Origin of the sequence: Candidatus Halocynthiibacter alkanivorans (genome assembly GCF_003333265.1) — a bacterium.
Taxonomy (GTDB): domain Bacteria; phylum Pseudomonadota; class Alphaproteobacteria; order Rhodobacterales; family Rhodobacteraceae; genus Halocyntiibacter_A; species Halocyntiibacter_A alkanivorans.
Window position 1 is genome coordinate 1 of the sequence record NZ_QOLB01000094.1, and the last position, 45,432, is coordinate 45,432.

Sequence of the window (45,432 nt, forward strand, 5' to 3'; positions counted from 1 at the left end):
CGCAGCGGTGGCGGTGGCGGGGGGGGCAGCGGCGCCGGAAATGGACAAACTCGAGGATCTGGCCGGGCGATACCCGGGCTGGGCGGCGCTGATCCGGGCGCAGCACGGGCGCATTGCGGCGCTGGAACGCACGGTGGAAACTCTGACCGACCGGCTGACCCATGATCCGTTCCTGTCGGCGTCCCTGCATGAGATGCTGTCCAATGTGACAGCGATCCGCTCCAGTTCCGGCATTCTGGTCAACAGTGGTGACATCGATCCGGAATGGCAGGCGCGCTTTCACCGCAATATTTACGAGGACAGTCAGCGGCTGGCGGAAAGCTCGCGCGCGCTGGTGTCTTATCTGGATGCGGGGGCGGATGAGGACCAGGGCACCTCCGCGCCCCAGGATGAAGTGGATCAGTGGCTGCAGGACCAGGGCTGGCATGTGGCGGAGCTTGAGGGGCCGGGGCCGGCCTCGGTGGACACGGTGCTGGCAGAAGCGCCACCGCTGGACAGCCGGCCGGCGCGGAGTCTGGCCACAGCCTGGCTCGGGCGCTACCGCGAGGATGCATTACGCCTGCCGCTGCGCAGTTTCCGTACCCAGGTGGCGGCGTTGGCGGGCGATCCGGCGGCGCTGGCGGAACGCTTTGGCACCGACCTGGCCCGGATCCTGCGCCGGCTGGGCAGCCTGCCGGACGAGGCGGATACTAAAGAGGGCACGGGTGGGGCCGGGCCTTACGGGCTGGTGATCTGTGACGGGTCCGGCACGCTGACGCAGCGCAAACCGGCGGCCGGGTTTTCCCTGCCGCGTTTTGGCGCCGCCTGTCCGCTCTGGCCGCTGTATCAGGCGCTGGCGCGGCCGATGGTGCCGTTCCGGGCGCGGCTGGAACTGGCCGGGCGCGAACCGCGCCGCTTCATGGCCTGGGCGGTGGCGCAGCCGCTGGGGCCGCCGCGCTTTGACGCACCCCAGGTGCTGGAGGCCACCATGTTAATCCTGCCCGAAGACGCCTCGCAGCCGGGCAGCACCTCTGCTGCGGTGGCGGAGATGGCGGCGGGTCTGCCGCTGCAGCCGGTGGGCACCTCCTGCCGGATCTGCCCGCAGGCCGGTTGTTCTGCGCGGCGCGAGCCTTCAATCCTGGCGGAGGGGTTTTAGGCGGGCAGGGCGCGGCTCCGCCAGCAAGAGAGGCTGAAATAAAGAGATACAGCTGAGATGCAGCGTTCCAGCTGAGGCAAGGTTGTGATAATGAACCAGGGCAGAAATGCGCCGCTCCTGCACAGATGCGGCTGAGATGCGGCTGAGATGCCGCGATACGGCAGCATTACAGTTGAGATACCGGCGCGGGGATCTGGTTGGCCTTCAGCCGGGCTTTCAGGCAGGAAATTGAGCCGGATCGTGAACGGGGTTTTGACAGCAGCGCTTTCAGGCGGCTAGGATCGGGAAAAATCCGGCCCGTCATGCACGGGCGCTGCACAATCACACAGGGGGGAGATCGGCTGATGGGCAAACGCGTCCTGCTGATTGAAGACGAGCCAAATATCATTGAAGCCATCAGGTTCATTCTGTCGCGTGACGGCTGGGTGGTGGAAACCCATGCCGACGGGGCGACGGCGGCGCAGGCGGTGCGCGACAAGGCACCGGATCTGGTGGTGCTGGACGTGATGCTGCCAAACCGGTCGGGCTATGACATTTTGACCGAACTGCGCGCGGAGCCGGAGCTGGCGGCGCTGCCGGTGCTGATGCTGACGGCGCGGGGGCAGAAAAAGGACCGTGAGCTGGCAGAACGTATCGGTGCCAGCCGTTTCATGACCAAGCCGTTTTCCAATGCCGAAATGCTGGCGGCGGTGCGTGAGCTGCTGGAGAACGTGTGAAACGGGGGCTGGCGCCGCTTTTTCTGGAGCGCCGGTCGTACCGCCGCCGCCGGCTGTCGGACGCGGCGCGGGTGCTGCCGTTGCTGGGCATTTTCCTGCTGCTGATGCCGCTGCTCTGGGTCCATGCGGAGCCGGACAGCCCGGTGGGCACCGGTGAAACCACCCGCTATATATTTGCGATCTGGAGCGGGCTGATTGTTGCGGCCTGGGCCGTCTCCGCCGGGTTTGCCCGGGTGGGGGGGCGCGATATTAATGAGGAGAGCGGCATGTCCGCTGCCGGGCGTGTTGAACGGCCAGGGGCAACGCCGGGAGCCGGGCCCGGTGGCCGGTCCGGGGACAGCTTTGCTGCCACTAACGATGCCAGCCCGGATACCAGACCGGATGCAGGCGCCTCTTCCCTTGCTGGTGAACCGTATTCAGACGGGACCGGTGGCGCCGGGCGTGGCACAGAGGATGCGGGCACAGAGGACGCGGGCACAGAGGACGCAGGCACAGAGTTCGGCGGAACAGAAGATGGCGGCGCAGAGCATAGCGGCGCTGAAGAGGGGACCGCACAGGACGACGGCGTTGAAAGCTGGAGCGCGGAAGACGGCCGGACAGAGCACGGAGGCGCCGCACGCGGGGGCGGTGATGCGGCGCGGCGCGGCGGGCCCGCCAGTGGATCAGACGGGGCGTCATAATGGTTGCCTTTAACGTCCTGATCCTCGCCCTGGTGCTGTATGTGGCACTGCTGTTTAGCGTGGCGTTTATCGCCGAGCGCCGGGCGCGCGCCGGGCGGTTTGGCTGGTTGCGTTCGCCCTGGGTCTATACCCTGTCGCTGTCGATCTACTGCACCGCCTGGACCTTTTATGGCGCGGTGGGTTATGCGGCGCGCTCGGGGCTGGAATTTGTCACCATTTACCTGGGGCCGACGCTGGTGATGGTGGGCTGGTGGTGGGTCGTGCGCAAGCTGGTGCGCATCGGGCGCAGTCAGCGCATCACCTCGATCGCCGATCTGATTTCCTCGCGCTATGGCAAATCGACCCAGCTGGGAGTGATTGTCACCCTGTTGGCAGTGATCGGCACCACGCCGTATATTGCGCTGCAACTGCAATCGGTCAGCCTGTCGTTTTCGGTCTTTGCCCGCCAGGCGCCGGGACAGCTTTATCTGGCCGATCAGAACGCCACCGCGCTTTGGGTTGCGGTCGGGCTGGCGGTGTTCACCATTCTGTTTGGCACCCGCAATCTGGACGCCAATGAGCGCCACTACGGGGTGGTCACCGCCATCGCGCTGGAGGCGGTGGTCAAGCTGGTGGCTCTGGTGGCGGTGGGGGTGTTTGTGGTCTGGGGCATTGCTGGCGGGCCGGCCGACATTTTCGCCCGTATTGATCAGTCCGACATTGCCACCTGGCAGATGCGCCCCGGGCGCTGGGCGACGATGATATTCCTGTCGGGCGCGGCCTTTCTGACCCTGCCGCGCATGTTTCAGGTGCTGGTGGTGGAAAACACCGGCGAAGAGCACCTGTTCACCGCCAGCTGGGCCTTTCCGGCCTATCTGATGGTGATGAGCCTGTTTGTGATCCCGATTGCGGTGGTCGGGCTGCAGATGATGCCGGCGGGCGCCAATCCGGATCTGTTTGTGCTGACACTGCCGTTGAGCCTGGATCGCGGCGTGCTGGCGACGCTGGCGTTTCTCGGCGGGTTTTCCTCGGCCACCTCGATGGTGGTGGTGGCGGCGATTGCGCTCTCCACCATGGTGTCCAACCATATTGTGATGCCGATCTGGCTGAACATGAAGCGGCAGGGCGGCGCCACGATGTCGGGCGATGTGCGCCATGTGGTCCTGACGGCGCGGCGGGCCTCCATCGCCGGGGTTCTGGCGCTGGGCTATCTCTATTTCCGCCTCTCAGGTGGCTCCGAGGCGCTGGCCGCCATTGGCATCGTTTCTTTTGCTGGTGTGTCCCAGGCGCTGCCGGCACTGCTCGGGGGCATTTTCTGGCGTGGCGGCACCCGGGTTGGCGCGGCGGCGGGGCTGGTCACCGGCTTTGTGGTCTGGGCCTATACGTTGTTTCTGCCCTCGTTCGGCGCCGGGGCGATCCTGCCGGCGGAGCTGTTGCAATCCGGGCCCTGGGGTCTTGGCTGGTTGCGACCCCAGGCGCTGTTTGGGGTCAGCGGGCTGGACCCGGTGGTGCATGCGGTGTTCTGGTCGATGGTGCTCAATACGCTGGCCTATGTCGCCGGTTCGCTGATCAGTTTCCCGCAGCCGGTGGAGCGCTTGCAGGGGGCCCAGTTTGTCAATGTGTTTGAGCATTCCGCTGCGCTGCGGAGCGGGGCGCATTCCGGGGTGGCCACCGCCGAAGACCTGTTGGTGATGGCGCAGCGCATCATGGGGGCGGAACAGGCGCAGAGCCTGTTTCAGCGCGCCGCAGCTCAGCAGGGAAAACACGGCTATCTACCTGATACAACAATGGAATTTGTCGACAGTCTGGAGCGGGAGCTGGCCGGTTCCGTCGGCGCGGCCACGGCGCATGCGATGCTGAGCCAGATCGCGGCCGGGGCCTCGGTCTCGGTGGAGGATCTGATGGCGGTGGCGGATGAGGCGGCGCAGATTCTGGAATATTCCAGCCAGCTGGAGGCCAAATCCGAGGAGCTGAGCCGCACCGCGCGCCAGCTGCGGGAGGCCAACGAAAAGCTGACCGCGCTGTCGGTGCAGAAAGACGCATTCCTGTCCCAGATCAGCCATGAACTGCGCACGCCGATGACCTCGATCCGGGCATTTTCCGAAATCCTGATGGAGGGGCGCGCGCTGGAGCCTGCGCAGTTGCAGCGCTATTCCGGCATCATCCATGAAGAGACGCTGCGTCTGACCCGGCTGCTGGATGATCTGCTTGATCTGAGCGTGCTGGAAAACGGTCAGCTGACGCTGCAGCGGCAACTGGCCATGCTGGTGGATGTGCTGGACCGGGCGGTGGAGACCAGCTTTCCGGCCAATGAACAGCAGCTGATGCTGGTGCAGCGGAACCGTGCCCGCGAGGCTTTGCCGCTGTTCACCGACAGCGACCGGCTGCGCCAGGTCTTTATCAACCTGATCAGCAATGCGCGCAAATATTGCGATTCCGACACGCCGGAGCTGCGCATTGAAGTACAGCGGCGCGGCGACGATATCTTTGTGGATTTCATCGACAACGGCAGTGGTATCGCCACCGCCAGCCAGACGGTGATTTTTGAGAAGTTTTCACGACTCAGTGACCAGGCGGCGGCCGGTGGCGCCGGTCTGGGGCTTGCGATCTGCCATCAGATTATGGACAAGCTGGGCGGCAGCATCGCCTATCTGCCCGGCCAGGGCGGGGCGGCCTTCCGGGTGCGGCTGCCACGGCTGAAACAGCAGGCTGTCAATGCGGCCGGGATGGCGGTACAGCAGCAGAAATAAACCGCACGTTAACCATGTGATGTCAGGGTGACGGCTGAGTTGGGACGGATGTGCAACCTATGTCTGAGGACGAAACAGTAACCGCAATGCGGCGCAAAGCCGGGGCCGGGCGACCGCCGCCCGAAGTCACCGCCATGTCTCCGGACAAGGCCTGGCGGCTTGCAGTGGCGCGTGCGGCCGCAGAATTTGACGATCTTGTGGCCAGTGTCCGCGAGATTGCAGTGGCACGGCTGACGCTGGCGAAGCTGGATTCTGATATGCCGGACCCGGCGCTCTATGCGATGACCGAAGCGGCGGACGGCAGCCGTGGTCTGGTGATGCTGGACCCGGGTTTTGTCGCCGCGGTGATTGAGCAGACCACCATCGGCAAGGTGCTGGCGCGACCGGCGGAAGAGCGCATGCCAACGGCGACCGACGCGATCATGTGTTCCGAACTGGTCGACCGTATCGTGGCGATCTACGAGGAAATCCTTACGTCTTTCAATGCGTTGCCGGATGTTCGCGGCTATCGCTATGTGGCGCCATTCACTGAGAAACGCGCCATCGGGCTTGAACTGGACGACGTGCCTTACCGTTGTTTTCAGCTGAAAATTGATCTTGGGCCAGGGGGCGCCAAAAAGGGAAGGCTCTGGGTTGTTCTGCCCTGGAGCCTGCCGATGAGCCATGCAGAGGAGCAGGAATCCAGCAGCTGGAGCGGCGAGATGGAAGCCACGGTGTTGCAAACCGAGGCGGTCATCGAGGCGGTCTTGCACCGGTTCTCGCTGCCGATCGAAACAGTGCTGTCGCTGCAGGTCGGCGATGAAATTCCGGTGCCGCGTGCGGTGTTGTCGCGGGTGTCGCTGGTAGGCAGCGACGGGCGCCGGGTGTCTGGTGCACGGCTGGGCCAGGCCAATGGCATGCGCGCGGTGCGCATCCGGTTTGACGCGCCCGGCGAGGGTGCGACGGGCACCGATTTTGCGGTGCCGACGATGCCATCAATGGCATCGATGCCGCCGATGGGCGGGGCCGCGCCGGCGCCGATGGCCGGCATGGCTGATTTGCCCCCGCCAGGGGGCTTCCCGGCTGCGGGTGATCTGCCGCCGCTGGGAGACCTGCCACCTTTGGGCGATTTGCCGCCACTGGGAGATCTGCCTGCGCCAGGTGATTTTCCTGCGGCGGGCGGGTTGCCGCCTTTAGGGGATCTGCCGCCGCTGGGAGACCTGCCTCCGCTGGGCGATCTGCCACCGCTTGGCGACCTGCCGCCGCTGGACTAAGCTGCCGCGCACCCGTGCGACCCTGACATAATTGCCTGATCCCGTCCTTGATATTGCGCAAGGTCCGTTTAGCTTATCTGGTACATCATGGCGCAGGATAAGGAGGGGATCATGATTGAAATCACAGGTAAACGCGAGGTTTTGCAAGCGCGGCTGGCAGAGCTTGACTCGCGTTTGCACGAGATTGAAAGCAGTCTTGAGACCCGGAAATCCAACGATTGGGAAGAGGCGGCGGTCGAGCGCGAAGAAGACGAGGTTCTGGAGCGGATGGGCACCGCCGGTCAGACGGAAATGCGCATGATCCGGGCGGCGCTGGCGCGGATGGACGCGGGTGAATACGGCTATTGCACCGAATGTGGCGAAGAGATTTCACCGGACCGGCTGGATCTGTTGCCGGGCACGCCGTTTTGCAAAACCTGTGCCGCGAAGCACCGCTGAATGCTCAGATAGGTGATCGGGCCCGGCTGTGGTAGGCTGAGGACGGCTGGTGTTCCGGCCGCGCGGATGGTCGGCTAACGGGAGGATGAGATGGCCCATCGCAGACAAGATGAGATTGACGGTATTGTCGATGAGATGGTTGGTGACGCGGACCGCGCTGCCAGGCTGAAAGAAGCGTTGCATCAGAAACTGGACGGGTTGCAGGAGCCGGGCAAAAGGTTTGCGCCGCGGTCTGAGGCTGATGAGACGGAAGATGATTTGTGGGACAATTTGCCCGTGTGAGGGCAGAAAGGGGTGCGTATGGCCTTTGAAGCGTTGCGGGCGTCGGCCATGATGATCCTGGATGAAATCGCTAAATGTCCGGACGACCGCCATGTGCTGCAGGAGCAGCTTCGCGAAAAAATTGCAGAATTCCGCGGTCTGGGACTGCCGGTGCCGGAGGATCTGATCCGGTTTGAAGCCGAACTTTCTGAGGCGGACGCGCCGGAGATATTTCCGGGCAGCTGATCCGCTGCACTGCGCCGCACCCGCGAGCCGTCCGGCCAGGCTTGTGCAGGCTAAATCCGCGCAGGCATGTGCATGTAAGTACCGGGCGGGGGGCTGCAGAATGAAACGGGCAGCTACGCGCCGGCGGGACGCGGCCGGGCGCAAACTGAACACTCTGACACCCCCTCTCTGAACGATTTTCTCGCCCAGCCTGTTGCCTCCGTGGCGCTGGGAGGGTCTCAGCGGAAAAGCGGGAAAACCTGGCGGGCGGCGGGGGAACTCCCTGTGGAAACCGGGCTGACACTGGTGGCGGTGGCGGCTGTTTCTGCGGAAATATCAGCACCAGGTCTCTCTGTTCTGCGTGAGGCGTCTTTGATAGCCACTGCACCGGGCGCCAGGTCCGGCGGCGCATCGCCGGCTGCGGTTAACCCGGCATCCCTGTTGCCATCTTCATACACTCAGGCGCAGCGGACCTGATTGCGACCGCTGTTTTTGGCCAGATACAGTGCCTTGTCCGCATCGCGGATCCAGTGGCTGGTGCTTTGATCTGCGCGCACCTCTGCAACGCCGATGCTGACCGACACCGGCCGTCCGGTCAGAATGTCCGCCCTCTCGATGATCCGGCGCAGCTTTTCGGCCCGCAGCATGGCGGTTTTGCTGTCGCTCTTGTCCAGCAGCAGGATAAATTCCTCGCCGCCAAGCCGGAACAACGGCGCGGTCCCGGCACTGTTTTGCATCAGCAGATCGGCGACTTCACAAATCACCGCGTCGCCGGTGGTGTGGCCGAAACGATCGTTGATGCTTTTGAAATTGTCGATGTCGATCAGCAGCAAAGTGGCGGTCTGGCCGCCGTCGGAGAACTGGTCGGTCGCGTCCCGCAGGCAGGTTTCCATATGGCGCCGGTTGAAAACCCCGGTCAGCGGATCCAGCAGGCTTTGTTTGATCAGCCGCGTCTCCTGGCTTGAAATCACCCCGACCGCGACATTGAGAAACAGAATGGTAAGCCCGGCGCTGGCCACCAGGCGGATGACGATCTGGTGGTCCAGCATCGGCCAGGACATTGCGGCGGTCAGCCCGGTCAGGCTGAGCGCAAACAGGTTGGCGGTCGCGCGCGGCAGCAGGAAAAAACAGACGATCGCGCTGGGGTAGATCCAGAACACGCCGTAGAGGCCGAGGTAATGGATGCTGGCCAGATTGGTGGCCACCATCAGGACCAGCACCACGACGCCGGTCAGCTGGGCCTCTTTGCCGGCTTTGATTGCCAGCATGCGGGTGATGATGGCGACAATGAACAGCAGGATCAGCAGGCTGAGCACGTATTTGCCAAAGAACAGGTTTTTGATCGCCAGAGGGGTCATCAGGGCAATGCTGAGAGCGGAGAAAAGATTTGAAATGGAGGGGTTGAGAAAAAACGGGCGGATCCGGGTCCTGTCGCGCAGCGTCAAGGTAAATTCCAAACATCATTAATAAAATTTTCGCCAGGCTAACACCCGACAGCCTGCGTCACAAGCCTGTGCCCATCTGCCCTGAGGTCAGGGTTGCCTGATTGTGGCGTGCTAGTGTGCCGGTATTGCCAGCGACTATGCATACCGACACCGGGGCGCAGTGCGATTGGGGTGCCGTCGGGCCGGGGCGGCCGATGGGCAGTTGCGCAGCCTGACGGCTTCGCGGTGGGGGGCGCGTGGGACCACAGGTCCCACGCGCCCCCTCTGTCATGGTGTCCGGATGCCCGGGGTTGCAGACCTGCGGGTGTCTTTGGCGAACATAGGCTGAACCGGTGCGTTGCGGGCCAGTGTTGTTGCGACGCCGTGACCCGTACGGCAGGGCGGTTCCTGGTTCAGGGCTTGCCTTATCCGGCGCTGGCCGCGGTCTTGAGGCACAGGTGATCATCGGCGCCCGGGCGACGCCTGAGAGCTGCCGGGAGCGATTCAGCAAATTTGGCAGGGGGCTTGCGGGGGCAAGGCCCGCTGGCCAAAAACCGTCCATTGATGCCGCCCTGGCCTGCACCGAACTTATCGGAGCTGCACGGAGCTGCAAGGTCGGGGATATGCAGATTGGCACAAGGCGGCTGTGGGCGCGGCGCTGTCAGTGCGCCAGGCTCGGGGCCGGACATAGCGGCCGGACATAGCGGCCGGAAATGGCGGAAAACCTGGCCAGGTTGACGCGAGTCACCTGGCCAGGACGGGCGCGCCAAAAAGGGGAGAGATCCGCGCCGCAGCTGTCGCGGCTGCAAATTGCAGCAAATCCCTGCAATCTGACGCAGAACGGGCGTATGCAAAGCACCGCCTGTCGCAACAGGCAGCGTGTTGCGTCGTGTCGGGCGCCTTCTCAGCCGCCCTGGCTGATCCGTGCGAGACTTTGCAGCCGACCCATGGCCTGGCCGCTGTCGATTGCCTCGGCGGCAAGCGCAACACCCTGTTTCAGGTCCGTGGCCTTCTCTGCCAGCATCAGCGCCGCCGCCGCGTTCAGCAGCACCGCATCGCGGTAGGCGCCTTTTTCCCCGCTCAGCACCGCAGCCATCGCCGCGCCGTTCTGCTCCGGTGTGCCACCGGTGACGGCGGCAAACGGATGCACCGGCAGACCGGCCATTTCGGGGTGGATCTCATGCTCACGCACCACCCCGTTCTTCAGCTCAGCCACCCAGGAGCTGCCGGTGATGCTCAGTTCATCCATGCCGTCTGCGCCGTGCACCAGCATCGCCGCTTCTGATCCCAGCGCGGCCAGCACTTCCGCCATCGGGCGGATCAGATCGCGGCTGAAGGTGCCGGTGAGCTGGCGTTTGACCCCGGCCGGATTGGTCAGCGGTCCGAGAATGTTGAAAATCGTCCGGGTGCCAAGGGCCAGGCGCACCGGCATCACATGTTTCATCGCCGGGTGGTGCATCGGTGCCATCATGAAGGCAATGCCGGCCTCTGCCAGCGCTTTTTCCACCACTTCGGCATTGACCATCACTTCGACCCCGTTGATCGCCAGCGCATCTGCGGCGCCGGAATTTGAGGTCAGCTTGCGGTTGCCGTGTTTGGCCACAGGCACGCCGGCACCGGCGACGGTAAAGGCGGTGGCGGTGGAAATGTTCAGCGTTGGTTTGCCGGTGCCGCCGGTGCCGACAATGTCGATGGCCCCGGCGGGGGCCTGAACCGCGACACAGCGGGCGCGCATCGCCGCGGCGGCGCCGGTGATTTCGGCAACGGTTTCACCGCGGGTGCGCAGCGCCATCAGCAGCCCGGCGATCTGTGCTTCAGAAGCCGCGCCGGTGAACAGCACGTCAAAGGCGGTCTCGGCCTCAGCCCGGCTCAGGGCCCGGTCTGCGGCGAGGCCGATCAGCGGTTTCAGCAGGTCACTCATGCGTTTGCCCTCATTGTGTCCAGAAAGTTTTGCAACATGGCATGCCCGTGTTCTGAGGCAATGGATTCAGGGTGGAATTGCACGCCGTGCATCGGCAGTTCACGATGGGCCAGCCCCATGATGGTGCCGTCCTCCAGTTCTGAGGTCACTTCGAGGCAGTCGGGCAGGCTTTCGCGCTCCACAATCAGGGAATGATAGCGGGTGGCCTGCAGCGGGCTGGGCAGGTCTTTGAACACGGAACTGCCGTGGTGATGCATGCTGCCCATTTTGCCATGTACGATCTCGTGGCAGCGGGTGACGGTGCCGCCAAAGGCCTGGCCGATGGTCTGATGCCCGAGGCAGACCCCCATCAGCGGGATTTTGTGCTCTGCTGCTGCCGCGGTCAGTGCGAGGCAGATGCCGGCCTCGTCCGGGGTGGCCGGACCAGGCGAGAGCAGGATACCGGCCGGTTTCAGCGCCAGCGCGTCTTCCACACTCAGAGCATCATTGCGCCAGACCTGCACATCTGCGCCCAGTTCGCCCAGGTACTGAACCAGGTTATAGGTGAAACTGTCGTAGTTATCGATCAGAAGCAGCATGGCATCGCCTTTGGTGTGACGGGCAGGGCCCGCGAATTAAGAGAGTCTGAAACAGGGCTGTCCCCCTGCGTCTTTGTCCGGCTATACATGGTCATAAGGCAGTACCAGGGGTCAAGGCTTCAGCGCCGGGAAACACCTTGAAACAGGACGGAGAAGTCAGATGGCACGCGGAATATTTGCAGGAATTGTCTGGGGCGGGCTGGTCTCGTTTGGCGCCTTGTCGGTGGCCAGTCAGATTGGCGGATATGTCGTGCTGAATTCCGACGCGCCGCGGCCGCCGGCGATGGCGGCGCTGGCGCCGGATGTACCAGGGGGCGAAGACAGCCTGCCGGCGGCGCCGGTGCCATTGGTGGCGGATGTGCCGCTGGGAGACCCGGTGTTGCCGGTGGCTGATCCCAGCGCTGCGCCGGTGCCCGCCGGTGCTGACACCAGCCCTGCGGCGCGCCCGGCGCTGGTGCCAAACCCGCAGGCACCTGCCGCGCCGCCTGCGCCCGGTCTGATGCCGGATGTGGCGTTAAACCCGGTGCAGCCGGTGCTGCCATCGCCTGAAGCCATGGCACCGGTGGCCCCGGCCGGCGAGGTGACACCGGTGACGGTGGGGACCGCGCCTGATGCGCCTGCGCCCGATGTTTTTGGCGGCGCGGATATGGCCGGCGTGGTGGCAGAGACCGGCGTTCGGGCGGGGGCTGACACATCTGCCGTGCTGCAACAGGAAAACCCGCCCCACAGCAGTGCTGTGCCTGCCGGTGAAGCGGCAGCGGGCGATGTCGCGCCCGCACCGGCCGTAACAGAGCCTGCAACGACTGTCGTGCCGCAGGCGTCAGGTTCTTCTGCCGCATCCGACCTGAAATTGGCGCCGGAATCGCCGAAGCAAAGCACTGCGCCGGCGCCGCAGGGAAGTGCGGCGCGCGTCGCGCGGCTGCCCCGAATTGGTGACACAGGAACCGGTGCCAGCGGTGGCACACCCGGCAATGGCGACCCCGCGGTTGATTTTGGCGATGTGGCTGAGGCGTCAGACACCGGGGTCATGAGCAATCTGTCTCAGCAGGACGTGCCGGCGCGCACCGGGGTGGCGATCACCGATTTTGCCGCAGCGTTTGAAAATCCGCAGCAGCGGCCGCTGATGGCGGTGGTCTTGCTGGACACCGGCGAGATGCAGCTGAGCGCAGCTGAGCTTGCGGCTCTGCCGTTCCCGGTCAGTTTTTCGGTGGATGCGAGCCGGGCGGACGCAGCGGTGCGGGCAGCGCAGTATCGCGCCGGCGGCTATGAGGTGCTGGCCCGGGTCAGCCTGCCGCAGGCGGCCAGTGCGTCGGATGCGGCTGTGGCGGTGGAAGATGCCCGTCGTCAGGTGACAGAAGCGGTTGCGCTGATGGATGTGGCGCGCGGCAATTTTCAGCTGTCGCGTCCGGTGGCGGCCCAGATCGTGGCCTCCGCCGCCCAGTCGGGTCTCGGGCTCCTGACTTACGCGCGCGGGCTGAATGCGGCGCAGCAGGAGGCCGCGAGCACCGGCACCCCGGCGGCGCTGGTGTTTCGTGAGTTTGACAGTGCCGGCCAGGATGTGGCGGCAATGAAACGGTTTTTGGATCAGGCGGCGTTTCGCGCCGGGTTGCAGCCTTCGGTGATCATGGTGGGCCATCTGCGGCCTGAGACGCTGCAAGCGCTGGCGGAATGGCGGTTTGGCAACCGCGCTTCCCGGGTGGCGCTGGCTCCGGTCTCTGTCGCTTTGCTGGCTGGGGTTGCGGGCGGCAAATAACCAGGCCACAGGCCAATTAAAAGGAGTGGCCTCGCGGCCACGCTGGTCTTTTTAGGGGCGTCCGGGGCCAGCCAGGCGCCCTTTTTGCATTGTTGTTGCGGGTGGCACGGTCTGGTTCTTGAGACGGGTGCACAAAATCTCTCTGGCGCAGAGGGGGCGCTTTGCGCAGGCCCGGCCGGTTCTTTTGCGGCGCCTTAAAACGGGTGCCAGAACAGGAGCGGGCGTTGTTCCGCCGGTGCTGCCACAGAGACCGGGCGATGATGTCACCGTGCTGCAAAGCTGGGGCGGCGTTGCTGTCGCCCGTTTTTGCAGCCAATGTCTTTCTGCTTTGTGAGCGGGCAGGGAGAAATGCATTTCAGAAAGTTGCCCGGGTCTCACCCAAACGGAAATCCGTTTGCGCTGCCGCCCTTCGCCCAATGTCCCTGACAGATCCTCCGGCGCGTTCAAGTGAAATGACGGTGTCCCCGCCTGGCGGCGCGGAGCCTCCGTAATTTCACCTGAGCGCTTCGCCGGATCTGTCTGTACGGGACCGGCGAAGGGCGGCTCCGAAACGGAAACCCCCAGGCGCAGCCGGTGCCGTCTTATAGCGCGCCAGTGCCAAAATTCGCCTCTTGCCGCGCGTTAGCGCGGCGCGGCCCAACGCGGGCGCGCTCAGTTTACTGAGTGGGGCGGGGGCGGGAGTTTTCCTTTACCCGTTGCCACGGGCAAAACGGCCGGCGTTTTGTGCGGCAGCGCGGATGGCTTTGGATTTGTTCACCGTTTCCTGAAACTCAGCTTCGGGGTCTGAATCATAGACCACACCGCCACCGGCCTGGATGTAGAGTTTTTCATCCTTCACCACCGCAGTGCGCAGGGCGATGCACATGTCCATATCGCCATTGGCCGAAAAATAACCCAGACCGCCGCCATAGACGCCGCGTTTCTCCGGCTCCAGCTCGTCGATGATTTCCATAGCGCGCACTTTGGGTGCACCGGACACGGTGCCGGCGGGCAGGCCGGAAAGCAGCGCGGAGAGCGCGTCATGTTCGTCCGAGAGTTCGCCGGTGACGTTGGAAACAATATGCATCACGTGGCTGTAGCGCTCGATGATGAACTGCTCGGTGGGTTTCACCGTGCCAATTTTGGAGACTTTGCCGGTGTCATTGCGGCCCAGATCGAGCAGCATCAGATGTTCGGCCAGCTCTTTGGGGTCCGCCAGCAGGTCCTGTTCCAGCGCTTTGTCCTCTGCAGGTGTGGCGCCGCGCGGCCGGGTGCCGGCGATCGGGCGGATGGTGACTTCACCGTCAAACACCCGCACCAGAATCTCCGGGCTGGCGCCCACCACCTGAAAACCGCCGAAGTTGAAGTAGAACATGAACGGCGACGGGTTGGTGCGGCGCAGCGAGCGGTAGAGTGCAAAGGGTGGCAGCGGAAAGTCCTGGGTCCAGCGCTGCGACGGCACACATTGAAAAATGTCCCCGGCGCGGATGTAGTCTCTGGCTTTTTCCACCGCCGCTTTATAACCCTCATGGGTGAAATTTGAGGTCAGTTCCGGCAGTTGCACCGCGTCGCCGAGCGTTGAGCTGGCATCATGTGGCGCGCGTTCCATGTCGCGCACCGCGTCCATCACCCGCTCTGCCGCCTGCGCATAGGCCGCGCGGGCCGAGAGGCCGGAGCCTGCCCAGGCCGGTGACACCACGATCACGTCGCCCTGCACCCCGTCGAGCACAGCCACCACAGAGGGCCGCAGCATCACCGCATCGGGCAGGCCCAGCGGATCCGGGTTCACATCGGGCAGATGTTCCACCAGCCGTATCATGTCATAGCCGAGATAGCCAAACAGCCCGGCGGAGGCCGCCGGCAGATCCGCAGGCAGATCGATGCGGCTTTCGGCGATCAGGGCGCGCAGGCTGGTGAGCGGGTCGCTGGTCTCGTCGACAAACGCTTCGGGATCAAAGCGGGCCTGACGGTTGATGCGGGCGGTGGTGCCGTGACATTGCCAGATCAGATCGGGTTTCAGCCCGATGATGGAATAGCGTCCGCGCACTTCGCCGCCAGTGACACTTTCCAGTATAAAGGCGTCTTTGGCCGCATCCGCCAGTTTCAGCATCAGCGAGACCGGCGTATCAAGATCGGCGGCCAGGCGGCTGTAGACCACCTGGGATTTGCCCGCGTTAAAACCGGCTTCGAAATCGTCAAAAGACGGGGTCAGATTGGCCACAGGTCAGATCCTCAGGGGAAGGAAGCGTTGACGGCATTGATCGCTGCCTGGTCGTAGGTGGTGCCAGCATCCTGGCGCACGGCATCGGTGAAAGCCGTGAACAGGTCCAGGGACAGGCTGTTGGCGGTTTCATCGTCCAGACGGGTGCGAATGGTGGCGTTGTCTTCATCTTGTGCGTCGGCGGGCGTGATCGCGCCCAGCTGCATCAGGATGATGCCATCGGTATCTTCGATCACCGACAGAGCACCGCTTTCCAGTTCAAAAGCGTCGGCCAGCATCGCTGGTGGGGTGCCCTGAATAAACTCGGTGCGCTTCAGGTCTTTTTCTGTCTGCACCGGGCTGCCCTGGTTGATAAAGGCTTCGCCGGCCTCCACGGAAGTTTTAATGTCTTCGGCGCGCGCCGTCAGAAGGCGGGAGATTTCTGCGATTTCCCAGGCCTGGATCACCGGCACTTTGACGTCGTCCAGCGGCCGCAGGAATTCCGCCACCTCGCTGTCAAGGCGCAGCGCGGCGAGCCCGCCGTCGGCCAGTTCGATCACTTCCGCGAAATCGTCTGTCGCGGCTGCGGCTGCGGCTTCGTTAAAGGCGTCAAAACCGGCGATGTCGGCGTCCACACCGTCAAACCATTCCAGTGTTGCCAGCTGCATCGGCGTCTCGTCACTCAGCTCTTCCAGCGTGGCGCCGCCGGCCAGCAGGTCGTCGATCTCAGTAAACTGCGCCGACAGATCCTTGCGCGCCTGCAGGCTGCGCAGCTCCGCTTCCAGCTCAGAGCGGACCTCTTCAAAGGTGGTGATCTGCTCCAGCAGCACCGCGTTCATGCGAAACAGCGCCGGGCCGATATCGGTCATCACCGGGCCGACAATGCCGGGCTCGTCCAGCGCAAACACCGCGTCAGCCGCCGCATCGAGATCGTCTTTGGCGACATCGCCGAGATCAATATCGGCGAGGTTCAGGCCCCGCGCGGTGACCAGCTCGTCAAAGCTCTTTTCGCCGGCGTCAATTGCGGCGCGGGCGGCCTGGGCGTCTTCCTCGGCACCAAAGACCAGCCGTTCCAGCAGGCGGCGTTCCGGTCTTTGATACTGGTCAATGCGCTCGTCATAGAGGTTTTGCACCTCCTGTGCGTCCACCTCGATGGTGTCGGCCAGCATGGAGGGCGACAGCCAGACATAGGTGAGAATGCGTTTGGCGGGCACGGTCCAGGCTTCGGGCGTGGCTTCATATTGCGCCAGCAGCGCCTCTTCGGTGGGCTCACCGGTGCCCTCAGACAGATCGGCTGCAGTCAGTTTGATCCAGGAGATCGAGCGCTGTTCGCCAATCCAGGACATCAGGAAATCGCCATAGGGATCGGGGGTGGTCACACCGCTCATGATGGCGCCTTCGACGATGGAGCGTGCGGTCTGGCGGCGCAGCCCGTCTTCAAACTCTTCGACCGAGAGGCCGGTCTGTTCCAGAGTGTACAGGTAAGCGTCACGGTCAAACGTACCGTCGATGCCACCAAACGCCGGGATGTCGCGCAGCTGACGTGCCACTTCCTGATCGCCGACGGAAAAACCGGCGCGGCTGGTTTCAAAGTCCAGCGCCGCCTCGGCGAACAGGCGCGAGATGACCTGGCGGTCGATGCCAAAGATCTGGGCTTCGGCCATTGTCATGCGACGACCCAGCTGGGCCTCATAGCCGCGCAGCTCCTGTTGCAGGGCGCGGGCGTAGATATTGATGTCGATTTCGCTGTCGCCGACAGCTCCGATCGAGCTGATATTGCCGTTGAAATTGGTGGCGCCAAAGCCGGCAAGGCCGACAATAAGGAGACCGAGAAGCCCGCCGCCGAGCAGTTTGGATGTCTTGCTTTTTGCCGCACTCATGGTCTTGCCTCGCCTGCAAATTATTAATCGTCTGAGAATGTTTAGGGGGGATGTGGGGTGGGGGCAAGTCAGAGCGTGAGCTTTTCCAGCCGGGTAAACAGAGATTTGATCCCCGCGCGGTCGATATTGGCAAAGGCGATGCGCAGACAGCGCTGTGCCGCCGGATCGGATACGGGCATAAACATGGTGCCGGGCAGGGCCAGAATTGCGGCCTCGTGCACCAGTTTGCGCGCCAGATCATCTGAGGCGATGTCAAACGGGTGCTCCAGCCAGGCGAAATAGGCGCCGCAGCCCAGCAGGCGCCAGCCGCGGGCTTTGAGGCGGGGGAATTCGTCGTGAATTGCGGCGCGGCGGTCGAGGATCTCCAGCCGCTCGCCCGCCAGCCAGTCCGTGAGGTGCTGCAGGCCCCAGAGCGCGGCGCGCTGGCCCAGCTGATTGGGGCAGATCGACACGGTGTCGAGATATTTTTCGATCTCGGCCAGCCGGTCCGGGGCGCAGATCACTGATCCGACCCGGTGGCCGGTGAGGCGGAAGGCTTTGGAAAAGGAATAGAGCTGGATCAGGGTCTGGTCCCAGTCCGGCGTGCTGAACAGGTCGTGCGGTGCGCCCTCGCGGCTGTCGAAATCGCGGTAGGTTTCGTCCACCACCAGGGCGATATTGTGGGCGCGCGCAAGGGTGTAAAATTCGCGCAGCAGCGCGGCCGGGTATTCCACCCCGCCGGGATTGTTGGGGCTGACCAGCAGGATGGCGCGGGTCTTTTCGGTGATCAGCGCGGCGGCCTGCGCCGGGTCGGGCAGCAATGTGTCGCCGGTTGCCAGCGGCACTGCCGTCACGCCGTTCATATCCGCCCACATTTTATGGTTGAAATACCAAGGGGTTGGCAGGATGACCTCGTCGCCCTCCTCAGCAAGGGACGCCATGGCAGCGGCAAAGGCCTGATTGCAGCCCGAGGTGATGGCGACCTGATCCGGGCTTATGTTGCCGCCATAGGCTGCGGACCATTGCAGCGCGATTTCTGCGCGCAGTGCCGGCAGGCCCAGCACCGGGCCATAGAGATGGGCTTCGGTGTCGTTCAGGGCAATATCTGCGATCGCCTGGCGCAGGGCGCGCGGCGGCGGTGCCACCGGTGCGGCCTGGCTGACATTGATCAGCGGCATGTCGGCGCTGAAAGTGACACCGTCCAGCCAGCGGCGGGCTTCCATCACTGGCGGGGTAAAGGTTGCGGCCAGATGCGGGGCTTTGGGCGATGTCATAATTTTTCCTGTAACAGCATTGTTTTGTGGGAGCTTAGCGCCGGTACTGCCGGGGGAAAAGCTGAAATATCAGCCTGGTCCCGCAGCGATTTGAGCGCTGTTCACGATGATAGATGAAGTCGGAGGAAGGGGGAGGGGGCGCCGCGCCTTTGGCGCGGCGCCCCCTCCCCCTTTACTGCTGTTGCGACAAAGCGCTTCTGGGAACGTGGTGAAACCACAGCAGGCCTGAAAACGCGCCGGATTTATGGTAAGCTCGGCGCGCCGCATATGGGCCGCAGCGGCGCTGCGGCGGCATTTCTGAACCGTGAAAATTAACAGTTTTGACAAGGGAGAAATAGCAATGGCAACTTATATTGTGACCGGAAATTATACTTCAGAGGCGATCAAAGGCCTGATTGCAGCGCCGAGCGACCGCAGTGTCGCGGTGAAGAGCATCGTGGAATCTGCCGGTGGTTCGCTGGTGTCATACCTGGTCACCACCGGGGAAAGTGATTTTTCAATGGTCGTGAGCACCGACGATGTGGAAGGCATGCTTGCGGTGCTGATGGTGGCCGGGGCCAGCGGTGGCGTCTGCAACCTGAAAACCATTCAGGCCTTCAGTGGTGCTGAATTTGAGGCGGCACAGAAACGCGCCGGGGGACTGGCGGCGGGCTACAAATCGCTGGTGAAATAGCCGGTCGCAACGGCAGCAGGCGTGGGGTACAGGGTTGGGCGCAGGGAAGGGGCCAAGACAGGGCGTGAGGACCGGAACAGGGCGTAACCACAGGGCGTAACGACCGGGACAGAGCGTATAGACCGGGGCCAGCGCCCGGGGGTGACGGACGTTGACGCCAACAATGAAAACAACAGAAGCAGAAGCAGAAGCAGAAGCAGAAGCAGAAGCAGAAGCAGAAGCAGAAGCAGAAGCAGAAGCAGAAGCAGAAAATGCTCCTGGCTCACCAGAGCAGCAACAGCTGCTGCAGCGGTGCCGCCCGTCCCCTCCTGACCTGACCGGCGGCGCCGCCCCGTTCAACAGCAATAGCGGTGTCCCCGCCTGCGGCGCGGAGCCTCCGCGATTGAAGTTGAGCGGCTCTGCTTTGCCGGCCCGGGGGAGGCGTGACGGGCGGCTCCGGAGCAGCAGCAGCCGGCGGCCTGCGGGCGGGCGCTTGTCGATGCGGTTGGATGTCGGCGGAGAGGCGCGCAACAAGGCAGAGAACGACCAGAAAATGGCCGCGTAAGGGGCAGAGAATAAAAGAAAAAGCAGAGACCGTCACAGCCCGGCAGAGCAGACGCTCAGGTATGGGGCTGGCGCCGGGCTGCGCGCCGGAGGCGCGGTCGGCTGCAAAGCAAAACGCCCCGGCCAGGTGGCCGGGGCGTTTGAATAGTCAGTATGCCGACCAAAAGTCAGGTCGGAACGCCACAGCGCTCAGTCGTTGCCGCGGTAGGGCTGTACATATTGCAGCGCCATATCCCAGGGGAAGAAAATCCAGGTGTCCTGGCTGACCTCAGTGATGAACGTATCCACATCGGGGCGGCCTTCGGGCTTGGCATAAACGGTGGCAAAATGCGCCTTTGGGAACAGGTCGCGCACCAGCTGCAGGGTTTTGCCGCTGTCGACCAGGTCATCGATGACCAGAATGCCGGTGCCGTCGCCCATAATGGCGGCGTCCGGTGATTTCAGCACTTCCGCCAAGGACTGACTCTTGTGGTCATAGGATTTCACCGAAATAGTGTCGACGGTGCGGATGTCGAGCTCGCGGGCCACGATCATCGCCGGCGCCATGCCGCCGCGGGTGATGGCGACCACGGCTTTCCAGGTGCCGCCCTCTTCGGGTCCATTGCCGTCGAGCCGCCAGGCCAGCGCCCGGCTGTCGCGGTGGATCTGGTCCCAGGAGATGTGGAAGCCTTTTTCATGGGGCAAACGATCATTCATTGGTCGGGTCCTTCAGCTCGCCGCGATTTTAACGCCAAGGGCGGCGAGCAGCCCCCCCAGCACGCGGTCGATTACGGATTTCAGATTGAGGTAAGTGGTGCGGGCCCGTTCGAAGGCGAACAGGCGGGCGACAAAGATATTCCACACGGTCTCATTGGCAAAGACGATGGCCAGAATGGCGCTGTAAAGCGGCCAGCCGCTGTCCTGAGGCACCGCACCGATAAAAATGGCGGCAAACAAGACCGCTGGTTTCGGGTTGGCAAGCTGGGTGGTCAGGCCCAGCAAAAAGGCGCGTTTCAGCGACATCGGCGCGCGGTCGGCCTCCGTGCTGCTGGCCAGCGGCGCATCGGCGCCGCGCCACATGCCGATGGCGAGCCAGAACAGGTAGAGGGCGCCGGCAATTTTCAGAAAGGTCAGCGCGGCGGGGGCCATCTCAAACAAGGTGGCAAGCCCAAACAGCGCCGCCGCCGCCCAGGCCACTGCGCCGGTGCCGATCCCCAGCGCCAGCGCCGTGCCGCTGCGCAGGCCCCGGGTCAGCCCGATGCGCGCCGCCATCAGTACCGCAGGGCCGGGGCTGACCGCGGCCATCAGATGCAGCACAAATATGGGGGCGAGCACCGCGAACACTGGATCAGCCTTTGCTCATGTCAGGCGCATCGACCGCCTTCATGCCGACGATATGGTAGCCCGCATCCACGTGGTGGGTTTCACCGGTCACACCGGCGCCGAGATCAGACAGCAGGTAAAGCGCCGAGCCGCCGACATCATCGATGGTCACATTGCGGCGCAGCGGTGAATTGTATTCGTTCCATTTCATGATGTAACGGAAGTCGCCGATGCCGGATGCGGCCAGGGTCTTGATCGGGCCGGCGGAGATGGAATTGCAACGGATACCGTCTTTGCCAAGGTCTTCGGCGATGTAGCGCACCGAGGCTTCCAGCGCCGCTTTGGCCACGCCCATGACATTGTAATGGGGCATCACCCGCTCCGCACCATAGTAGGTCAGAGTCAGCAGCGAGCCGCCTTCGGGCATCATTTTCGCCGCGCGCGCACAGACGGCGGTAAAGGAATAGACCGAGATATCCATCGTCATGTTGAAATTGTCACGGCTGGTATCAACGTAGCGGCCGCGCAGCTCGCCCTTGTCGGAAAAGCCGATGGCGTGCACTACAAAATCAAGCGTGCCCCATTTCTCTTCCAGCGTATTGAACAGGGTGTCGATCGAGGCCGCGTCCGAGACGTCACAGGGGATCACCATGTCAGAGCCCAGCTTGTCTGCCAGCGGGCCGACCCGTTTTTTCAGCTGCTCACCCTGGTAGGAAAAGGCCAGTTCAGCACCAGCACCGGCAAGCGCTTTGGCTATGCCCCAGGCAATGGATTTGTCATTGGCCAGGCCCATAATCAGGCCGCGTTTGCCCTTCATCAGGTTATTTGACATCTGTGGTCCTCGACGTTTTTTATATAAGAGTTATGTTCGTGTATGCGGTTTGAGCCTTTGCTTCAAGTCTTGCCCCACCGGAAACACTGTTGCGGATTCTGATCCGGGCGTGCCAGAACACCGCATAGAGAATGAACCGATTGAGGCAGCGATATGGGCAACAGACACGGAATATTTGCAGGGGATGACCCGTTTGCAATCACTCGCAACTGGTTGGCTGAGGCGGAAAAAACCGAGCCCAACGATCCGGATGCAATTGCATTGGCGACGGTGGACGCGTCAGGCATGCCCAATGTGCGTATGGTATTGCTGAAGGCGGTTGAAGGCGACGCGCTGGTGTTTTTCACCAATTACGCCAGTGAAAAAGGCGCGGAGCTGGCCGGGGGCAAAGCCGCGTTTGTGATGCATTGGAAGTCTTTGCGCCGCCAGGTGCGGGTGCGCGGTCTGGTGGAAAAAGCCGATGCGGCCACGTCGGATGCTTATTATCAGTCACGCTCGCTGGGCAGCCGGATCGGCGCCTGGGCCTCAGATCAGTCCAGACCGCTGGAGAGCCGGGCGGCGCTGGTGGAAGCGGCGGCACGCGAAGGGCTGCGCCACGGGTTGAAACCGGCACGGCCGCCGTTCTGGGGCGGCTACCGGATCCGGCCACTGGAATTTGAATTCTGGGCCGATGGCGAGTTCCGCCTGCACAACCGTTTTCAGTGGCGGAGATTACAGCTGCAGGAGGCTTGGAAGGTTCAGCGACTGAATCCGTAAGCAACTTAACGCTGCTTCGTAAGTGGTTGAGCAAATTGCCTTAAATAAAACTTGCAAGTGGAGCCGACCTGTCCCAGGTTTCTTCTGGGATGTGGGGCATTGGGACCCCCGAAATGGTGTTATGGATGAAGATGTCGCGGCCGTTGCCGTATTTGGACATGTAAAGTGGTTTGATCCTTCAAAAGGGTTTGGTTTTGTTGTCACTGGGGATGGCGGGCCGGACATTTTGTTGCATGCAAACGTTTTGCGAAATTTTGGCCAGAGTTCAGTGGCCGATTCTGCGGGTATTGAACTGACTGTGCAGCAGACAGATCGCGGCGTGCAGGCGGTGGAGGTGCTGAGCATCGAACCACCGGAGAGCAATTCGATCTATCTGATGGAAGACCCTGAGCTGGGGCTGGGGGAGTTTCCGGATGATGTGCTGCTTGAACCCGCGCGGGTGAAGTGGTTCGACAAGGCCAAGGGATTTGGCTTTGCAAATGTATTTGGCAAAGAGGACGATGTGTTTGTGCATATAGAAGTCTTGCGCCGCTCGGGTCTGGCTGATTTGCAGCCGGGAGAAGCCGTCGGCATCAAAGTTGTGGATGGCAAACGCGGGCGCATGGCCGCCCAGGTCTGTGCCTGGGATTCTGCGCCGAGGTTTGACGAATGAAGGCAGGTCGCATCGCGCTGAGCCTGCTGCTGTCGCTGGCCACCGGCACTGCCGCCCTGGCCGGCGGTTGCCGCAATGATATTGTCGAGCTGCGCGGCGACTGGGGTTCTGCCCGCTTTACGGTTGAAGTGGCGGACGACAACGCGGAGCGCGCCCAGGGGCTGATGAACCGCAACTCACTCGCCAGCAGCGCCGGCATGTTGTTCATCTTTGATGCGCCACAACCGGCCAGTTTCTGGATGAAGAATACGCTGATCCCGCTGGATATGATTTTTGTCGATGAGAGCGGTCTTGTGCGCGAGGTCAAAAGCAACGCCATCCCCGGCGATGAAACGCCGATTTTTGGCGGCAATGACATTCTGATGGTTCTGGAGATCAACGGCGGCCTCGCCGGCCGGCTTGGAATCACGCCTGGCAGCGAAATTCGCCACCCAGGGCTGAGCCCGGAAAAAATTCTTTGGGATTGTGGCGAAAAATCGTAATTTAGCTCTTTCCATTCCCGGGGGCTGAGTATATTCAGCCCTCAGTCGGGGCGTAGCGCAGCCTGGTAGCGCGACGGTTTTGGGTACCGTAGGTCGCAAGTTCGAATCTTGCCGTCCCGACCATTAAAAACAATGACTTACCCGGTCATTGATGCAGCGAGAGCCAGCCGGTTTACAGCTTGGTTTACAGTTTTGTTCTCGCATCGTACCGCTCAATCTTCGCGCCAAGACCGTCCGCCATGTCCGGATGCAAGCGGACATATGCCTCGATGATTTCGGTTGCGTGTTTGATCGACCAGCCCATGGCAGTAGCGATTTCACCTATCTCTCCACCAGCCCTCAGCAGTCGCGTTGCGGCAGTGCCGCGCGCATCATACAGGCGCAGGTCAGGGCGGAACGGGTCAGGCAGGCCTTTGTCTCGCGCACCCTTGATTATGTCGTCACGGGCCGTTGAGACAGCATCGCCCAGATAATTTGGATTCTTGTAGGGTTGCCCCTTCTTGCCAACCAGAATGGTGGCTTGGCCCGTTGGCGTTTCAGCAATCAGTTTTGCCATGCGGCGGGTGACCGGGATCGAGGCGGGGCGCTTTCGCTTGTTTGTGCGGACGACAATGCGCTGCCCCTTTGGTGTTTTTTCGACGTTGAACAGGCTGAGCCGGTAAAGATCGCCGGGGCGCAGGCCGGTTTCGCAAAGCGCGACAAGGATCCGCCCAATATGTTTGGGCGCCATTGCCTCAAAGGCATCTATTTCCTCCGGGGACCAGAATATGTCGGCGCGATCCGCTTTGTAGACCGACTTAATATCCTTTAGTCGATTTTCCGTCAGCAGGCTGCGGTCCAGGCCGAATTTGATGATCCGCTGAAGGTGGCGCAGCCGGTCGTCTCCTACCTTCCCCCCGATCCGGTCCCTCCATTTCAGGACAACGCGTCGGATTCGGGGGTCATTGATGGCAGCGAGGGGGCCGTCGCCGAACTCCTGATCAATGCCATTAGTTGGATGGAAAAGGGATGTGCGGATGTCTTTCTGGTATCGCGCAGAGAACTTCATAAAGTCCTGGCTGTCCATAAATTCTGTAATGACGCTTCTGAATTTTCCCTGAGCCGGCGAAGCGGGGGCGCTTGCCGCGAAAGCGGCTATATACTCGGCACTGCCGATCTTGATTTTGCCGTCACTGTTCCAGAATGTTGGTGCGCCTTTGCCTCTCCACGCCCGGTGATATTCCATGACTTTGCCGCTGGCCAACGTCTTCCTGACCTTGTGAATCCCTTTGAGATTAACCCTTGGCATCGAAGAAATCCTCCACTTCATCAGGCTTTGTCTGCTGGCCCGCCTGAGGTGGCAGGATCCTGATTGTACCATCTTTGGTGACTTCGACCACGCCGACCTCAAATCCAGCGTCTTGTGCCCCGCTGATGGCGCGCGTGACCTGCGCCTTGGTGAAACGTGTAGAGCTCATGGCGCGCCTTTATGTGTTGCCCCGCCTGCGGTCCAGATGCAGACGGGGCGGGCCTCCCGTGAGTGGGATCTTGTTGTGAGGTTACTCGGCTGCGATTGCGGCCGGTGGTGACAGGTCAGTCAACTGGCGCGCGATGATGGTCAGCTCACTGCCCTGAACCATCGCGATCTGGGCGTAATGGCAATGCCGGCTGATGGCCTGATTGAAGTGGCCGCTGGCGAAGTCATATTCCGAGCAGCTGTAATATGTCGGCTCGCCATCGGCCTCGATGATTGAGACTTTGAACAGAGTCTGGCTCATGCCGCGCACCGTCCGCTCAGGGCGACGGTCTGCAGCATGATGCGCTGGCCGTTGAACCGGCAGCCGCGGGCGTTCAGCAAGGTGCGCCATGCCATCGCGCGGATGGTGGGGGAGTGGACGGCACCATGGGTCGCGATCATGCGAGCGCCGGAAAGCGTATTTGCACTGATTGGTCGGTTGACGAGATTTGACATCTGAGCCTCCTTTTCACTACTGGAAGCTTTAACTAAGCAAATTGCGTAGATCAAGTTTAAAAGTAAGCAAATTGTTTATTTTTGTTTCTGAGGGCGACGAGCAGAGCCCGAATCGTGACAAGTCGGACGTATTAACTGGAGCTCAGGCCATCGTCGGCAATCTCTGGTTGAACCGCTAAAACTTGGCTCTTCGCAAAATGCAATTGTTTTGCTAATGTTCTAGTGTCATGGAGATCGCGCTGTGGATGAGAAAGAAATACTGGAGATGTTGAAAGAGGCCCGAAACCAATCCTGGTTGCCACTGGATTTTTGGGTTGATCTGACCGAAGGTCTTGATCACAGGGCCATAGCTATCCTGTGCGGCAGGTCGGCGATTTTTCCAAAATACATGAATTCTAAAGGCAAGCCGTAGGTTTTGCGGAGTTTCTTCGCTGCAGAGAGGGAGAGTTCACGCCGCGCATTTTCAAACGGGCCATAGACTTGCTCGCTGAGGCCCGCGCGTTCGGCAAAATCCTTCTTAGACATGTCCAGGATTTCCCGGACCCGTTTCAGTCTCGCTGCGACTGCTTCAATATTATCTTCTAGTTCTTCGAGCATTTGGAGATACTACCGTCTACGCTAATTTGTGGCACTGAGCAAAATGCGTATTTACAAACTAAGCAAAATGCATATTTTGTTTCACATGATGGATATTCGGGAATTTTTAGAACTGGTTGGTCGTGATGAAATCACGTCGTTTGGATTTCGTGCGCAGGATGTATCCCGGGCTATCAAGGACGGGATGTTTCCCGCTGGGTGGTATCCCTTTATCCGCCAAATGTGTGAGAAAAGTGGTGTCGAAGTACCTGATCACCTTTTCAGGTGGTCGAGGGTGCCAGGGCGCCAGGCAATTCCCAACATTGGGGATGTTACATGATTTGCCGGCTTCTGTTGTCATGTGTCCATTATCGCTTGAAACTGTACTCGCGCCCAGGAAATGGGGTTGCCCATGTCTGATCTTCGTCAGATCGCGCGGGCGAATATCAAATCAATTATCGACTGGTTTGGCTGCTACGACGCTGTCGCTGAGACGATCAACGCCCGTTGGGGTGGGGGGGCCAGCAAGGGAACCATCAGCAAAAAGGTCTCCGGCCATCTGGACTGGACCATCGCGGATCTGATCGCGCTGGAAGATGCCTCTGGCCGCTATCCCGTGACGCGGTTGCTTGCGCGGCGGTTGGAAAATCGTGCTGATAATGCTCCGGACTGCCTGCTGATTCAGACTGGTCTGATCGCAAGGGAAAGCGGCGAGGCGATCGCTGCGATCCTTGCGGCCGAGCAATCTTCCTGTGCTGCAGAAAATGCGCAGGCCATCAAAGAAATAGACGATGCGACCGATGCGCTCCGTTCGGCGCGGGCGGCACTGGAGCGGCAGAAATGAGATCCGCCCCGTCACATCGTGTCAAACAGAACTGCCCGGGTGCGACCTCGAGGGTCGGAAGGAGGCCACACCGAACCAGAGGGGGGCGTGGCTGCCCGGGACGTGTGTTCCCCCTCAACCTCCCTGTGGAGACCTGGCGCGCAGTTCACACTGCGCGCCCTTTTTTACAGTCACTGGTCATCACTGAGGTGGCCGCGTGAGCGCCGCTGTGAACCGCAACTACCGTGGGGGTGTGGGGCCGGCGGCCGCCTCGTCCGGGCATGCGCTTAGAAATGAATTATGGGGTGCGTCGTGAGCCACAAAGCAACCAACTGGCTTTCGCAAATTGAAGCGACTGATCTGGGCAACAGTGAGTTTCGGGTCTTGTTTCACCTGTGCGACTGCCACAACCCGTCGCAAGGATGTTTCCCGACACAGGGTTACCTGATTGCTGCGACCGGCGTCTCAAACGGGACGCTAAACAACGCTCTGAATTCGCTGGAGAGGAAAGGCCTGATCCAGCGTCACCAGAGTTGGGATAACAAAACCAAACGGCAACGACCAACCAGATATCTGCTGGGTTTTGAGATTGCAAAAGACGCTGAGCCGTCTCCAAAAACTGGAGTCGGGAATGTGGCGAAGCCGACTCCAAAAACTGGAGACGGAGCCGACTCCAATAAACACCCCGACCCGTCTCCAAAAAACCGCAAAAGCCGTCTCCAGCCCACTGGAGAGGAACCTGTAAAAGAACCAGTAATTAACCGCCCGCGCGCAAGCGGCAGGAAAAAAAACCAAATGGAACGCGGCTCCCCAGAAACGTTCTGGGCAGGAAAAGTTAAGTCAGGTTCATTCGTTCCTCCGTCAGCAATCAAACCAAACCTAGCGCGAAGAATGCTGGCCCAAGAACTGGTGAGCGAGGCGGATCTTCGTGATCGTGGAATTTCATTTTGACTTCTGAATGCTGAGAGAAAGGCAGAGCAATGGAAAGTGAGGAACGGGCCAGGGGCCGGGACGTGGTGAGGCTGCATCTGATCCAGCGTTTGGATGAGGTTGGTTTGAAACGGCAGCGGGGCACCACGCTGGATGCCCACAAAAAGATGGGCGCGCGGCTTGCGGATGCGCTGGCCTATATGGCGGAGGCGAATGTGAAAACGCTGGCGGAACTGATCGAGGAAAACGCGATCCGCGCCAACAAGTTCATTTGGCCATCGGTGATTGAGATCCGCCGGGATGCCGCCAGCCTGCAAAAGCCACCTGCTGAGGAGAAGCGGATTATCAGCAGCTGGTTCCGCTCGGTTGAGGGGCCGCGGGCGCAGGCCGGCGGCTATCTGGCGGAGCTCTATTCGGACCTGAACAGGACAGGTCTGCCGCCGGGCTCCTATCAGCTGCAAAAGATCCGTGAGCGGGCGGCGGAGAACAAGCGCCGGGTTGAAATGATCAGCGACAAGATCCGGCGCGGCTATGCCACGGATGAGGAGCGGACGTGGCTGCACGGCTATCGGGACCGGGTGCGGGTTTGCGAACAAATCGTGGAAGCGGGCGAGGCGGGGCGGCTGGAAGACACGAATGCGCAGCAGCGCTGATAATGAAAAAACGGAGACTTGAGGATGGGTTTGATGACGACAGTGGTGATAGGCAAGGCGGTGGTTCCGGCGCGGGGTGCGATTAAGGCGCAGGTTTCCATCCAGCAACTGCTGATATGGGCGTTTCAGAGCGAGAGGGCTTCGATCGATTTTGGGGACGATCTGGATGAGGCACCGCCGGCATATGGCGTTGAGTATGTGATCCACCAACAGGGGCTGCTCGGGTGCAAGGTAGACGGCGGTGGCCGCTCCTCTTCACACCCGGATGCCGATCTGGTGGCGGACGCGCTGGCTGTGTTGCCAGATGTGCGCGGTGGGCGGCGCATGGCGCTTTTGATCGCCGAACTGGCGCGTGCGGGGCGCACACCGGACGTCATGGCCGATGCGGTGCCATACGTTGCGCCGAGAGAGATGGCGCACAACCAGTTCGGGCAATATGCCGTGACGGAGAGCGGCACGTTCACGGCCGGTGGCAAGGCCCACAATGTGCGCTATTGCCCGATCAGGTATCCGGTAACGGCGCCAATGATCGGCCGCGCCCGCCGCGCCTATCTGGAATGGTGGGGCGCGCTGCTTGAGCTGCGCCACACGTTCCATGCCTATAGTAATCTGAGCGCCTTTGAGGTGAGCAATGAGATGCCCCGCCAGCGGCCATGGCAAAAAAAGAGGTGACGACAGAGAGGGGGCGTTGACATCTTGCGCTCACTGCCGGACGGCTCAGTGAGCGTGTGTCCGGGCTGCGCAGCACGGTCAAAGCTCAGCTGGAAGCGGCGGATGAGCCCGCCCAGCTTGAAGTCATACTGGAGACCGCTAAAAAACGGGCGGTGTTGATGGCGGCTGAACTGGGGCTGTAACATGTCAGCATCCACAGACGCGGTGGGCTGGTACAAGGCGGCGCGTGGTGGGTTTTCCTACACAACTCAGCCGTTGCATTGGGAGAACCGCCTTCTCAACAGAGACGAACGCCAAAACCGTTGTTACAGCGCGTTGGAACACATAGTGTCGCCAACATTCCCCGCCACTTGGGAAATATTAATTTTAAGAAGAAGGAAATTATGGAAAAGAAAGCTCCCGGTCTTGGGTTCGCCGTCGTGATTTTTTTGCTGGTCATTATTTTGTGGGTTGGCAATTGGTTCTTGGTTCATTGGCTTCCCAATAGGGGCACATTTGGAGACATGTTTGGTGCAGTGAATTCTCTATTCACAGGATTGGCGTTTGCTGCCGTTATCTACGCAATTTTGTTGCAAAGGCATGAAGTGGACTTGCTGAAAACTGAATTAAAGCGGTCGAAATCTTTGTTGGAGAAGCAGCAAGATCTTGCGACTTCGCAACTGCAAGCGCAGGAGAAGCAGATCTTTGAGGCAACATTCTTTCAATTTTTGGAGATTTTTGTCCGCATCGTCGAAAGCATGGATTTAAAGTCCACGGATAAACCTGACGTCGTTGGGAAGGACGTTTTTCCGGTGTTTCTTGAGCGGATTCGAAAAAGCAATCAACTCAAGTATCGCGATATGTATGACTCGCACGGTGACAAGGACACTTCGGAAAGCGCGTATGAAGAGTTCTACAGCAAACAAAAGTCCGAGCTTGGGCACTATTTTCGAACGCTGTATAACCTGTTCAAATTTGTCGACAAAAGCGATATTGTGGACAAACGATTATATACTAACCTAATTAGAGCTCAACTGTCGGACGACGAGGCGATGTTGTTGTTCATGAATGGCCTTTCGCGACGAGGCGAGAAATTTAAGAAGTACCTTGAGGAGTATGCGGTTTTGAAGAACGTGGATGAAACTGACATACTGTACAAATACGCCGAAAGGAAAAAAGAATATTCCCCGTCAGCGTTTGAATAGTTACTGTACAATATTGTTAAGCTTCAACCGCTTGGGTCCAGCACATCGGCCCCCCAGACGGCGTTTTTCGTCTTCTTCGTAATCTTCAAAGTTGCCCTCGACCACCCACATTCTCGCCTCTAAAGTGAGGATTTGGGTGGTCGAGGAAGAAACGCTTGTGCGTGATCACCACAGCACACCCGGCGAATTCGACCACCGCGTCTTCGAACGCGCGGAGGAATTCCATGTCCAAATCGTTCATCGGCTCATCGAGCTGTAACACGTTGCCGCCCTCTTTTAGCAAGCGCGCTATGTAGACGCAGTTGCACTCACCATCATACGCATTGTCGCTGGGACAGGGTCTTCGCTGCTTGAGCTGCGCCACACGTTCCAGTCCTATGGCAATCTGAGCGCCTTTGAAGTGACCTGTGCGATGCCCCGCCAGCGGCCTTGGCAGAAAAGGGGTTGACGAAAGAGAGGGGTCGTTGACATATTGCACTCAATCGCATTGCGCCCGAAGCAGAGATCCTGCCTCGGGCGTTTTCGTTTGTCGGGGCCGAGCAGTCGGCCGCTCGCGTGGCTCTTAACACTGATGCCGCGGGTTCAATTCCTCCCCCCGCAACCAGACATCAGGTGATCTCTATGGGACGATTGAAGGGCCGTGGCATACCCACGTCCAGGCTCGGCCGTGCGCCGGGCGCGCGCTTTGGGGCTGGGCCCAACCAGTGCAAAGCCGGCGCGGGCAATGACATGCAAGAGGTGCCAAAGCCAAAACCAAAGCGGCGCTACCGCCCGGAGCCGTGGCGCAAGCTCTACGCATCGGCGCGATGGAAAGCGTTGCGGCAAGAGATCCTGCTGCGGGATGGCTGGATCTGCCAGCAGACGGGTGTTGCCCTGATTGGCAGGAGCCCCGCAGCAAACAGCCCGGTGATCGACCACAAGATCCCGCACCGCGGTGACCTCGATCTGTTCTGGGACATCGACAACCTGCAGGCGGTGGCCAAGCACTGGCACGACAGCGAGAAACAGCGGCAGGAGCGTGCCGGCGAATTCGATTAGATATCCGCGCGCCCATAGGGAGGGGTGGGTCGGATCCCTTCGGGGATTGAATTTGCCCAAACCCGTCTTCCCCACATTTGGAGATTTTTTTCATGGCCGAGGAATTTTCAGGCGATGTGGACCTGTTTGGCGACCCATATCGGCTGCCCAACGGGAAGCGGGGACGACCTGCACATGTGTGGACACTGAGAAACAGCAATAAAATCAAACTGTTACTTGCTTTGGGGTGGAGTAATTCCCGCATCGCCGGGGCGGTGTATGTCACGCAACCAACTCTGCGGAAGCATTATTTTTCAGAGCTGAAGGCGCGGATGATTATGCGCGACCGTCTGGATGCGCGCCGGTTTGAGCAAATGATGGATGCCGCGAATGATGGCAATGTTGCTGCGATGAAGGCGCTGGAAAAGATGATCGAGAAATCCGACCTGATGCTCATGGCGCGCACGTTTGACCCAGTCGCTGCGCAGAAATCAGAGGAGCTGAAGGCCAGACCGCTGGGCAAGAAAGAGCAGCAATTGCTTGATGCACAATCCGCCGGTGAAGGCTCGGGCTGGTCCAGCGATCTGACCCCCGGCTTTCAGGTGAACTGATGGATCTGGCGCCGGTGCATCAGCCGGACCCAAAATGGGCCACCGCGGTTCCTGACTGGGAGGCGCGGATCATGGCGCGCAGTTCGCTGGTGCCGGAGCTGCCGCTGTTTGACGCGGTTGCCGAAAAAGCCCTGCGTGTTTTTAAGCGGCTCCGGGTGCCGGATATTTTTGGGCAGCCGACCTATGGCGAGGCTTGCGACGCGTGGACCTTTGACCTGGTGCGGGCAATATTCGGCAGTTATGACCCGGAGCTGAAGCGCCGGATGATCCGGGAGTTCTTTCTCCTGATCCCGAAGAAGAATGGCAAGTCCTCGATCGCCGCCGCCATCATCGTGACCGCGGCGATTTTGAATGAGCGTCCGGAAGCCGAATTGTTGCTGGTGGCACCGACCAAAACCATTGCCGGCATCGCGTTCAAACAAGCCAAAGGCATCATCGCGCTCGATGCAGAACTGACAAAACTGTTTCAGGTGCAGGACCACATCCTGCAAATCAAACATCGCACCATGCTGGCGGTGATCTTTATCAAAGCCGCGGACAGCGATGTCATCACCGGCTCAAAAGCAACCTATATCCTGATTGATGAAACCCATGTGTTTGCGGCTAAAGCAAAGGCGGCAGAGCTGTTTGTTGAAATCCGCGGCTCTCTGGCGTCGCGCCCAGACGGGTTTTTGTTGCAGATCACCACCCAGTCCAAGAAACCACCGACCGGCGTGTTCAAAGCGGAGATCGAGAAAGCCCGGGACGTGCGCGACGGCCGGCTTGTCCTGCCCCTGCTGGCGCTGATGTATGAGCTGCCACTGGCTGTGTCTGAGAAAGACGGCTGGAAAGATCCGCAGAACTGGGCGCGGGTCAATCCCAATCTTGGCCGTTCCGTTGACCCCAGCTGGCTGGCCGATGAATTGCTTGCGGCGGAGCGCACGGGTCCGGAGGCGCTGGCGCTGTTTGCCTCGCAGCACCACAATGTCCAGATCGGCATGGCGATGTTGCACGACCGCTGGGTCGGGGCGAATTTCTGGGAAGACACCACTGACAGCTCGGTGACGTTTGAAAGCATCCTTGCGCGCTGCGAGGTGGTTGTGGCCGGCATCGATGGTGGCGGGCTGGACGATCTGCTGGGGCTGACATTGATCGGCCGGGAGCGGGAAAGCCGCCGCTGGCTGAGTTGGTCAAAGGCCTGGGTGAACAAGCCGGTTTTAAAGCTGCGCCAGAACATCGCGCCCAAGCTGCAGGAGTTGCATCAGGCCGGGGAGTTGGTGATCTGCGAGACGCCCGGTCAGGACGTGGCGGATCTGGTCGCAATCATTGAGCAGGTGAATGAGGCCGGACTGCTGCCCGCAAGCAATGCGGTGGGCATGGATCCGGAAGGCATTGCTGAGATTTTTGATGCGCTGCTGCAGGCGGGGCTTACTGAGCAGCAGATGTGCGCGGTCTCTCAGGGCTACAAACTCAACAGCGCGATCAAGGGCGCGGAGCGCAAGCTCTATTCTGGCAATCTGATCCACGCCGATCAGGCGCTGATGATCTGGTGTGTGGCGAATGCAAAGACAGAGCAACGTGGCAATGCGGTCATCGTGACCAAGGCGGTGTCCGGGTCGGCAAAGATCGACCCGGTAATGGCGCTGTTTAACGCGGTGCTGTTGATGGCCTGGAGCCCGGTGGTGACGCCGCTGGTCTCCTCCCCCTGGGATGATCCCGAGTTCTCGATAAGAAAGGCTGGATGATGAAGCTATTCAGACGGTCGCGCGGGAAACCGGCGATTGAAAACCCACCTGTTGAAACGCGCTCAGATGCGCCGGTCCAGATCATGCACAGCAGTGACCCAAACCTTCCGCAGTTTCTGGGATTGCAGGTTCTCGGTGGGGCAGGCGAGGAAGTCACGATCGAGACGGCGCTTTCAATCCCGGCGCTTTGGTGTGCGGTAAATTTTCTGGCCAGAACGCTGGCGAAACTGCCGATCGGTATCTTTGAGAAGTCAGATAATGGCCGGGTCAAAGTCCAGGGGTCGCGGATCTCGGTTCTTCTCAACCGGGCGCCAAACCCGGAGACAACCGCGTTTGACTGGCGCTTTGCAGCATATGTCGATGTGTTCACCAAGGGGCGGCACATCTCCTTTATCGAACGGAATGGCAAAGGCGACGTTGTTAACATCTGGCCTTTGGATATCGACAAAGTCACGGTCTCGCGCCGCAACGGGCGCAAAACCTATCACTACAAAGAGAACGGAAAGTCGCACGACTACGCGGCAAAAGATGTCATCGATCTGGCGTTTATGCCGTCCGCCAACGGGCTGCAGTCCAGATCGCCCATCTACTCCCACAAGCTGACGATCGGTTATGCGATCGCGGTGATGAAATATGGCGCCCGCATTTTTGGCAGTGACGGTGTTCCGCCCTTCGTGGTGACCGGGCCTTATACATCACCAGGCGCAATGGATCGGGCTTCCGCCGATCTGAAAGAGGCGTTTAGTGAAGCCTCTGCCAAGGGACAGGCTTCAGTCAATATTCCCGAGGGCCACACGGTCAAACCTGTCGGTGTTGATCCAGAGAAAATGCAGATGAATGAGACCAAGTTGCAGAACGTGGTCGAGATTGGTCGGATTTATTCTTTGCCACCCGTGTTCGTCCAGGATCTGACCAACGGCACATTTTCCAACACCGAGCAGCAGGATTTGCAGCTGGTGAAACACACCCTGTCTTCCTGGCTGACCGAGTTTGAGCAGGAGATCAATCTGAAGCTTTACGGTCGGGACGAAAGCAAAATCTACGCCGAGGCCAATCTGGATGCGCTGCTGCGCGGTGATCTGAAAAGCCGGATGGATGCGCTGGCGCAGGGGATCAACAGCGGCCAGCTGACGCCGAATGAAGGCCGGGCTCTGAACAATCGCGAGAACAAGCCGGGCGGCGACGAGCTGTTCATGCAGGGCGCGATGGCGCCGGTCACACAGCTGGTCGGTGGTGAAAAACCAAATGAAGGGAATGACGATGGCGAAGCGTGAAGTCAGGCTGGCGCTGCCGGCCGAAATTCGTGAGGGCGAGGGAGACGATGGCGAAGGCGTGCGTGTCGCAGGTTATGCCGCCGTATTTGGGGAAGCTGCTGACATTGGCGGCTGGTTCACTGAGGTTATTGAGCGCGGCGCCTTTGACGATGTCCTGCAAGATGATGTGCCGTTCCTGATCAACCATGAGGGGCTGCCGCTGGCGCGAACGCGATCGGGCACTTTGACCATCACCCAAGATGATCGGGGCCTTTACATCGAGACGGTGTTGGATCCTGCCGACCCCGACGTGGCCCGGATCATTCCGAAAATGAAACGCGGCGATCTGGACAAAATGAGCTTTGCCTTTTCGGTCGGGATTCATGAGTGGGACGACACTGGAGACATCCCCGTCCGGACAATCAAGAAATTCGATCGCCTCTATGACGTCGCGATCGTCACTTCGCCTGCCTATGACGGGACCGAGATCGGTCTGCGGTGCCTTGAAGAGCACCGTGCGGAGCGCGAAGCAAAACCAGTTTCATCCAGTACGCTGGCACGCGTCCGGATGAAGTCGAAACTTGCCGGGATCCGGTAAGCCAAACGGGCAGCGGAAGCGCGCGCCCACATCTACCTGAAAACCTGAGAGGAAAATGTCATGAGTGTTCTTATCAAAGAGCTCAAAGAAAAACGTGCGCGCATCATTACCAATGCCCGCGCCAAATTCGATGAGATCAAAGACGATACGCCGGCAGCCCGCGCCAAAGAGCTGGAAACAGAATTTGACGCGGCGATGACGGAAGCGGACGCGATCGAGGCGCGTATCGGCCGGTTGGAAAAACTTGAGCAAGCCGAGCAGCGCCTGAACGCGGGCGATCCGCGCCGCCCATTGGGTGAAGACGGCGAGGGCCGCGGCGTCCAGGATCCCGCGCCGATGAATTACCGCGCGGCCTTCCATGCCAATCTCGCCGCCATCGCCGCGGGTGATGCTTGCCCGGCGAATGTCCGGGCCGTGCTGGCTGCGGGTTATTCGACAATGGAGGCCGCCGGTGAGGCTCGCGCACAAATCGCCGGCGTCCAGGCCGCTGGTGGCTACCTTGTGCCCGATGAGATGCATCAGGAACTGATCAAAGTTCTGGCGGCCTGGGGGCCAATGTATGACGACAACATCTGCACAGTGCTTCCGACCACCGGGGGAGGAACCATGCCGCTGCCCAGTGTTGATGATACCGGCGAGGAGGCGGTGCAGAACACAGCAGAAGGCGACCCGATCGCGGACACCGGCACCAAAGATGTCGTGTTCACCAAAACGGATCTCTCAGATTACCTGTATGATACTGAGTGGCTGAAGATCTCCATTCAGCTGCAGACCGGCAGCTATATCGGCGTGGAAGCTCTGATCAATTCTCTGCTGGCAGAGCGCCTTGGCCGTAAGCTCAACCGGGATCTGACAACTGGTGACGGGGCCGGCAAGCCGCTGGGTATCAACGCTGGGTCCGCGCTTGGTTACACCGCAGTCAGCGCATCTGCGATCACCTCTGATGAAATCCTGACCCTGGTGCATTCGGTCGATGCGGCCTATCGCGCCTCGCCCAAAGCCCGGGCGATGTTCAACGACAGCACTCTGCTGGCGCTGCACAAGATGAAAGATGGCCAGGGCAATTACCTGATCCAGGAGGCACCGGACGGTCTGGGGCGTCTGAAGGTCGGGGCTGTGACTGTTCCCTATTCGGTCAACCAGGCGATGCCCTCGATCGCGGCCGCCGTCAGCCCGATCGTCTATGGCGATTTCTCGCGCTACTTCGTGCGCAAAATCGGCGGGATCTCGATCATGTCAATTCAGGACAGCAAGTTCGCACCTGGTATCGGTGTGATGGGCTTCGCACGGATGGGCGGCACGGTCGGGGATGCCAAAGCGATCAAACGCCTGAAGATGGCCGCTGCATAAAGCGGGGTTTGCACAGGGAAATCAGGGGGGCGCGACATTCGCGCCCTCTCTCAAACCCCACTTTTGAAAGGAAAGACCATGGATAAAATCAAAGTCGAGATGGCGGTTCCGCGTTCGGGCCCGAAAGTGAACGATGCCATCGGGGACACGGTCACCGTTGGCATGAATGAGGCCAAGCGCATGTTGCTTGCCGGCCAAATCACTGCGCCTAACGCTAAGGACAAAAAGGCAATCATGGCCGTGGAATTGCCTGAAGAGCGTGAAGCACGCGAACGTGCAGAGCAGGACGCCCTTAAGCGCGCTGAGGCGAATGAAGCCGAGCAAAAAAAGGCAGAAGAGATTGCCGGCGTGACGGTGACGGTTTTGGCTGAGCAGCGGGCCCATGAGATGCTTGCCGAGCGCCGTGATAGTGACATCGATCTGCTGAAATCTCAGATTGGCGAGGCCGAAATCGTTGCCGGCAAGGTCGAGCTCGAGCGTGATGATGCCCTTAAACGGGTGACGGAATTGGAACAGCTTCTGGCTGATGCAACGACCACCGTCAAATCCGCAGAGGCAGAAGTTAAGTCGCTTTCGGACACCAATGCAGGGCTCGTTCAGAATGTCGCTGAGTTGCAGAAGGCTATGGAGGCCGATGCCGGCAAGCCTTTGAGTAAGGGGTAAACGATATGTGGTCTGGTGTTCAGGTTACGACCCCGCCGGCGCCGGCCTCGCTGCCGATCGAGATCGACGTTATGAAGCTGCGCCTGCGTTGCGACGAGGATGAAGAGAACGCGGTGATCACAGATATGATCCGTCAGGCAGTCGATCGGATCGACGGTCCTGACGGCATCGGTGTGGCGATGATGACGCAGACCTGGACCCGGACGCTTGACGCCTTCAGCGCTGAGATCAGGCTTCCCGGTTCGCCCATCCAGTCGGTGTCCGAGATCCGCTATATGGACAGCGCCGGCGATTGGCAGACCCTGGCCTCCGCGACCTACCGTCTGTGCAAAAGCACCCACCCCTGGATCGTGGTGCCGGCACCCGGTGCGCACTTCCCGACCACATTGCGGGGCCGCGCGGTGGTCGAGATCGACTATGTGCTGGGGAATGCACTGGCGGCAGATGTGCCGGCCGATCTGGTGGCTGCTGTCACGCTTCTGGTTGGCCACTATTTTGAGAACCGCGAGGCGGTTGTGACTGGAACAACGGCGACTGAATTGCCAATGGGTGTCGAGCGTATTCTTGCCCGTCATGCCCGGATCGGGGCGGTGGCCTGATGGCGCGCGGTGGCAATTATCGGGACCGGGCGGTGTTTCTTCGGGAAGCGCCCGGAGTGGTCGACAAATATGGAAACGAAGGGGATGCGCCGGCTGAGTTCCTGCGACTCTGGGCGGATCTTCGGGAAACGCCCGGGCGGGAAAAACTGATCGCCGGCCGGCTCGAGGACAAGGTGACGGGGACACTTCGGATCCGCTCCGGTGCGAAAGCCCGATCGATCCTGGCCAGCGATACAGTTTCGGTGCGCGGAGCTACCTGGTCGATTACCGCAGGGCCGGCACAGGTCAGCCGCAAGGGTGATGTTCTGGAATTCCTGATTGAGCGGGGTGGCGCGCTGTGAAAATTGACGCCACAGGCCTGACGCGGCAACTCAAGCGCCTGCCTACCGCAGTGCAGGAAAACGTAAAGCAAGCGGTCTATAAAAGCACTGAAGAGGCCGCGCGGGTTGCAAAAGTGCTTGCTCCCAACACGAGCGGCGATACCAAAGCTGGCATTCGCACCGAGTATAAGTCGGACGGCATGATGGGCACCGTTGTCGTAATCGACAGCAATGCGCCCCGCGCCGAAAAAGACCGGGCCTATTCGATCGAGCATGGCCGCAAGAAGGCTGCCAAAATCGGCAAGGTGAAGGGGCAACGCAAAGAGGTCTGGCGCGGCACGACCGAGGGCTATCGTTTTGTCGGCCGGGCGCGCCAATACATGGGCAAGCGCTGGAGCCGGCGCATCAGGCGCGCGGTCAGAAAGGCCGCAAAGGAGGTGACCGGTGGCGGATGACTATGAGCTGGCGCTGCAGGTCGCGGTTCGCGCGGCGCTGGTTGCTGACCTGACATTAAGCGGCCTGATCGCGGGGCGGATCTATGACGAGCCGCCCGACAACGTTGAATTCCCATTTGTCCGGTTCGGAGATTTTGAACCACAGCCATTTGATACCGGCGACACAGAGGGCGCCGAGATCATCTTCGGGCTTGAGATTCATTCCCGCCCGGAAGCCGGCCGGGTGGAAGCAACGCAGATCGCGGGCGCCTGTCGCCGGGCGCTGCATCGTAAGCAAGACACCATCGCCATTGTGGGGTTTCACCTGCTGGAGCTGCTGTGGCTGACACAGACAGTCGGCCGCAAGCCGGATGGCAAAACTTACCAGGGCACGCTGGCCTTTAAAGCCACCCTGGACAGCCTTTAACGCACCGCTCACGGAGCGGATCAATCAATCGAAAGTGAGGATATTATGGTCAAGACACTTGGGCGCGCATTGCTGTTGAAAGTCGGAGACGGGGGTGGCCCTGAAGTCTTCAGTGCGTTTGGCGCGCTGAATTCAAAAACGTTCTCGATCAACAACACACAGATCGATGTGACAACGCCGGACAATACAACGCCGGAAACCAAGATGTGGTTTGCAAGTCTGCCGGGTGTGGCAAGCGCGGCCTTCAGTGGTGACTGTCTGATCGAGGACCTGGCTGTGTTTAAGCAGTTGGTGGCACTTTCCATGGCGGATGACAACTCGGTCAATCTTGAGGTTGTCGTGCCCGGCATCGGGACTTTTGCCGCCGCCTTCCGGCTGGATACGCTTGAGTTCTCAGGCGAGCAGGAGGGGGCGCAGAAAGGCTCGATGTCGCTTTCCTCAACTGGCGCCGTTGTTTACACGCCTGCTGTCTGATGGGGATCGCAAAGAAAGCGCCCCGTGGCGGCGTGGTTGAAAAGCTCGGTTCTTCCAGGCAGATCCTTTTGCTCCGTAATGAAGAGATCGAGCGGTTTGAAGATCAGCACCGCGGTATCTTTGAAATCTGGGATGGCTTCTTTGGGCGATCGACTTCGCCCAACAGTACAGAAGTCCGTGACCTGGTTGCTCTGGGTCTGGTTGGCGGCGGTATGAAAGACGCGGACGCAGACGCATTGGTTGCGGAACAGGGGCCCGACCAGCTCCTGCATCTGCGCACGTTGGCACAAGGCGTTCTCGGGGTCGCATTCGTGCCGGACGCCCTGGCCGAGTCTGACGATGCCGGTACTGATGAAGATCAAAAAAAAACGGAGACGCCCTGAAGAATTGGGGCGTCCGCACCCTGATCAAACGGGGGGCGACGATCGGATACAAGCCAGCGGAGATCCGGGCAATGATCCCTCGCGACTGGATGCTGGTTGTCGAAGGGCACCGCGAAATGAATGAGGGATCGGAGCCGGGTTCCTCGGCCCCATCGTTAGAAGAATATCACAAGCTTGTTGAGGAGTATGGTTGATGGCCGAAAACGATTTCGAGCGGCTGAACATTATCCTTGCGGCGCGCGATCGGGACTTTGCCAAGGCGATGGATCGCAACGTGCGCCGCATCGAGCGGTTTGCGAAACGGGGGCAGAAAGATCTCTCAAAGGTAACAAGAAAGTTTGATCTGATGGGGACCGCGGCTAAATCGCTTGGTCTCATCCTTGCCGGGGTGTTCACGCTGAATGGCATCCAGAACGCGGTTGATCAGGCCACCGAGATGGCGGTCGAACTGGAGAACCTGTCCCGGCTGGCGGGCGTGAGTGTCGAGACATTTCAGGAGCTGACCTACGCCGCGGGCAAGTTTGGTATCGGCCAGGATAAGATCGCCGATATTCTGAAGGACGTGAATGACAAGGTCGGTGATTTCATGGCCACGGGCGGCGGGCCGCTGCAGGACTTCTTTGAAAACATTGCGCCAAAGGTGGGCATTACTGCCAGTGCGTTTGCGAAGCTGTCGGGTCCGGAAGCGCTGCAGGCCTACGTGAACGGGCTGGAACAAGCGGGTGTCAGCCAGGCCCAGATGACGTTTTACATGGAAGCGCTCGCCAATGACGCAACCATGCTGACTCCGCTCTTTGCCAGCAACGGCGCTGAGATGCGCCGTTTGGCAAGCGATGCTCAGGAACTCGGCATGGTTCTGGACAGTGATATCATCGAGCGTAGTGCTGAAATGCGCCGGCGCTGGGACGATATCATGGGCAAGATGCGCGCCTCATTTAATGGCCTGATATTTGACGTCGTCATGGGGCTGGATGACGTGTTCGGCATTTCGCAGAATGCTCAGTTTAACAAGCTTGCTGAACAATATGACGAACAGGCCCGGGAGTTACAAAATCTGGAAGACAAGCGCGCCAGATTGAAAGACATGAGCATCACGCCCTGGTTGCCCGAAGATACACGCTCAAATATCGATACTGATTTGCGTCGCCAAGTCGCGGACCAGCATGCGCTGATGAACATGACCACTGCGCAGATGGATGAGGTCGAGCGGGTTTTGACGGCTCAAGCACGGTTGCGGGACAAATACACGAATCCGACCACATCTGGTGGCGGGGGTGGTGGCAGCAAATCAGAGACCGATGCGCTGGAGAAAATCATCCAGGCCTATGAGGCTCTGACCGCCTCGCTGGATCCGGCGGCGGCCGCAACGCAAAAATATGCGCAGGCGCGTGAGGCGGTCAACGCGGCGCTGGAGGCCGGGGTGATTTCTGAGGAAGAGGCGGGGCAAACTCTGTCACTGGCCAAAGAGCGCTATGACGCGGTGACGGATTCCGCGCTCGATCTGGCTGGCGTGATGGGCACGGTGAAATCGTCGACGGAAGAGGCGTTCACGTCGATCTTTGATAATACCAAAACCGGCAAGGAGAAGTTTGCAGATTTCGCCAACTCGATCATCTCGGAGCTGATGCAGGTTCTGGTGGTGCAAAGGATGGTGGGCGATTTCGCTTCAAAGACTTCAGCCGGCAACGGCATACTCGGCGCGATCGGAAAGGTTTTTGACATCACGCGCGCGGGCGGTGGATCTGGCCGCGCAGGCCAGCCCATGTTGATCAACGAAGCCACGCCCAATTCCGAAATATACGTCCCCAGCCAGAATGGTGCGGTGCTGAATGTCGCGCAGGCGCAGTCGGCGTTGCGCAGCTCTGTCGCCGGCGGCAGCTCGTCGCTGAGTATGCCACAGACTTTCTATATTTCAGTCGACGGTGGTTCCAACAATCCCGAGCGGATCGTCGCGGCGCTGCGCGGTCCAATGCGTGATGAAATCCAATCAGCCTTAGCACGCTGGAACAGGGTGAGAAAATAATGGTGACAACAGTTCCTGATAGCGTCCGGCTGGCATCCTGGCGTTTTACCTTGAAGACCAACTCACACCGCGCAGCGTCTCCCTATTCCTTCATGCAAACGCCATATGATTTTATGGGTGGGATGTGGACGGCGACGCTCGACATGACCCATATGATTTCCAGCGATGCATCTGCGGTGCTGGCCTGGGTCGCTGGGCTTGACGGTGTGATGGAGTCGTTCACATTGCCGGTTGTGGATTACGCTGGCCCGTTTGGACTGGTGACCGCCAATCCAACTTTTGCGGACGCCGCGCAGGTCAGGGGCAAAACCATTGTTCTCCAGCTTGCTGCCGGCGACAGTGCAGCGGTTGGCGATTATGTGACCATCGCCGGCCATCTTCACATCATTACAACGGCCGAGGCGCCGGACGTCTCAGATCAGCAAAGTATCGGGATCAGCCCGCGTCTTCGCGCAGATGTTGCCGCCGGGGCGGCTGTTGAAATGCTGGCGCCATATGGCACCTGGGCTCTGGCCAAGGGCGATGAGGGCGCTTCCCTTTCTCAGACGGGTGTTCGCAGCCGGTCGCTTTCTTTGAATGAGGCGCTGTAATGGAGGCGGTCGGCAAGCAGCGTGTCGGGCTGTTGGTTCGCGGTCAATTTGACAGCGGTGATTTTGCTATGTTCACCGGCTTGGGAAATGTCACCTATGGCGGTGTAACCTATACCGGCGCGGGGCAGTGCCTGCAGGTCGGCGATACCACTGGGGACACCACCGATGGCAGCTCTGGCCTTGCTGTCACTCTTTCCGGCATCGATGCTGAGATCATTTCACTGGCGGAGCTCGAGGAGTTCCAGCGCCGGCGCGTGACGGTTTATCTGGCGCTCTTTGATGACGAAGGGCAGCTGACGGAGGCTGACGTATTCTTCGACGGTCTGGCCGACGACATGGAAAGCAATGATGATCCGGCCAGCCCGGAGGTCACTCTGGCGTGCGAACAACGGGCGCTCGATCTTAGCCGGCCGCGGCCGTTCCGATACCTGCCCGAAGATCAAAAGAAGCGCTTCGCGGGCGATACGTTTTTTGACCTGGTGCAGACGATCCAGAACCGCGACGACACATGGGCAAAGTAAGGGGCTGGGAGCGCCTGCTGCTGGAGGAGCTGGCGCGCTGGCAAGCGGTTCCGTTCGTATGGGGCGAGAGCGATTGTCTTTCGATGTGTCGGGCCGCTGAGAGGGCTGTGACAGGGCGAAGCAGGTTTTCCACACTACCGCCCTATGACAGCGAATTCGGCGCGCTGTTGGGGCTGAAACGGCTCGGGCATTCAAGCGTTGAAGAATTGGTCTCAGCAGTTCTGCCGGAGGTGCCGGTTCCTGCGTGTCACCGCGGCGACTGGGTGATGCGACACACAGCCGGGCTGGCGCCCGGCGCCTTTGGAGTGGTGGTCGGATGCAACGCCGCTTTTATGTCCGAGATGGGGCTCGTCTATTTGCCCGTGCAAAGCGCGCGCCGGGCGTGGAAAATTGCTTGAAAGTGAAATGCATGAAATCGACACTGAAGTTTGCGCTGTTGGCCTCAACAGCTCTGGTGGCGTTTGCCTCGCCTGCCGATGCCGCTGCCGTTGTGATTGCTTTCGCCGGCACCGTTCTGGGCGGGGCCGCCACCGCATTTGCCACCGGCACTGCACTCGTCTGGAGCACAGTGCTTGGCCAAGCTGCGGTGGCTGGTGTGCTGGCCGGGCTTCAGATGGCCTTTGCGCCCACTGCTTCCGCCAGCACGGGGGCGTCAGAAATCACCCTGAACCGGATCCAACCCGTCACAGAGGGCTTGTTTCTGTATGGCGAACGGATGCTTGGCGGATCTATCATTGCGCGCTCCACATCAACGGCCGATGGCAAAGAGCACAAACGCTATCATTCGGTTATCCCGCTGGCCTGCCATGAGATTGACGGCGCGGTGGAAGCCTGGATCGGCGAAACGCTGGTCTGGACCGCCACACAATACGCAGCGGATGAGGCGGCGGTGCTGCCGGATGCCGATCGATGGGGCCAGATCGACAGCGATTTTAAGGGCAAATTCGTCCTGACCGTTCACAATGGGTCCGACAATCAGGCCGCCGAGGCGCGCTATTACAATGCTGTATCTGAATGGGCGGCAACGGCACAGGGCCGGGGCATCGCTTATGTCTACTTTGAGGCGGACTTTGACGGTGATCTGTTCCCCCAGGGCGTAGAAACCATCACCGTCCGCACCCGGGGAAAGCGGGTTTATGATCCGCGCGACGGGCTGACCAAATACACCACCAACGTGTTTCTGCATGTGCGGGACTACGTGCTGACGCCTGAGATGTTCGGCGGTATTGGTTGGTCTGCAGCTGACATCGATGACGCTGCAATCATTGCAAACGCCAACATCGCAGAAGAACAGATCCCGTTGACCGGAGGCGGGACTGAAGATCGCTATGCGTTTAACGGCGTTCTGAATACTGCAGACAGCCCGAAGAAGAATCTTGACCGTCTGTCAACGGCCTGGACCGGATGGTGGACCGTCGATCGCGGCAAGCTGGTTGTCGGAGGGGCAGCATATGAGCCGCCGGTACACACCATTGATGAGGACTTACTGGTCGCGCCGGTAAAGGTAAAAGCGCGGCGCTCGTTTGAAGATCAGTTCAATATCGTCAAAGCGATCTATGCCGATCCCGATGAGCGCTTCACCCCGACCGATCTGCCGGTACTGGCCAGCGAAACCTACAGGCTTGTGGACAACGGAGAAGAGCTGATCCGGGATCTGGCTGAGCTGCCGGGCGAGACCAGTTTTGCCCGTGGTCAACGTCTGACGAAACAAGTGCTGTTGAAGGGGCGACGCCAGCGATCGGTCGAGCTGTCCTGCAATCTTGGTGCCTGGCCTATCAAGCTGGGCGACAACGTTATGGTCACGATCCCGCGCCGGGGCTGGGCTTCCAAGGTATTTGAAGTCACCGGCCGCAGCGTTGCCATCCGCCCCGGCGATGTTCGCGTGAGCCTGTCACTGATTGAAAACGGCCCGGATATATTTAACTGGCTGACCAGCGAGGAAACCCCAAAACCCGCCGGCGGTGTATCCACACTGCCATCACCGACCACCA

At 60.5% G+C, this 45,432-nt stretch carries 52 protein-coding genes, 1 tRNA gene and 1 pseudogene; 39 read left to right on the plus strand and 15 right to left on the minus strand.

Annotated elements, in window-relative coordinates; genetic code table 11:
• The 8 genes from DWA01_RS11460 to DWA01_RS11495 form a co-directional block, all read left to right on the plus strand.
• The coding region (locus DWA01_RS11460) for a short-chain fatty acyl-CoA regulator family protein (protein ID WP_114285981.1) at window positions 1–1,135 on the plus strand (1,135 nt) is incomplete at its 5' end.
• 344 nt (window positions 1,136–1,479) lie between these two features.
• Window positions 1,480–1,851 (plus strand): response regulator transcription factor, encoded by a 372-nt coding sequence (locus DWA01_RS11465; protein ID WP_114286028.1) that lies wholly within the window; start codon window positions 1,480–1,482, stop codon window positions 1,849–1,851.
• Window positions 1,848–2,531: a hypothetical protein gene (locus DWA01_RS23590; RefSeq protein ID WP_114285982.1), complete on the plus strand. Its 684-nt coding sequence runs from the start codon at window positions 1,848–1,850 to the stop codon at window positions 2,529–2,531. Before DWA01_RS11465 ends, DWA01_RS23590 begins: the two co-directional genes overlap by 4 nt.
• Window positions 2,531–5,260 carry an ATP-binding protein gene (locus DWA01_RS11475; protein WP_114285983.1) on the plus strand — a complete coding sequence of 910 codons (2,730 nt, stop codon included), beginning with the start codon at window positions 2,531–2,533 and terminating at the stop codon, window positions 5,258–5,260. Before DWA01_RS23590 ends, DWA01_RS11475 begins: the two co-directional genes overlap by 1 nt.
• Window positions 5,261–5,319: 59 nt before the next feature.
• Window positions 5,320–6,513: a FliM/FliN family flagellar motor switch protein gene (locus DWA01_RS23870; RefSeq protein WP_114285984.1), complete on the plus strand. Its 1,194-nt coding sequence runs from the start codon at window positions 5,320–5,322 to the stop codon at window positions 6,511–6,513.
• A 111-nt stretch (window positions 6,514–6,624) separates the two neighbouring features.
• Window positions 6,625–6,951 (plus strand): TraR/DksA family transcriptional regulator, encoded by a 327-nt coding sequence (locus DWA01_RS11485; RefSeq protein WP_114286029.1) that lies wholly within the window; start codon window positions 6,625–6,627, stop codon window positions 6,949–6,951.
• Window positions 6,952–7,041: 90 nt separating this feature from the next.
• The gene (locus DWA01_RS11490; RefSeq protein ID WP_114285985.1) at window positions 7,042–7,233 is read left to right on the plus strand and encodes a hypothetical protein; all 192 of its coding nucleotides are present in this window, start codon (window positions 7,042–7,044) and stop codon (window positions 7,231–7,233) included.
• 18 nt (window positions 7,234–7,251) lie between these two features.
• The gene (locus DWA01_RS11495; protein ID WP_114285986.1) at window positions 7,252–7,458 is read left to right on the plus strand and encodes a hypothetical protein; all 207 of its coding nucleotides are present in this window, start codon (window positions 7,252–7,254) and stop codon (window positions 7,456–7,458) included.
• A 437-nt stretch (window positions 7,459–7,895) separates the two neighbouring features.
• Here the strand turns inward: DWA01_RS11495 and DWA01_RS11505 are convergent, their stop codons facing one another.
• The 3 genes from DWA01_RS11505 to DWA01_RS11515 all read right to left on the minus strand — a co-directional run bounded on the left by DWA01_RS11505 (window position 7,896) and on the right by DWA01_RS11515 (window position 11,360).
• Window positions 7,896–8,894, minus strand: coding sequence for a GGDEF domain-containing protein (locus DWA01_RS11505; RefSeq protein ID WP_114285988.1), 999 nt, complete (start codon window positions 8,892–8,894; stop codon window positions 7,896–7,898).
• Window positions 8,895–9,765: 871 nt separating this feature from the next.
• Complete coding sequence (trpD, locus tag DWA01_RS11510; RefSeq protein WP_114285989.1) at window positions 9,766–10,782, minus strand: anthranilate phosphoribosyltransferase; 1,017 nt, start codon at window positions 10,780–10,782, stop codon at window positions 9,766–9,768.
• Window positions 10,779–11,360, minus strand: a complete 582-nt coding sequence (locus tag DWA01_RS11515; RefSeq protein WP_114285990.1) for an anthranilate synthase component II — start codon at window positions 11,358–11,360, stop codon at window positions 10,779–10,781. The genes trpD and DWA01_RS11515 overlap by 4 nt, the downstream gene beginning before the upstream one ends.
• A 160-nt stretch (window positions 11,361–11,520) precedes the next feature.
• Between DWA01_RS11515 and DWA01_RS11520 the strand changes: the two genes are divergently transcribed.
• Window positions 11,521–13,113: a divergent polysaccharide deacetylase family protein gene (locus tag DWA01_RS11520; protein WP_114285991.1), complete on the plus strand. Its 1,593-nt coding sequence runs from the start codon at window positions 11,521–11,523 to the stop codon at window positions 13,111–13,113.
• Between the two features lie 688 nt (window positions 13,114–13,801).
• Here the strand turns inward: DWA01_RS11520 and trpE are convergent.
• The 3 genes from trpE to DWA01_RS11535 form a co-directional block, all read right to left on the minus strand.
• Complete coding sequence (trpE, locus tag DWA01_RS11525) at window positions 13,802–15,313, minus strand: anthranilate synthase component I (protein WP_114285992.1); 1,512 nt, start codon at window positions 15,311–15,313, stop codon at window positions 13,802–13,804.
• An 11-nt stretch (window positions 15,314–15,324) separates the two neighbouring features.
• Window positions 15,325–17,172 carry a peptidylprolyl isomerase gene (locus DWA01_RS11530; protein ID WP_114285993.1) on the minus strand — a complete coding sequence of 616 codons (1,848 nt, stop codon included), beginning with the start codon at window positions 17,170–17,172 and terminating at the stop codon, window positions 15,325–15,327.
• Window positions 17,173–17,240: 68 nt separating this feature from the next.
• Window positions 17,241–18,425 (minus strand): aminotransferase, encoded by a 1,185-nt coding sequence (locus DWA01_RS11535; protein WP_114285994.1) that lies wholly within the window; start codon window positions 18,423–18,425, stop codon window positions 17,241–17,243.
• 340 nt (window positions 18,426–18,765) lie between these two features.
• Here DWA01_RS11535 and DWA01_RS11540 point away from each other — a divergent pair, with 340 nt between their 5' ends.
• Both DWA01_RS11540 and DWA01_RS11545 read left to right on the plus strand, forming a co-directional pair.
• The gene (locus DWA01_RS11540; RefSeq protein WP_114285995.1) at window positions 18,766–19,098 is read left to right on the plus strand and encodes a GYD domain-containing protein; all 333 of its coding nucleotides are present in this window, start codon (window positions 18,766–18,768) and stop codon (window positions 19,096–19,098) included.
• Between the two features lie 163 nt (window positions 19,099–19,261).
• On the plus strand, window positions 19,262–19,642 hold the full coding sequence (locus DWA01_RS11545; protein WP_114285996.1) for a hypothetical protein: 381 nt from the start codon (window positions 19,262–19,264) through the stop codon (window positions 19,640–19,642).
• A gap of 188 nt (window positions 19,643–19,830) precedes the next feature.
• On the opposite strand, the gene gpt is transcribed toward DWA01_RS11545, so the two are convergent.
• From gpt to fabI, 3 genes are read right to left on the minus strand one after another with little or no spacing between them, the layout of a single operon-like run.
• Entirely contained in the window at window positions 19,831–20,337 is a 507-nt protein-coding gene (gpt, locus tag DWA01_RS11550; RefSeq protein WP_114285997.1) for a xanthine phosphoribosyltransferase, read from the minus strand.
• A gap of 12 nt (window positions 20,338–20,349) precedes the next feature.
• Complete coding sequence (locus DWA01_RS11555) at window positions 20,350–20,964, minus strand: LysE family translocator (RefSeq protein WP_419186998.1); 615 nt, start codon at window positions 20,962–20,964, stop codon at window positions 20,350–20,352.
• A 4-nt stretch (window positions 20,965–20,968) separates the two neighbouring features.
• The gene (fabI, locus tag DWA01_RS11560) at window positions 20,969–21,775 is read right to left on the minus strand and encodes an enoyl-ACP reductase FabI (RefSeq protein WP_114285998.1); all 807 of its coding nucleotides are present in this window, start codon (window positions 21,773–21,775) and stop codon (window positions 20,969–20,971) included.
• Between the two features lie 153 nt (window positions 21,776–21,928).
• Here fabI and pdxH point away from each other — a divergent pair, with 153 nt between their 5' ends.
• From pdxH to DWA01_RS11580, 4 genes are all read left to right on the plus strand, one after another.
• Window positions 21,929–22,531, plus strand: coding sequence for a pyridoxamine 5'-phosphate oxidase (pdxH, locus tag DWA01_RS11565; protein ID WP_114285999.1), 603 nt, complete (start codon window positions 21,929–21,931; stop codon window positions 22,529–22,531).
• A gap of 121 nt (window positions 22,532–22,652) precedes the next feature.
• Window positions 22,653–23,183 carry a cold-shock protein gene (locus DWA01_RS11570; protein WP_114286000.1) on the plus strand — a complete coding sequence of 177 codons (531 nt, stop codon included), beginning with the start codon at window positions 22,653–22,655 and terminating at the stop codon, window positions 23,181–23,183.
• Window positions 23,180–23,665, plus strand: coding sequence for a DUF192 domain-containing protein (locus tag DWA01_RS11575; protein ID WP_114286001.1), 486 nt, complete (start codon window positions 23,180–23,182; stop codon window positions 23,663–23,665). Before DWA01_RS11570 ends, DWA01_RS11575 begins: the two co-directional genes overlap by 4 nt.
• Before the next feature lie 46 nt (window positions 23,666–23,711).
• Window positions 23,712–23,788, plus strand: a tRNA-Pro gene (locus DWA01_RS11580).
• A 61-nt stretch (window positions 23,789–23,849) separates the two neighbouring features.
• Here the strand turns inward: DWA01_RS11580 and DWA01_RS11585 are convergent.
• The 5 genes from DWA01_RS11585 to DWA01_RS11600 all read right to left on the minus strand — a co-directional run bounded on the left by DWA01_RS11585 (window position 23,850) and on the right by DWA01_RS11600 (window position 26,213).
• Complete coding sequence (locus DWA01_RS11585) at window positions 23,850–24,974, minus strand: tyrosine-type recombinase/integrase (RefSeq protein WP_235008528.1); 1,125 nt, start codon at window positions 24,972–24,974, stop codon at window positions 23,850–23,852.
• Window positions 24,940–25,122 (minus strand): hypothetical protein, encoded by a 183-nt coding sequence (locus DWA01_RS23125; protein ID WP_160116024.1) that lies wholly within the window; start codon window positions 25,120–25,122, stop codon window positions 24,940–24,942. The genes DWA01_RS11585 and DWA01_RS23125 overlap by 35 nt, the downstream gene beginning before the upstream one ends.
• Before the next feature lie 81 nt (window positions 25,123–25,203).
• Window positions 25,204–25,422: a hypothetical protein gene (locus tag DWA01_RS11590; protein ID WP_114286003.1), complete on the minus strand. Its 219-nt coding sequence runs from the start codon at window positions 25,420–25,422 to the stop codon at window positions 25,204–25,206.
• Complete coding sequence (locus DWA01_RS11595) at window positions 25,419–25,616, minus strand: hypothetical protein (RefSeq protein WP_114286004.1); 198 nt, start codon at window positions 25,614–25,616, stop codon at window positions 25,419–25,421. Before DWA01_RS11595 ends, DWA01_RS11590 begins: the two co-directional genes overlap by 4 nt.
• A gap of 336 nt (window positions 25,617–25,952) precedes the next feature.
• Window positions 25,953–26,213 carry a helix-turn-helix transcriptional regulator gene (locus DWA01_RS11600; RefSeq protein ID WP_114286005.1) on the minus strand — a complete coding sequence of 87 codons (261 nt, stop codon included), beginning with the start codon at window positions 26,211–26,213 and terminating at the stop codon, window positions 25,953–25,955.
• Between the two features lie 391 nt (window positions 26,214–26,604).
• Between DWA01_RS11600 and DWA01_RS11610 the strand changes: the two genes are divergently transcribed.
• The 6 genes from DWA01_RS11610 to DWA01_RS11630 all read left to right on the plus strand — a co-directional run bounded on the left by DWA01_RS11610 (window position 26,605) and on the right by DWA01_RS11630 (window position 30,454).
• Window positions 26,605–27,036, plus strand: a complete 432-nt coding sequence (locus DWA01_RS11610) for a hypothetical protein (RefSeq protein ID WP_114286007.1) — start codon at window positions 26,605–26,607, stop codon at window positions 27,034–27,036.
• A 291-nt stretch (window positions 27,037–27,327) separates the two neighbouring features.
• Complete coding sequence (locus tag DWA01_RS11615; RefSeq protein ID WP_160116025.1) at window positions 27,328–27,966, plus strand: helix-turn-helix domain-containing protein; 639 nt, start codon at window positions 27,328–27,330, stop codon at window positions 27,964–27,966.
• A 29-nt stretch (window positions 27,967–27,995) separates the two neighbouring features.
• Complete coding sequence (locus DWA01_RS11620; RefSeq protein WP_114286009.1) at window positions 27,996–28,598, plus strand: hypothetical protein; 603 nt, start codon at window positions 27,996–27,998, stop codon at window positions 28,596–28,598.
• Between the two features lie 33 nt (window positions 28,599–28,631).
• Window positions 28,632–29,270: a hypothetical protein gene (locus tag DWA01_RS11625; RefSeq protein WP_136057726.1), complete on the plus strand. Its 639-nt coding sequence runs from the start codon at window positions 28,632–28,634 to the stop codon at window positions 29,268–29,270.
• A 56-nt stretch (window positions 29,271–29,326) separates the two neighbouring features.
• Window positions 29,327–29,452, plus strand: a complete 126-nt coding sequence (locus DWA01_RS23875) for a hypothetical protein (RefSeq protein WP_268807728.1) — start codon at window positions 29,327–29,329, stop codon at window positions 29,450–29,452.
• Window positions 29,453–29,653: 201 nt separating this feature from the next.
• On the plus strand, window positions 29,654–30,454 hold the full coding sequence (locus tag DWA01_RS11630) for a putative phage abortive infection protein (protein WP_136057727.1): 801 nt from the start codon (window positions 29,654–29,656) through the stop codon (window positions 30,452–30,454).
• Here DWA01_RS11630 and DWA01_RS11635 read toward each other — a convergent pair.
• A pseudogene (locus tag DWA01_RS11635) lies at window positions 30,455–30,767 on the minus strand (energy-dependent translational throttle protein EttA); the annotation flags it as partial.
• Window positions 30,768–31,075: 308 nt separating this feature from the next.
• Between DWA01_RS11635 and DWA01_RS11645 the strand changes: the two are divergent.
• From DWA01_RS11645 to DWA01_RS11730, 18 genes are all read left to right on the plus strand, one after another.
• On the plus strand, window positions 31,076–31,492 hold the full coding sequence (locus DWA01_RS11645; protein WP_136057728.1) for an HNH endonuclease: 417 nt from the start codon (window positions 31,076–31,078) through the stop codon (window positions 31,490–31,492).
• A 116-nt stretch (window positions 31,493–31,608) separates the two neighbouring features.
• Window positions 31,609–32,082, plus strand: a complete 474-nt coding sequence (locus DWA01_RS11650) for a hypothetical protein (RefSeq protein WP_200832564.1) — start codon at window positions 31,609–31,611, stop codon at window positions 32,080–32,082.
• On the plus strand, window positions 32,082–33,806 hold the full coding sequence (locus DWA01_RS11655; protein ID WP_114286014.1) for a terminase large subunit: 1,725 nt from the start codon (window positions 32,082–32,084) through the stop codon (window positions 33,804–33,806). Before DWA01_RS11650 ends, DWA01_RS11655 begins: the two co-directional genes overlap by 1 nt.
• On the plus strand, window positions 33,803–35,080 hold the full coding sequence (locus DWA01_RS11660; RefSeq protein ID WP_114286015.1) for a phage portal protein: 1,278 nt from the start codon (window positions 33,803–33,805) through the stop codon (window positions 35,078–35,080). Before DWA01_RS11655 ends, DWA01_RS11660 begins: the two co-directional genes overlap by 4 nt.
• Window positions 35,067–35,657 carry an HK97 family phage prohead protease gene (locus tag DWA01_RS11665; RefSeq protein WP_160116026.1) on the plus strand — a complete coding sequence of 197 codons (591 nt, stop codon included), beginning with the start codon at window positions 35,067–35,069 and terminating at the stop codon, window positions 35,655–35,657. Before DWA01_RS11660 ends, DWA01_RS11665 begins: the two co-directional genes overlap by 14 nt.
• 60 nt (window positions 35,658–35,717) lie before the next feature.
• A complete protein-coding gene (locus DWA01_RS11670; RefSeq protein WP_114286017.1) occupies window positions 35,718–37,007 on the plus strand; it encodes a phage major capsid protein in 1,290 nt (429 codons plus the stop codon).
• 78 nt (window positions 37,008–37,085) lie between these two features.
• Window positions 37,086–37,670 carry a hypothetical protein gene (locus DWA01_RS11675; protein WP_114286018.1) on the plus strand — a complete coding sequence of 195 codons (585 nt, stop codon included), beginning with the start codon at window positions 37,086–37,088 and terminating at the stop codon, window positions 37,668–37,670.
• A 5-nt stretch (window positions 37,671–37,675) separates the two neighbouring features.
• Window positions 37,676–38,269 (plus strand): head-tail connector protein, encoded by a 594-nt coding sequence (locus tag DWA01_RS11680; RefSeq protein WP_114286019.1) that lies wholly within the window; start codon window positions 37,676–37,678, stop codon window positions 38,267–38,269.
• Window positions 38,269–38,610 (plus strand): phage head completion protein, encoded by a 342-nt coding sequence (locus tag DWA01_RS11685; RefSeq protein ID WP_114286020.1) that lies wholly within the window; start codon window positions 38,269–38,271, stop codon window positions 38,608–38,610. Before DWA01_RS11680 ends, DWA01_RS11685 begins: the two co-directional genes overlap by 1 nt.
• The gene (locus DWA01_RS11690; protein WP_114286021.1) at window positions 38,607–39,044 is read left to right on the plus strand and encodes a hypothetical protein; all 438 of its coding nucleotides are present in this window, start codon (window positions 38,607–38,609) and stop codon (window positions 39,042–39,044) included. The genes DWA01_RS11685 and DWA01_RS11690 overlap by 4 nt, the downstream gene beginning before the upstream one ends.
• The gene (locus tag DWA01_RS11695; RefSeq protein WP_114286022.1) at window positions 39,034–39,450 is read left to right on the plus strand and encodes a DUF3168 domain-containing protein; all 417 of its coding nucleotides are present in this window, start codon (window positions 39,034–39,036) and stop codon (window positions 39,448–39,450) included. Before DWA01_RS11690 ends, DWA01_RS11695 begins: the two co-directional genes overlap by 11 nt.
• Before the next feature lie 45 nt (window positions 39,451–39,495).
• Window positions 39,496–39,924 carry a phage tail tube protein gene (locus tag DWA01_RS11700; RefSeq protein WP_114286023.1) on the plus strand — a complete coding sequence of 143 codons (429 nt, stop codon included), beginning with the start codon at window positions 39,496–39,498 and terminating at the stop codon, window positions 39,922–39,924.
• 32 nt (window positions 39,925–39,956) lie between these two features.
• Window positions 39,957–40,307 (plus strand): GTA-gp10 family protein, encoded by a 351-nt coding sequence (locus DWA01_RS11705; protein WP_160116027.1) that lies wholly within the window; start codon window positions 39,957–39,959, stop codon window positions 40,305–40,307.
• A 193-nt stretch (window positions 40,308–40,500) separates the two neighbouring features.
• Entirely contained in the window at window positions 40,501–42,330 is a 1,830-nt protein-coding gene (locus DWA01_RS23130; protein ID WP_160116028.1) for a phage tail tape measure C-terminal domain-containing protein, read from the plus strand.
• A 2-nt stretch (window positions 42,331–42,332) separates the two neighbouring features.
• The gene (locus DWA01_RS11715) at window positions 42,333–42,920 is read left to right on the plus strand and encodes a hypothetical protein (protein ID WP_235008529.1); all 588 of its coding nucleotides are present in this window, start codon (window positions 42,333–42,335) and stop codon (window positions 42,918–42,920) included.
• Window positions 42,920–43,441 (plus strand): hypothetical protein, encoded by a 522-nt coding sequence (locus tag DWA01_RS11720; protein WP_114286026.1) that lies wholly within the window; start codon window positions 42,920–42,922, stop codon window positions 43,439–43,441. Before DWA01_RS11715 ends, DWA01_RS11720 begins: the two co-directional genes overlap by 1 nt.
• Complete coding sequence (locus tag DWA01_RS11725) at window positions 43,429–43,839, plus strand: DUF6950 family protein (protein WP_114286027.1); 411 nt, start codon at window positions 43,429–43,431, stop codon at window positions 43,837–43,839. Before DWA01_RS11720 ends, DWA01_RS11725 begins: the two co-directional genes overlap by 13 nt.
• Before the next feature lie 11 nt (window positions 43,840–43,850).
• The coding region (locus DWA01_RS11730) for a phage tail protein (protein ID WP_419186999.1) at window positions 43,851–45,432 on the plus strand (1,582 nt) is incomplete at its 3' end.

What these genes read in the sequence shown, in the direction of transcription:
- DWA01_RS11600 (WP_114286005.1), bottom strand. Translation starts at nt 26,213, where the DNA reads ATGCTCGAAGAACTAGAAGATAATATTGAAGCAGTCGCAGCGAGACTG.
- DWA01_RS11680 (WP_114286019.1), top strand. Translation starts at nt 37,676, where the DNA reads ATGTGGTCTGGTGTTCAGGTTACGACCCCGCCGGCGCCGGCCTCGCTG.
- DWA01_RS11660 (WP_114286015.1), top strand. Translation starts at nt 33,803, where the DNA reads ATGATGAAGCTATTCAGACGGTCGCGCGGGAAACCGGCGATTGAAAAC.
- DWA01_RS11535 (WP_114285994.1), bottom strand. Translation starts at nt 18,425, where the DNA reads ATGACATCGCCCAAAGCCCCGCATCTGGCCGCAACCTTTACCCCGCCA.
- DWA01_RS11490 (WP_114285985.1), top strand. Translation starts at nt 7,042, where the DNA reads ATGGCCCATCGCAGACAAGATGAGATTGACGGTATTGTCGATGAGATG.
- DWA01_RS11485 (WP_114286029.1), top strand. Translation starts at nt 6,625, where the DNA reads ATGATTGAAATCACAGGTAAACGCGAGGTTTTGCAAGCGCGGCTGGCA.
- trpD (WP_114285989.1), bottom strand. Translation starts at nt 10,782, where the DNA reads ATGAGTGACCTGCTGAAACCGCTGATCGGCCTCGCCGCAGACCGGGCC.
- DWA01_RS23125 (WP_160116024.1), bottom strand. Translation starts at nt 25,122, where the DNA reads ATGAGCTCTACACGTTTCACCAAGGCGCAGGTCACGCGCGCCATCAGC.
- DWA01_RS11465 (WP_114286028.1), top strand. Translation starts at nt 1,480, where the DNA reads ATGGGCAAACGCGTCCTGCTGATTGAAGACGAGCCAAATATCATTGAA.
- DWA01_RS11520 (WP_114285991.1), top strand. Translation starts at nt 11,521, where the DNA reads ATGGCACGCGGAATATTTGCAGGAATTGTCTGGGGCGGGCTGGTCTCG.
- fabI (WP_114285998.1), bottom strand. Translation starts at nt 21,775, where the DNA reads ATGTCAAATAACCTGATGAAGGGCAAACGCGGCCTGATTATGGGCCTG.
- pdxH (WP_114285999.1), top strand. Translation starts at nt 21,929, where the DNA reads ATGGGCAACAGACACGGAATATTTGCAGGGGATGACCCGTTTGCAATC.
- DWA01_RS11645 (WP_136057728.1), top strand. Translation starts at nt 31,076, where the DNA reads ATGGGACGATTGAAGGGCCGTGGCATACCCACGTCCAGGCTCGGCCGT.
- DWA01_RS11530 (WP_114285993.1), bottom strand. Translation starts at nt 17,172, where the DNA reads ATGAGTGCGGCAAAAAGCAAGACATCCAAACTGCTCGGCGGCGGGCTT.
- DWA01_RS11475 (WP_114285983.1), top strand. Translation starts at nt 2,531, where the DNA reads ATGGTTGCCTTTAACGTCCTGATCCTCGCCCTGGTGCTGTATGTGGCA.
- DWA01_RS11595 (WP_114286004.1), bottom strand. Translation starts at nt 25,616, where the DNA reads ATGTCAAATCTCGTCAACCGACCAATCAGTGCAAATACGCTTTCCGGC.
- DWA01_RS11545 (WP_114285996.1), top strand. Translation starts at nt 19,262, where the DNA reads ATGAAAACAACAGAAGCAGAAGCAGAAGCAGAAGCAGAAGCAGAAGCA.
- DWA01_RS11495 (WP_114285986.1), top strand. Translation starts at nt 7,252, where the DNA reads ATGGCCTTTGAAGCGTTGCGGGCGTCGGCCATGATGATCCTGGATGAA.
- DWA01_RS11720 (WP_114286026.1), top strand. Translation starts at nt 42,920, where the DNA reads ATGGAGGCGGTCGGCAAGCAGCGTGTCGGGCTGTTGGTTCGCGGTCAA.
- DWA01_RS11540 (WP_114285995.1), top strand. Translation starts at nt 18,766, where the DNA reads ATGGCAACTTATATTGTGACCGGAAATTATACTTCAGAGGCGATCAAA.
- DWA01_RS11515 (WP_114285990.1), bottom strand. Translation starts at nt 11,360, where the DNA reads ATGCTGCTTCTGATCGATAACTACGACAGTTTCACCTATAACCTGGTT.
- DWA01_RS11625 (WP_136057726.1), top strand. Translation starts at nt 28,632, where the DNA reads ATGACGACAGTGGTGATAGGCAAGGCGGTGGTTCCGGCGCGGGGTGCG.
- DWA01_RS11590 (WP_114286003.1), bottom strand. Translation starts at nt 25,422, where the DNA reads ATGAGCCAGACTCTGTTCAAAGTCTCAATCATCGAGGCCGATGGCGAG.
- DWA01_RS11670 (WP_114286017.1), top strand. Translation starts at nt 35,718, where the DNA reads ATGAGTGTTCTTATCAAAGAGCTCAAAGAAAAACGTGCGCGCATCATT.
- DWA01_RS11685 (WP_114286020.1), top strand. Translation starts at nt 38,269, where the DNA reads ATGGCGCGCGGTGGCAATTATCGGGACCGGGCGGTGTTTCTTCGGGAA.
- DWA01_RS11585 (WP_235008528.1), bottom strand. Translation starts at nt 24,974, where the DNA reads ATGAAGTGGAGGATTTCTTCGATGCCAAGGGTTAATCTCAAAGGGATT.
- DWA01_RS11620 (WP_114286009.1), top strand. Translation starts at nt 27,996, where the DNA reads ATGGAAAGTGAGGAACGGGCCAGGGGCCGGGACGTGGTGAGGCTGCAT.
- DWA01_RS11725 (WP_114286027.1), top strand. Translation starts at nt 43,429, where the DNA reads ATGGGCAAAGTAAGGGGCTGGGAGCGCCTGCTGCTGGAGGAGCTGGCG.
- DWA01_RS11655 (WP_114286014.1), top strand. Translation starts at nt 32,082, where the DNA reads ATGGATCTGGCGCCGGTGCATCAGCCGGACCCAAAATGGGCCACCGCG.
- DWA01_RS23130 (WP_160116028.1), top strand. Translation starts at nt 40,501, where the DNA reads ATGGCCGAAAACGATTTCGAGCGGCTGAACATTATCCTTGCGGCGCGC.
- DWA01_RS11570 (WP_114286000.1), top strand. Translation starts at nt 22,653, where the DNA reads ATGGATGAAGATGTCGCGGCCGTTGCCGTATTTGGACATGTAAAGTGG.
- DWA01_RS11610 (WP_114286007.1), top strand. Translation starts at nt 26,605, where the DNA reads ATGTCTGATCTTCGTCAGATCGCGCGGGCGAATATCAAATCAATTATC.
- DWA01_RS11700 (WP_114286023.1), top strand. Translation starts at nt 39,496, where the DNA reads ATGGTCAAGACACTTGGGCGCGCATTGCTGTTGAAAGTCGGAGACGGG.
- DWA01_RS11675 (WP_114286018.1), top strand. Translation starts at nt 37,086, where the DNA reads ATGGATAAAATCAAAGTCGAGATGGCGGTTCCGCGTTCGGGCCCGAAA.
- gpt (WP_114285997.1), bottom strand. Translation starts at nt 20,337, where the DNA reads ATGAATGATCGTTTGCCCCATGAAAAAGGCTTCCACATCTCCTGGGAC.
- DWA01_RS11575 (WP_114286001.1), top strand. Translation starts at nt 23,180, where the DNA reads ATGAAGGCAGGTCGCATCGCGCTGAGCCTGCTGCTGTCGCTGGCCACC.
- DWA01_RS11630 (WP_136057727.1), top strand. Translation starts at nt 29,654, where the DNA reads ATGGAAAAGAAAGCTCCCGGTCTTGGGTTCGCCGTCGTGATTTTTTTG.
- DWA01_RS11665 (WP_160116026.1), top strand. Translation starts at nt 35,067, where the DNA reads ATGGCGAAGCGTGAAGTCAGGCTGGCGCTGCCGGCCGAAATTCGTGAG.
- DWA01_RS23870 (WP_114285984.1), top strand. Translation starts at nt 5,320, where the DNA reads ATGTCTGAGGACGAAACAGTAACCGCAATGCGGCGCAAAGCCGGGGCC.